At 32.2% G+C, this 49,550-nt stretch carries 53 protein-coding genes (1 of these 53 only partly in view); 12 read left to right on the top strand and 41 right to left on the bottom strand.

Translation table 11 applies throughout. The features are described 5' to 3' along the window. Positions 1-518: 518 nt before the first annotated feature. Positions 519-893, top strand: a complete 375-nt coding sequence (sarA, locus tag MHZ36_RS08585; protein ID WP_239231072.1) for a global transcriptional regulator SarA — start codon at positions 519-521, stop codon at positions 891-893. 265 nt (positions 894-1,158) lie between these two features. On the opposite strand, the gene MHZ36_RS08580 is transcribed toward sarA, so the two are convergent. From MHZ36_RS08580 to MHZ36_RS08485, 20 genes are all read right to left on the bottom strand, one after another. Next, positions 1,159-1,959: an alpha/beta fold hydrolase gene (locus MHZ36_RS08580; protein WP_239231081.1), complete on the bottom strand. Its 801-nt coding sequence runs from the start codon at positions 1,957-1,959 to the stop codon at positions 1,159-1,161. A 190-nt stretch (positions 1,960-2,149) separates the two neighbouring features. Further along, positions 2,150-2,860 carry a hypothetical protein gene (locus MHZ36_RS08575; RefSeq protein ID WP_239231071.1) on the bottom strand — a complete coding sequence of 237 codons (711 nt, stop codon included), beginning with the start codon at positions 2,858-2,860 and terminating at the stop codon, positions 2,150-2,152. Between the two features lie 188 nt (positions 2,861-3,048). After that, positions 3,049-3,555, bottom strand: coding sequence for an SA0570 family protein (locus MHZ36_RS08570; RefSeq protein ID WP_239231070.1), 507 nt, complete (start codon positions 3,553-3,555; stop codon positions 3,049-3,051). 150 nt (positions 3,556-3,705) lie between these two features. Beyond that, entirely contained in the window at positions 3,706-4,503 is a 798-nt protein-coding gene (locus tag MHZ36_RS08565) for an alpha/beta fold hydrolase (protein ID WP_239231069.1), read from the bottom strand. 3 nt (positions 4,504-4,506) lie between these two features. Next, entirely contained in the window at positions 4,507-5,202 is a 696-nt protein-coding gene (locus MHZ36_RS08560; protein WP_239231068.1) for an HAD family hydrolase, read from the bottom strand. Between the two features lie 100 nt (positions 5,203-5,302). Further along, entirely contained in the window at positions 5,303-6,253 is a 951-nt protein-coding gene (locus MHZ36_RS08555) for a FecCD family ABC transporter permease (RefSeq protein WP_239231067.1), read from the bottom strand. Positions 6,254-6,773: 520 nt separating this feature from the next. After that, positions 6,774-7,649: an ABC transporter substrate-binding protein gene (locus tag MHZ36_RS08550; protein ID WP_239231066.1), complete on the bottom strand. Its 876-nt coding sequence runs from the start codon at positions 7,647-7,649 to the stop codon at positions 6,774-6,776. Between the two features lie 62 nt (positions 7,650-7,711). Then, positions 7,712-8,347, bottom strand: a complete 636-nt coding sequence (locus tag MHZ36_RS08545) for an endonuclease III domain-containing protein (RefSeq protein ID WP_239231065.1) — start codon at positions 8,345-8,347, stop codon at positions 7,712-7,714. 131 nt (positions 8,348-8,478) lie between these two features. After that, a complete protein-coding gene (gene argS / locus MHZ36_RS08540; RefSeq protein WP_239231064.1) occupies positions 8,479-10,146 on the bottom strand; it encodes an arginine--tRNA ligase in 1,668 nt (555 codons plus the stop codon). Next, positions 10,143-10,559: a YwiB family protein gene (locus MHZ36_RS08535; protein WP_239231063.1), complete on the bottom strand. Its 417-nt coding sequence runs from the start codon at positions 10,557-10,559 to the stop codon at positions 10,143-10,145. Before MHZ36_RS08535 ends, argS begins: the two co-directional genes overlap by 4 nt. 184 nt (positions 10,560-10,743) lie before the next feature. After that, positions 10,744-11,256 (bottom strand): YwhD family protein, encoded by a 513-nt coding sequence (locus MHZ36_RS08530; RefSeq protein ID WP_239231062.1) that lies wholly within the window; start codon positions 11,254-11,256, stop codon positions 10,744-10,746. A 142-nt stretch (positions 11,257-11,398) separates the two neighbouring features. After that, a complete protein-coding gene (locus MHZ36_RS08525) occupies positions 11,399-12,697 on the bottom strand; it encodes an HD domain-containing protein (RefSeq protein ID WP_239231061.1) in 1,299 nt (432 codons plus the stop codon). 34 nt (positions 12,698-12,731) lie between these two features. Beyond that, positions 12,732-13,208 carry a GNAT family N-acetyltransferase gene (locus MHZ36_RS08520; protein WP_239231060.1) on the bottom strand — a complete coding sequence of 159 codons (477 nt, stop codon included), beginning with the start codon at positions 13,206-13,208 and terminating at the stop codon, positions 12,732-12,734. A gap of 133 nt (positions 13,209-13,341) precedes the next feature. Then, positions 13,342-13,887, bottom strand: a complete 546-nt coding sequence (locus MHZ36_RS08515) for a flavodoxin family protein (RefSeq protein WP_239231059.1) — start codon at positions 13,885-13,887, stop codon at positions 13,342-13,344. Positions 13,888-14,472: 585 nt separating this feature from the next. Next, positions 14,473-15,408 (bottom strand): aldo/keto reductase, encoded by a 936-nt coding sequence (locus MHZ36_RS08510; protein WP_239231058.1) that lies wholly within the window; start codon positions 15,406-15,408, stop codon positions 14,473-14,475. A gap of 410 nt (positions 15,409-15,818) precedes the next feature. Next, positions 15,819-16,166, bottom strand: a complete 348-nt coding sequence (locus MHZ36_RS08505) for a YuzB family protein (RefSeq protein WP_239231057.1) — start codon at positions 16,164-16,166, stop codon at positions 15,819-15,821. A gap of 375 nt (positions 16,167-16,541) precedes the next feature. Then, the gene (locus tag MHZ36_RS08500) at positions 16,542-17,510 is read right to left on the bottom strand and encodes a sugar phosphate isomerase/epimerase family protein (protein ID WP_239231056.1); all 969 of its coding nucleotides are present in this window, start codon (positions 17,508-17,510) and stop codon (positions 16,542-16,544) included. A 24-nt stretch (positions 17,511-17,534) separates the two neighbouring features. After that, positions 17,535-18,575, bottom strand: a complete 1,041-nt coding sequence (locus MHZ36_RS08495) for a Gfo/Idh/MocA family protein (RefSeq protein ID WP_239231055.1) — start codon at positions 18,573-18,575, stop codon at positions 17,535-17,537. Between the two features lie 20 nt (positions 18,576-18,595). Next, positions 18,596-19,312, bottom strand: a complete 717-nt coding sequence (locus MHZ36_RS08490) for a ThuA domain-containing protein (RefSeq protein WP_239231080.1) — start codon at positions 19,310-19,312, stop codon at positions 18,596-18,598. 21 nt (positions 19,313-19,333) lie between these two features. Continuing rightward, complete coding sequence (locus MHZ36_RS08485; RefSeq protein ID WP_239231054.1) at positions 19,334-20,410, bottom strand: Gfo/Idh/MocA family protein; 1,077 nt, start codon at positions 20,408-20,410, stop codon at positions 19,334-19,336. A gap of 222 nt (positions 20,411-20,632) precedes the next feature. Here MHZ36_RS08485 and MHZ36_RS08480 point away from each other — a divergent pair, with 222 nt between their 5' ends. Further along, positions 20,633-21,406 (top strand): MurR/RpiR family transcriptional regulator, encoded by a 774-nt coding sequence (locus MHZ36_RS08480; RefSeq protein ID WP_239231053.1) that lies wholly within the window; start codon positions 20,633-20,635, stop codon positions 21,404-21,406. A 62-nt stretch (positions 21,407-21,468) separates the two neighbouring features. Here MHZ36_RS08480 and MHZ36_RS08475 read toward each other — a convergent pair whose 3' ends face one another. From MHZ36_RS08475 to pta, 6 genes are all read right to left on the bottom strand, one after another. After that, positions 21,469-23,100 (bottom strand): alpha-glucoside-specific PTS transporter subunit IIBC, encoded by a 1,632-nt coding sequence (locus tag MHZ36_RS08475; RefSeq protein ID WP_239231052.1) that lies wholly within the window; start codon positions 23,098-23,100, stop codon positions 21,469-21,471. 257 nt (positions 23,101-23,357) lie between these two features. Beyond that, the gene (locus MHZ36_RS08470; protein WP_239231051.1) at positions 23,358-24,434 is read right to left on the bottom strand and encodes a phosphomevalonate kinase; all 1,077 of its coding nucleotides are present in this window, start codon (positions 24,432-24,434) and stop codon (positions 23,358-23,360) included. Positions 24,435-24,446: 12 nt separating this feature from the next. Then, a complete protein-coding gene (mvaD, locus tag MHZ36_RS08465) occupies positions 24,447-25,430 on the bottom strand; it encodes a diphosphomevalonate decarboxylase (RefSeq protein WP_239231050.1) in 984 nt (327 codons plus the stop codon). 4 nt (positions 25,431-25,434) lie between these two features. After that, positions 25,435-26,358, bottom strand: a complete 924-nt coding sequence (mvk, locus tag MHZ36_RS08460; RefSeq protein ID WP_239231049.1) for a mevalonate kinase — start codon at positions 26,356-26,358, stop codon at positions 25,435-25,437. 871 nt (positions 26,359-27,229) lie between these two features. Beyond that, a complete protein-coding gene (locus MHZ36_RS08455) occupies positions 27,230-28,066 on the bottom strand; it encodes a lipoate--protein ligase family protein (RefSeq protein WP_239231048.1) in 837 nt (278 codons plus the stop codon). Then, the gene (gene pta, locus MHZ36_RS08450; RefSeq protein WP_239231079.1) at positions 28,066-29,055 is read right to left on the bottom strand and encodes a phosphate acetyltransferase; all 990 of its coding nucleotides are present in this window, start codon (positions 29,053-29,055) and stop codon (positions 28,066-28,068) included. The genes MHZ36_RS08455 and pta overlap by 1 nt, the downstream gene beginning before the upstream one ends. A 159-nt stretch (positions 29,056-29,214) precedes the next feature. On the opposite strand from pta, the gene hemQ reads away from it, so the two are divergent. The 3 genes from hemQ (at position 29,215) to MHZ36_RS08435 (ending at position 31,634) form a co-directional block, all read left to right on the top strand. After that, positions 29,215-29,964 (top strand): hydrogen peroxide-dependent heme synthase, encoded by a 750-nt coding sequence (hemQ, locus tag MHZ36_RS08445; protein ID WP_239231047.1) that lies wholly within the window; start codon positions 29,215-29,217, stop codon positions 29,962-29,964. 423 nt (positions 29,965-30,387) lie between these two features. After that, positions 30,388-31,161 (top strand): threonine/serine exporter family protein, encoded by a 774-nt coding sequence (locus MHZ36_RS08440; protein WP_239231046.1) that lies wholly within the window; start codon positions 30,388-30,390, stop codon positions 31,159-31,161. 11 nt (positions 31,162-31,172) lie between these two features. After that, positions 31,173-31,634, top strand: a complete 462-nt coding sequence (locus MHZ36_RS08435; RefSeq protein WP_239231045.1) for a threonine/serine exporter family protein — start codon at positions 31,173-31,175, stop codon at positions 31,632-31,634. Positions 31,635-31,732: 98 nt separating this feature from the next. On the opposite strand, the gene MHZ36_RS08430 is transcribed toward MHZ36_RS08435, so the two are convergent. From MHZ36_RS08430 to MHZ36_RS08415, 4 genes are read right to left on the bottom strand one after another with little or no spacing between them, the layout of a single operon-like run. Beyond that, on the bottom strand, positions 31,733-33,217 hold the full coding sequence (locus MHZ36_RS08430) for an APC family permease (RefSeq protein WP_239231044.1): 1,485 nt from the start codon (positions 33,215-33,217) through the stop codon (positions 31,733-31,735). 54 nt (positions 33,218-33,271) lie between these two features. Beyond that, entirely contained in the window at positions 33,272-33,634 is a 363-nt protein-coding gene (locus tag MHZ36_RS08425) for a DUF423 domain-containing protein (RefSeq protein WP_239231078.1), read from the bottom strand. Positions 33,635-33,658: 24 nt separating this feature from the next. Further along, a complete protein-coding gene (locus tag MHZ36_RS08420; RefSeq protein WP_239231043.1) occupies positions 33,659-34,042 on the bottom strand; it encodes a DUF5327 family protein in 384 nt (127 codons plus the stop codon). A 3-nt stretch (positions 34,043-34,045) separates the two neighbouring features. Beyond that, on the bottom strand, positions 34,046-34,702 hold the full coding sequence (locus tag MHZ36_RS08415; RefSeq protein ID WP_239231042.1) for a uracil-DNA glycosylase: 657 nt from the start codon (positions 34,700-34,702) through the stop codon (positions 34,046-34,048). Positions 34,703-34,869: 167 nt separating this feature from the next. Between MHZ36_RS08415 and thiD the strand changes: the two genes are divergently transcribed. Together thiD and vraX are read left to right on the top strand one after the other, a co-directional pair. Then, complete coding sequence (thiD, locus tag MHZ36_RS08410) at positions 34,870-35,700, top strand: bifunctional hydroxymethylpyrimidine kinase/phosphomethylpyrimidine kinase (RefSeq protein ID WP_239231041.1); 831 nt, start codon at positions 34,870-34,872, stop codon at positions 35,698-35,700. A 330-nt stretch (positions 35,701-36,030) separates the two neighbouring features. Beyond that, positions 36,031-36,201, top strand: a complete 171-nt coding sequence (gene vraX, locus MHZ36_RS08405; protein ID WP_042738061.1) for a C1q-binding complement inhibitor VraX — start codon at positions 36,031-36,033, stop codon at positions 36,199-36,201. A gap of 361 nt (positions 36,202-36,562) precedes the next feature. Here vraX and MHZ36_RS08400 read toward each other — a convergent pair whose 3' ends face one another. The 8 genes from MHZ36_RS08400 to nagB all read right to left on the bottom strand — a co-directional run bounded on the left by MHZ36_RS08400 (position 36,563) and on the right by nagB (position 43,604). Further along, positions 36,563-37,975 (bottom strand): MFS transporter, encoded by a 1,413-nt coding sequence (locus tag MHZ36_RS08400; protein WP_239231040.1) that lies wholly within the window; start codon positions 37,973-37,975, stop codon positions 36,563-36,565. Between the two features lie 191 nt (positions 37,976-38,166). Next, complete coding sequence (locus MHZ36_RS08395; RefSeq protein WP_239231039.1) at positions 38,167-38,427, bottom strand: hypothetical protein; 261 nt, start codon at positions 38,425-38,427, stop codon at positions 38,167-38,169. A gap of 2 nt (positions 38,428-38,429) precedes the next feature. Further along, a complete protein-coding gene (locus MHZ36_RS08390; protein ID WP_239231038.1) occupies positions 38,430-38,795 on the bottom strand; it encodes a hypothetical protein in 366 nt (121 codons plus the stop codon). Further along, a complete protein-coding gene (locus MHZ36_RS08385; protein WP_239231037.1) occupies positions 38,770-39,909 on the bottom strand; it encodes a thiolase family protein in 1,140 nt (379 codons plus the stop codon). Before MHZ36_RS08385 ends, MHZ36_RS08390 begins: the two co-directional genes overlap by 26 nt. Further along, positions 39,906-41,276 carry an AMP-binding protein gene (locus tag MHZ36_RS08380; protein WP_239231036.1) on the bottom strand — a complete coding sequence of 457 codons (1,371 nt, stop codon included), beginning with the start codon at positions 41,274-41,276 and terminating at the stop codon, positions 39,906-39,908. Before MHZ36_RS08380 ends, MHZ36_RS08385 begins: the two co-directional genes overlap by 4 nt. Before the next feature lie 296 nt (positions 41,277-41,572). Further along, a complete protein-coding gene (gene hxlB / locus MHZ36_RS08375; protein ID WP_239231035.1) occupies positions 41,573-42,121 on the bottom strand; it encodes a 6-phospho-3-hexuloisomerase in 549 nt (182 codons plus the stop codon). A 2-nt stretch (positions 42,122-42,123) separates the two neighbouring features. Further along, positions 42,124-42,756, bottom strand: a complete 633-nt coding sequence (gene hxlA / locus MHZ36_RS08370; RefSeq protein ID WP_239231034.1) for a 3-hexulose-6-phosphate synthase — start codon at positions 42,754-42,756, stop codon at positions 42,124-42,126. Positions 42,757-42,875: 119 nt separating this feature from the next. Further along, positions 42,876-43,604 carry a glucosamine-6-phosphate deaminase gene (gene nagB, locus MHZ36_RS08365; protein WP_239231033.1) on the bottom strand — a complete coding sequence of 243 codons (729 nt, stop codon included), beginning with the start codon at positions 43,602-43,604 and terminating at the stop codon, positions 42,876-42,878. 381 nt (positions 43,605-43,985) lie between these two features. Here nagB and MHZ36_RS08360 point away from each other — a divergent pair, with 381 nt between their 5' ends. The 5 genes from MHZ36_RS08360 (at position 43,986) to MHZ36_RS08340 (ending at position 47,745) form a co-directional block, all read left to right on the top strand. Next, positions 43,986-44,345, top strand: a complete 360-nt coding sequence (locus tag MHZ36_RS08360; protein ID WP_239231032.1) for a YojF family protein — start codon at positions 43,986-43,988, stop codon at positions 44,343-44,345. Between the two features lie 12 nt (positions 44,346-44,357). Next, positions 44,358-45,023, top strand: coding sequence for a bacillithiol biosynthesis deacetylase BshB2 (gene bshB2, locus MHZ36_RS08355; RefSeq protein ID WP_239231031.1), 666 nt, complete (start codon positions 44,358-44,360; stop codon positions 45,021-45,023). Between the two features lie 14 nt (positions 45,024-45,037). After that, positions 45,038-45,916 carry a GTP cyclohydrolase FolE2 gene (gene folE2, locus MHZ36_RS08350; RefSeq protein WP_239231030.1) on the top strand — a complete coding sequence of 293 codons (879 nt, stop codon included), beginning with the start codon at positions 45,038-45,040 and terminating at the stop codon, positions 45,914-45,916. An 879-nt stretch (positions 45,917-46,795) separates the two neighbouring features. Continuing rightward, positions 46,796-47,353, top strand: coding sequence for a helix-turn-helix transcriptional regulator (locus MHZ36_RS08345; RefSeq protein ID WP_239231029.1), 558 nt, complete (start codon positions 46,796-46,798; stop codon positions 47,351-47,353). A 56-nt stretch (positions 47,354-47,409) separates the two neighbouring features. Continuing rightward, positions 47,410-47,745: a transcriptional regulator, SarA/Rot family gene (locus MHZ36_RS08340; protein ID WP_239231028.1), complete on the top strand. Its 336-nt coding sequence runs from the start codon at positions 47,410-47,412 to the stop codon at positions 47,743-47,745. A gap of 154 nt (positions 47,746-47,899) precedes the next feature. On the opposite strand, the gene MHZ36_RS08335 is transcribed toward MHZ36_RS08340, so the two are convergent. The 3 genes from MHZ36_RS08335 to tadA all read right to left on the bottom strand — a co-directional run. Then, positions 47,900-48,466: an NADPH-dependent FMN reductase gene (locus tag MHZ36_RS08335; protein WP_239231027.1), complete on the bottom strand. Its 567-nt coding sequence runs from the start codon at positions 48,464-48,466 to the stop codon at positions 47,900-47,902. Between the two features lie 19 nt (positions 48,467-48,485). After that, a complete protein-coding gene (locus MHZ36_RS08330) occupies positions 48,486-49,358 on the bottom strand; it encodes a Cof-type HAD-IIB family hydrolase (protein WP_239231026.1) in 873 nt (290 codons plus the stop codon). Between the two features lie 100 nt (positions 49,359-49,458). After that, on the bottom strand, positions 49,459-49,550 hold the end of the coding sequence (gene tadA, locus MHZ36_RS08325; protein WP_239231025.1) for a tRNA adenosine(34) deaminase TadA. The gene runs 400 nt beyond the window's last position; 92 of the gene's 492 nt are visible here — the last part of the coding sequence; its start codon lies off the right edge, out of view; it ends in the stop codon at positions 49,459-49,461.

Below are 49,550 nucleotides of genomic sequence, written 5' to 3'. Positions count from 1 at the left end.
ACAAACAACTTCTTATAATTAGAAGAATTAAAAAATTTATTAAACTGGTTATAATTTTAGAAAATATGGGTAATAAAAATTATACATTCTCTTTTTCAATATTTTATTTATTGGTAAAGCATTTGAAACATTGACACAATCTTGCCTGTTTTTTAGATGTGCACGTTATAATTAATTAGAATTATAAATTTATATTTATTTTTGTTCTCTATTTATCTAATGATGATAAATAGAAACCAGACAGAATAAATTTAATTTAATCTATTGGTTTGGAAAGAATTGTATTAATTACTGAAAACATTGATGTAACGCTTAAACAGATTTTTGTTTACTTTCTATTTTTATTTAGTTATAATAAACTAAATAAAAGAGGGTTTATTATATAATATCCAAATATAAAAAAGCTATAAATTATGATAAACCTTTGAATTTAACTTTGAATTAAGACATATAATTATACAAAAACAAATTTAATATGTATACTAAATTGGGCATTTAAAACTAGGGAGGAAATTAGGATGGCTATCACAAAAATCAATGATTGCTTTGAATTATTGGCAATGGTAACATATGCTGATAAATTAAAAGGCATAATTAAAAAGGAATTTTCAGTAAGTTTCGAGGAATTCGCTGTATTAACATATATTAGTGAACATGAAAGTGAAGAGTATTACTTAAAAGATATTATCAACCACTTAAACTACAAACAACCACAAGTTGTTAAAGCAGTTAAAAACTTATCACAAGATGATTACTTTGATAAAAAACGTAACGAACACGATGAAAGAACTGTTTTAATATTAGTTAACACTAAACAACGTAAAAAAATCAATGAATTATTATCACGTGTAAATCAACGAATTAAAGAAGCTAACGACGAAAACGAAGTATAATTTTTATAAATCAGCTGGAATATAAGCCTTAGCTAAATGAGAGGGTCTATTGAAATACTCATGTGTTTCAATAGACCCTCTTTCTTTAAGTTTTATATTAAAATACTTTATATGGAGTAGATAAACATAGAATCTCTTCAAACAATTACATAAAATAAAGCATTTATAACAACCAAAAAGACAATCTCTATTAGTATATAATAGAAATTGTCTCTTTTAGTTTTTCATCTCTTACACCTAAACTCAAATATGCCCCTTTTAATGATTACTTTTGAAATTCAAGCGATTCTACAAAATTCAAATAAACATTAAGAAAATGATTAGGTTCTTCAATATGTGGTGCATGTCCAGATTGGTTAAATTTAAATATTTTAAGTGATTTAAATGCATCTTGATATTGATCAAAATTTTCCATTGCAATTAATGGATCATATATTCCGTTAACGATTAACGTTGGTACACTTACTTTTTCTATAACAATTTCTTCATTTAGTACCGGGAAGTTTAATAGTGCTCGTGTAGCGATAGCACTCGCTTCAGATGACTGTCTACTATAAATCAATTGATTTTGAAACCATTTTTTGGCCTTATCTTGTTTTTTATATAAATAAGGAAATAAAATAATCAAGGCTTCTGATTTATCAAAACCTTCTATTTCGTCTTGATGCTCAACCATTAATTTATTTAACCCATGAACACTTTGTATTAAGTTTGAAGCAATTAAAGTTAAAGATCTCACTTTACATTCATATTTGTTTGTAAATTGTTTTGCAATGACGCCACCCATATCATGGCCTACTATATGCGCTGAATTTATTTCTAATTTTTCCATTAAACATTTTAAATCTTCAATATGATCATCTAAATGAAATGAAGTAGGCTTTGATGATTTACCATGGCCTCTCACATCATATATAATAACGTCATATTTATACTTTAATTCATTTTTCAAACTATATAATGAAGCCATATTACTGTCTAAACCATGTATTAAGATAACAGGAAAACCTCGACCCTCACGGATGTATGCAATCTCGGTGTTATAACTCGTTTCTATTTTTTTCATCATGGGTCACCTCCCTTTACAAATGTAATATACCCGAATTTGTACTTTTCTACGCTACATTTCACATTAATATTATTGTATTTTTCCACATCTGAATACTTATTCAAGCGCACAAAATAGCCACTTTAAGCTATGTGCATACTTGATGCTCATACCTTAAAGTGGCTATTTTTTCTATTACTCTCAAATATCAATTTCTCGACGAAATACGGATTGTATAGTATATGATAACTATTAATAATAGTACCCAAATTATTATAGATGCGATCTGTGCAATATTGGCACTACTTATCATTGCATCAATTGTTTTTTGACAAAATAATAATCCAATTCCAGTAAATTCCAATCTTCTAAAATAAATTCCTGAAATACTAAAAATAATACCCACAAAAAACATGAATTGATGTGCGTACATTGACACTGCGACAATACCTAAGTTCAAATCAAATGCATGTACAATGACTAAGAAAAATGAAATACCTGCTATACCAATACCAATAATTCGCTCAAATCTATTACTATATAAATAATTTTTCCAACCAATTCTTAAATAAATAAAAATTGATATTGGTAAAATAACTAAGCAATAAAAAATTGATAAACCTGATGCTGCTTGAAAAGTCACATAATGTTTGTCATATAAATAAGACAGTAAAACAAAATTCACTATAAAAAACACTATGGGATTTAATTGTAATGTAAATAAGTTTCTTTGAATCGTTAAGATGATTTCTGCTGGAGATTTACTTCTATACTCAATATAATCTTGATCCTGAGCCTCTGATTTATGGAAATCCTTTTTTAGTTTCTCTTTAATATCATCAATTAGATTAGGAGAAAGGCCCTTATGAGTGAAGTAATCATTTATATTTTCTAATAATACTTTGTCATTAACTCGCATGAAATACTCCTTTTGCACTTATTAAAAGTTTAACCACTTTTAACTGTTTACGGTTTATAGGCTATAGATTAATTACTACAATTTCAGTATATAATCTCACATTCTACTACATTTTAACAATTAAATAACCGACAAGCATCAAATACACACTTGCCGGTTCATTTTAAACCTTTAAACATCAAAACATCTTATTCACTAATATCTATGCGATATAATTTGATGTTTTTATCACTTGGAGATGATGAACTAAATTGATAAGATACATCATTGTCTTGAACATAACCAAAGTTACCTGTTACATTATTATAATGTTCACGTGTAACAGCGCTACTGCTCACTTCATTTTTTACAGATTTATAAGTCGGACCATTTGTATCATTATAACTCATCGAAATTCGAGTGATTTCACCTTGGTTCTTCTTACCTTCTGCCGTCACTACCAATACACCATCATTAAGTTTAAATTCGTAATAATGTTCTTTATTATCAACACTATGTGAATAAATCGGTTTGCTATTATTCTTCAAGACCGTTTCTACTGAATCGCCTAGTTTAGCACCTTCTAATGTTGTATCTCCTTGTTGTAATTGTTTAACATTTTGGATAGTATTACCTGAAGCTGCTGATGCACTATCAGCACTTATCCCAGAAAACGCTAAACCTGAAACTAATGCAGCTACTAATATTTTTTTCATAGCATTTCTCTCCTTTATTACGTTTTCCGTAAATTCATTGTACTATAAATATTACTAAATTAACAGTAATGTTACAAAATTATTACAGTGAAATTATTTTTGTAATTCAGAACAGCTATAAAATGCCACTTTCTACACATATTATTTCTTTTATCTTACACATTGATAATTGTTTTTAATAAACGCTTTTACTTTTGTTACAAACTTAGTTTTTTCTTCTACGAAAGGATAGAGTCCTGATTCTGTGAATACTTCAAATGTAGATCCATCAATCATATCACTTACTTCTTTAGCTTCTAACACTGTAGTTCGTTCACCATGTTTTCCAACAATAATCTGAGTTGGTGTTTTCATTTCATCTAAATAATGCATAATATGATTATGATTAAATGAACGACGTACTGAGGTTAATTCATCTTTTGTCGCCATATCATTAGTATCTTCAACTTGTTTTAAAAATTTCTTAACTTTGTGCTTTGAATAATATAAATGCTTATCTAAAAAATTTTGTTGCGCTTCTGAATTCCAATTTCGAATTTTATATGCATATTTCTTATATAATCTTTCTGCAGGATTCATATCATTAAGTAGTGTTGGATTAATCAATGTTAATGCAGTAGCTATTTTTGGATATTGCGCTGCAAAGCCAACTGCAATAGAAGCTCCCATTTCATGACCTATGATAGCGCATTGATCTATATAAAGATAATCTAACAATGCCTTTATATCTTCAATATAATCTGTAAAATTTATATCGAGCGGCTTATCGGAGTAGCCATGACCGCGTAAATCGACTAAAATCACTTGATAATCTGAACTAAATTTATCCACAATTGAATGGAATACTGATAAATTATCAAATGATGTATGCAACATCACGATAACCTTACCTTCTCCACTAGAACGATAGTTTAATGCTACACCATCATTTGTTTTAAATAATTTCATTACTTAGCTCCCCTTCTTTCCAATAGGCAATATAGATAATAATTCTTCTAAGGTCGTAATCGTGTAATCTACTTCCTCTGGTAATGGTTCAATCTCTGCATCTTCTTCTTTAAACCAAACACTAACCATCCCCATAGCACGAGCAGGCGCAACATCATTTAATGGATCATCACCTACATACATTGTTTCTTCAGGCTTCGTACCTAATTGTTCTAAAATTGTTTCAAAAATTTTAGGATGTGGCTTTCTAAACCCGACTGTCTCAGATGTCGTTAAATAATTAATTGCATCTTCAACGCCTAATGCATGTAAACGAAATTGCTTTATCTTAGATTTACCATTCGCAATAACACCTGTCAGATAGCCATAATTAGACAATTTTTCAAGCGTATATAATGTATCGTAATATGGAAATACATAACGATAAAAATGCATTTCAAAATCATTAAATAAATCTTTCCAAGTCAAACGGTCTACATGAAAATCCTTGATTAGTGCTTTGTATAATTCTGGCTTATCATGATCTTCATCATCATCTAATTCAATAAATTTTTTTCTGAAATCAGCTAACTGAATACGTACCAAATAATCATGAAACCGTTCATATTGCTCTTCTATAAATTTATCTCTAGATTTTTTTCTATCTAAAAGTGTACCTTCTAAATCAAAAACAATTGCCTTTATTTCTGTTAAGTCCATTTTTATACCCTCTTTAATTCAAACATTTCATGACATTACTTATTGCTTATATTATACGTCATAGTCTACTCATTTTTCCAAATACATCCAATTATTACCATTACTCATACATTCGTGGTTCAGTTACCATAATATAGAACAACACTGGAATACCGAATAAAGCTAACACAATACTAGCAGGTAATTGATATGGTTCAATTATAATACTCCCAATCCAATCAGCACTAATCATAATTGCTGCGCCAATCACCATATTTAGTATAAATTGTTGTCTTAAATTTAAATGATTAAAATGTCTACGCACAAGTTGTGGTATTACCATTCCAATAAAACCAATCACACCTACATAAGCAACAATAACAGCCGTAATAATTGAAGCAATTATCAATACAATATATGTTACAAATTGAACATGCAGTCCGAGTGATTTCGCCCTCAATTCACCGAGTTGTAACAACTTAATACTTGAAATCATACTTAATAATATACTAATCGTTACCAACAAAACAATAGCGATATATACCACTTTATAATATTCCGCTGAAGCAAAACCACCAAACATATAATTAACAATACTATTAAGTTTTTTTTGATTAAATTCAATTATTAAATACAGAACTGCATTGAAAAGTGCGCCAATCATTATCCCAGATAGAATCAATGTTCTTACTGGATAACCTCTTGACATTATTGCAGTTAATGTCAGTACAATACCTAAAGAAATTAAACTACTCACAACAGAAAATAAAGGAATCCATATCATTGAAAAGCCAATTGCAACCGCAACACCTGATCCTAATGTCGCACCACTTGCTAATCCTAACGTATAACTATCTGCAAGTGGATTATTTAATAGCGTTTGAAACATATGTCCTGCGACCGTTAATCCGGCTCCTGCAAGCAATGCCTCTAACATTCTAGGTATTCTAACTTGTAATAATATTGTTTGTGTTAAATCATTATTAATATTACCCAATCCCCATAACAGGCTGAATAATATGCTAATTATGAGTATGGCCATCCACAGGCTCACTACTTTAAAATATTTCATTTTATTGCCACGCTTTCGATGTGTTCTTTCACTTAAACGATACCATCAGTCCAAATTTAACACTATACTTAATTTTCTATATTTATATTTGTAAAATACTGTTGTAATTATAAAGAGCGCTTGTATAAAAATTAACATCTAAACTGTATTTATAGATATATTCTAAATCATACTGTTAATAATAAATTTACCATGTTTTAATTCAGTTATATATTAATAAAAAGAAATTTGACTTTAAATACTCTATTAGTAACCTTTAAATGAATTAAAAAATTTCAATTAAAGGCATTACCGCATTACTTTGTATTTTTGAAACGTATTTCCTTGATTATTTTTTCTTCAATATTGAAATTAAGTTTCAATGCATTATTTTCCTGAGTACTTGTTTTTATTTTCATTTTACAAATTAAAAATAAAACACTTTCTCTTAATTCACTAATAAAATGAATTCAAAGAAAGTGTTATTATATTATGCAGATAAAACGAAACCATTGTTCATAAAAAATAATAGCTTAATTACTTATTTATCATAAATAGCTTCTTTTAATGCCTTTAAGCCATCGTCGATTCGAGGACCAGGTCTAGATATCTCATCACCATTTACTGCTTTTAATTCACCTTTCTTAACAGCAGTGATTTTATCGAAACCGCCACGTTGTTCGACCATTTTTTGATATGATTTTTCAGATATACCCATTGTAGAAATCATAATGTCTGGATTTTTTTTAATAATATCTTCTTTGCTCACCTTTTGCCAGCCTTCTATATTACTAAAACTATTTTTTGCTTTTAGTGTTTCCAACATATCATTGAAAAATGTTTGTTTACCAGCAGTGTATATTTCTGGTTCTGATGATACTTCCATAAACACTTTCTGTGATTTAGCATCTTTTGGTACCGATGCTTTAATATTTTTGATATTTTGTTTAGTTTCTTTTACCAAAGCTTTTGCTTTAGATTGTTTTCCTGTCACTTCACCGACTTGTTTAAAGCTGTCATACATTTCAGATATAGATTGTGCATCTTTTACGTAAACAACTTTCACACCACTTTGCTTCAGTGATTTAAGAACATCACCAGCAGTTGATTTTTGAGATTCGTGCGCCAAAATTAAATCCGGCTTTGCCTTTAATAATGACTCCTTATTTAACTTCATAGCATCAAATTGTTTTTTATCTTTCACTTCTTTTGGATAATCATCTACCGTTGATACTCCAATTACCTTTTTACCTAATCCTAATTCATACAATATTTCAGTATTGCTAGGCATAAGTGAAATAATCCTATCATATTTCACTTTATCTGCATGCTGCTTTTCTTTTTGCTCCGTACTACATGCTGCTAATAAAACAATTAATATAGCAACAAATGAAATGAATTTAATAGATTTTTTCATTATTGTACTCCTAATTGATATTTTTATTTTAATTTTATCAAAAATATCAGTATTATATAATATTATTTGACAAAATATTCATCTAAAAACTGATAGCCTCTATCATTTTTACTATTGAAATATACTTTCCCAAAATTATCTAATAACGCATGTAATTCATTGGCATCTTGATTGGTAAATGATTCTGGTAGTTCAATATTACTTTTTAATTTTCGATAATTATCAGTATCGACATATCCTAATTTTGTAAATATTCTACGGGTATAACTATCAGGAATAAATTCAATACCATCAAATACATATACAATCAATACGTCTGCCGTTTCTTCACCGATGCCTTTTAATTCAAGTAACGCTTTTCTTAAGTGCTTTCCATAATAATTTTTAATTTTTTCATAATCAAAATCAAATGCTTCAAGCCAACTCAGTGTTGATATAATTGTTTGTGCTTTAGTTTTATAAAAGCCACTAGATTTAATTAAATATTGTAAATTTTCAATATCTAATTTTAATATATATTGAGGATCTAAATGAGTATGATTAGATAAAGAGTCAATTGCACTTGCAGCATTTCTCCAATTCGTATTTTGTACTAAAATAGCACCTAATATAATTTCAATTTTTGTATCAGCTGGCCACCATTTTTGTGGGCCCATATTTTGAAATAGTATTCGATATAATGAATTAATATCAAGCACATTTTCCCCTCCTATATAAAAACGCCCCGAATAAAAATGATAAAGATCTAATTAATAAAATACCAATTAGTGTATCATCTATTCGCGGCGTGTATTTCTTATTTTTTTAATGATTGCCAATTTAAAGTTAATTACATTGATTCAGGTGCTGTTACTCCTACTAGGTGTAATGCATTTTGCAATGTGATTTTAACAGCATCAACAAGAGCAATATGTGCTTTTGTTTTTTCAATATCATCTGTTAATACTTTTTCAGCGTTATAGAATCTATGGAAATGTGCAGCTAAATCTTGAATGTAGTTTGTAATTCTATGTGGTGCACGTTGTTCTGCCGCACTTAAAATCGTTGTCTCAAATTCTGCTACTTTTTTCAATAATTCAATTGCTTTTTCATTAGTAATTAATTTAAAGTCTACATCTGTAGATGGCATTATGCCTCTTTCTGCTGCTTGTTTTAATATTGAACAAATTCTAGCATGTGCATATTGTGCATAGTAAACTGGGTTATCTTGAGATTCCTGTTTTGCAAGCTCCATATCAAAATCAAAATGTGTATCTGGACTACGCATCGTCAAGAAATATCTAGCTGCATCAACGCCTACTTCATCCATAATTTCACGTAATGTAATAGCGTTACCTGTACGTTTACTCATTTTAACTTCTTCACCATCTTGCAATAAACGTACCATTTGCATAATTTGGATTTCTAAACGGTTACTATCCACACCAAATGTTTCTAAAGATGCTTTTAGACGATTGATATAACCGTGGTGATCTGCACCAAATAAGTTAATTAATATATCATTTCCACGTTCAATTTTATCAAAATGATATGCAATATCAGGTAAGAAGTAAGTGTAATTTCCATCTTTCTTAATAAGTACTCGATCTTTATCATCTTTAAAATCGGTAGTACGTAACCAAGTTGCCCCATCTTCTTCGTAAATATAACCCAGTTCTGACATTTTATCTAAAACTGCATTAATTTCTCCTTTTTCATATAAAGATGTTTCACTAAACCAATTATCATAATGTGTGTTGAAATCTGATAAATCTTTACGTAATTTTGCCATTTCATAGTCGACACCTAATTGTCTAAATGTCTTAATTCGCTCATCTTTAGAAAGTTCTTTAAGCTCTGGTTGTTTTTCTGCTAAATCTTTACCAATATTGACAATATCTTTACCATGATAACCATCTTCAGGCATTTCTATTGTATCGTCGCCTAATGCTTCAAAGTAACGTGCTTCAATAGAACGTGCCAAATTTGTGATTTGATTACCAGCATCATTGATATAATATTCACGCGTAACATTGTTGCCCGCAGCTGTTAATATATTCGCTAAAGTATCGCCTACTGCTGCATTACGAGCATGTCCAATATGTAAATCACCTGTAGGGTTGGCAGATACATATTCTAATAAAATATTTTGTCCATTTGGTGTATCTGTATAACCAAATTTTTCACCTTTTTGAATAGCTTCGGTAATGATTTCAGTAAGGTATGAATTATCTAGATAAAAGTTGATAAATCCAGGCCCTGCTATATCAATTTTTTCAACTTTAGCAGCTGTCGTATCCAAATTATCAACGATTGCTTGAGCAATTTCTCTCGGATTACGTTTGGCAATTTTAGTAAGTACCATTGCAATATTCGATGAATAATCACCATTTTTAGTATCTTTAGGTATTTCTATTTTAATTTCTGGAATATCTGCTTTATCCGCTAATTGTGCGTTTTGGATACTTTTATTAATCTCTTCGATTAATGTCTGCTTTACTTGTTCTATGATATTCATTTCGCTATCTCCTTATAAATTATTTCAAATTGATACGTGCCCATCTTCTCATCATCTTGTATTAAATCATAATGAATTTTCAACTTTCCACCATCAGCTGTTACAAATTGTATAATTGAATGCGTATGAACAGTCAATGGTATACGTCCACCCGTAATTTCATATAGTGTAACTGTTTTTTCTCCCTCAACAAAATGAAGGTTCATTTTAATATCGCCTTTTCTAATAACCTTCACACCGGTATCTTCTATTTTTACTGTTACTTGTACCTTAGCTTCATCAATTTCTTCTTCATAGCGAATAAACTCTGAGTTCTTTTTCTGCCATAAGCCTTGTGTCGAAGAAGAAAATTTCTCTTTATTCCCATGCTGTTTAACGACTTGTTTAGTCTGGATATTCACATTGTTTTCCAATGTACGATTCACCCTAATCTTTAAAATAATACACACCATTATAGCATATTTAATTTATCGGTTACAGTTCGTATACTAATTTAGCATTTTCAATTTTCAAATATACTTATAAAACTTAAATTTAATTAAAATGTATAAAAAAGAAACCAAACATCACTTGTGTTTGGCTTCTTTTGCTTCGTATTTAATCGACTTCTAAAGCAGCGTGTAATTCATTATTAGAATTATTCCACATTTCTATATCGTGAGATTTAAGAAACGCTTTAAGTACTTGCTTATTTTCATTTCCTATATGGTCAATTTCAATTTTACGTTTCATAGATTTATCCATCATATTGACGTGTTCTGGCATATGTTTATACCCTCTACGAATCGACTTATTTACTAGTAAATAACAAGCTGTCAATCCCGCATAATACGGACCATTTTCTCCACGTTCAGTAGTAACCCAACATAACCAATATTCTTTTGCTTCGTCACCTTGAACAGCTGCTTTATCATCAATCCATTTAACACCTTTTTCTACAGTTGCTCTTGCGTGCATACCACCTATATCAATAAAGGCATCTTTATTCTCTACATCTATAAAGACTGGGGCAATATTGTCTAAACTAATAGAACCTATATTTGTACCTTTATGGCCATCCAGTGGATCATTCTTAACAATATTAAACTTGAAACCTTTGTTTTCAGCCACCAGAAAGCACCTCCTATCATTTATCCTTACTTATTTCAATCAATTTCAATTTTATTTATTTTACATATATCAAAGTCTCAAATGTATTCTACTATCTGTAGTTATATAACTCAACCAATGTAATCAGCCGATTTATATACTCTTAATTTAATTCATTTAAAATACTAATAATTGCATTTTTTACATTTTCATCTTCAATATCTGTAATTAATTCTTTAGGATAATACAGTTTATAATCTTCACGATTAATCCCTGTGACACTTGATATCACGAGAGATTGACTACTGATTTCCTTTATCTTACCATTGCGTCTCAAGAGATGTATAGGTTGTCTATTTGAACCTGGTCGATCATAATCATATGGTAAATCTGAAAATGATTCACTTACGAAGTAATAATTAGGATCTAAACCAGCTTGAATAAATAAATCTGTTAGTTCTGTAATCGTGATTATCGAACCATCAAATGGCATGTGCTTAAATAAATCTCGATTAGTGAAACGTCTAGATAAATCACTAAGTATTTCATCATCTTCTCTAATCCATGACTTGAGGTAATAGACAACAACTGCTTCATCTAATTCTACATATTGCTCTATGGTCATAGTCCCTTCAAAGAAAGGTATAAAGTCCGTAGGTTCCATTTTAAAATGATAACCTTCTTCATAAAGTTGCTTAGCACGTTTCAGGCAATTATTTAGTAATACTTCTCCACCTCTACTTACTGGGTGAAAATATATTTGCCAATACATTTGATATCGACTCATAATAAAGTTTTCGACTGCATGCATACCACTTTCTTTAATTAATACTTCATCTTTTGATGGACGCATCAAACGTAAGATACGTTCCATATCAAACTGTCCATACGATACACCAGTAAAATATGCATCTCGTTGCAAATAATCCATTCTATCTGCATCAATTTGAGATGATATCATTGAAATAACTAATTTATTTTCATGCGTTTTATTGATTACATCAGCAACTTGCTTTGGAAAATCATCTGATACACGTCTCAATACTTCATTCACTTCAGTAGGACCATTAATGATTGCTTGTGTAAATGCTTCATGATCCGTATTGAAAATCTTTTCAAAACTGTGTGAAAATGGACCATGTCCTAAATCATGTAGTAATGCAGCACAAAGTGCTAATGGCCTATCATCATTATTCCACGCTTCACGACCATTAAAAGAATCATCTATAATTCTTCGCACGATTTCATAAACACCCAATGAATGTCCAAACCTGCTATGTTCGGCAGTATGAAATGATAAATAAAGTGTTCCAACTTGTTTAATTCTTCGTAGACGTTGAAATTCTTTCGTCTTAATTAAGTCCCAAATAACTTGATCTTTAACGTGAATATATCTATGAATCGGATCTTTAAACACTTTTTCTTCGGGTAATTTCTGAGTAGCATATGTTGTAAATGTCAATTTAGTCCTCCTCTCAATTCACTTGCCAATTCAATTATTTTAATACTTTTTTCATTAGCGCTAAATCCATTTCTTCCCCATACATAACATGTTTATACGAACGTAATTTTTCGAAGCCTTTTTTCTCATAAAAAGACATAGCATCGTCATTCTTATTATCAACTTCTAAATAAATCTCATTATAATTATCAAAGTAACTTAATCCTTCTTTTAATAATTCAGAACCATAACCATTATGTTTCCACGATGGTCTAACATAATGGGCAGAAAGATAAAGTTCCGTGCCGTTAATAAAATTAGCAAATCCTATGATTTCATCATCTTCCTCGACGACTAAAAAGAGTTGATCATTTAATCTCTTTTGAAGATGTTGTTCATTATAAGAAGCAGCTAACAGCTCATTTACCGTTTTTGCTGCATAAATATTTAAATACGTATTATACCAAGCCTTTGTTGCTACATCTCTGATACCTACAACGTCATCTGCCGTCGCTTTTCTTACTTTATGCATGTTGTACTCCCCTTATTTCTAATCGGTATTAATAGAATAATTATACCATATATCCAATAGTCAAAATACTTTATCAGTGAAGATAAAAATAGTTCGAACAACAAATGTATTGTCCAAACTATTTTTGACTTACTTATTTTTTGAAACCTAATGTTTCTTGCCATTCTTCTGCTCTGTTTAATGCGTAGACATCTTTTTCGATATCTCCAGGTCTCTCTGCCGTTCCGATAATATAACCAGATAAGGTAGCTCCTAAAAATTCTAAACTATATTTCACTTGAGTAATACACGGTTTAGCTTTAACTTTAGGGCAATCTCCACCTACTATAATTAAACGAAAATCTTTTTGTGCCATTTTCTCTTTAAAATCTTTATAACTCGGATCCACTAACGTTTCTGACCAATGATCAAAAAATGCCTTCATCGATGCAGATAAGCTATACCAATAAATTGGTGAGGCTATGATTACTGTGTCACTTGCTAGTACTTTATCAATAATCTGTTTATAGTCATCATCATAAGTTTCAATAATTGTATTGTCATGCCTTACGTCTCTAACTGGGTTCAATTGGTACTTTGTTAAGTCAATCCATTCGTAGTCGTATCCTTCAACGGCCATCTTAGTTAAATAAGCAGTGTTACCCTCTGGGCGACTTCCTCCGAATAAAACTGTAATCATAATAAACTCCTTCTACTATCTTTAATGATTTACCCATTAAAAATGATCAATATACATTGCATATCAATGCAATAAACTTAATTAATAATCCTACACTAAATTTCTCAGTTATTAAACAGTTTAAATAAAATACATTAATATATTAAGTTATTTGCTCATAAATCATCAAATTTTTTATATATTAAAATGTATATTCCCTAAATTTTGATTTTTAAATATTAAAATATGTTACGAAATTTTGAACTTAAATAAATTGAATAACATCTAAAGGTAATCGAGTTGTCACAAAATAAAAAATTTAACTGCTAATAATTAATCAACTTGCAATAAAAACACTAGTTTGATTTAAGGATTGCCTACACATTCCTATCTACTTCTAACAAAAGTACTAATTACCAACTTTAATATAATGCTTCAAAATAAGTAAGAGAGCTAATCCAAAAAGGATTAGCTCTCTTATATCTATATACTAACGTTGCCGATTGAATATCTTTGCTAAAATGCAATCGTTCAATTTTTTCAATTATAATATATTACTGTTCTAACTTGTAGCAAATATACTATAATAACGCTCATTCTCTATTATTATTTTACCGGAAATACAGATTCAATTTTTTCTATTTCTTCATCAGTTAATGTTACATCTAATGTCTGTAAGTTATCTACAACTTGGTCAGCACGTTTTGCACCTGGAATCACAACATCTAGTGATGGTCTCGTTAAATAGAAAGCCAAGACTACATGCGCAACATCTACATTATGATTACTAGCAATTTCTCTTAATTCATCAACTTTTTTAAGGTTTTCCTTAAATTTATCTCCTTGAAATTCCGGGTTTTCAGAACGCAAGTCGTCAAATGTACTATTTTCATTATATTTACCTGCTAAAATTCCTGAAACAAGTGGGAAATATGGAATGAAAGTTATTTGATTTTCTTTAGTGTATTCAAAAATCGCTTCATTCTCTCTGTTTAATAAATTATATTCCATTTGTACCACGTCTACATAACCGTCTTTATTCGCTTCTTTAAGCTGTTCAAGACTAAAGTTAGAAACACCAATTGCTTTGATTTTTCCAGCATCTTTTAATTCTTTTAAAGCAGCAACTGCTTTATCTTTAGGTGTATTTTCGTCTGGAAAATGAATATAGTATAAATCAATATAATCTAATTGCAATCTTTCTAAACTTTTCTCAACTTGCTCTTTTAAAAATTCTGGATCATTACTTTGTTGTACGTTTCCATCTTCATCAAAATAATGTGAACCTTTAGTAGCTATGGCATATTCATCACGCGAAAATTCTTTCACTGTCTCTCCAACCAATTCTTCAGAACGTTCAGGTCCATAAATGTAGGCAGTATCTAACAAATTAATACCATTTCTAATAGCTGTTCTTACAACTTCTTTTCCTTGTTCTTCATCCAAATTATTATACAGATTATGCCCACCCACTGCATTCGTTCCTAATGCAATTGGATTTACTTTGACATCTGATTTACCTAATTGTACTTTTTCAGTCATATGTTACCCACTCCTCATCTTAAAATTCATTTCAATTTGTTGCGGTATACATTCACTGATTCTCATATTTCTAAACATTCTTTTATTTCCAAAAGAATATGTAAAATATATACGCTAGTTAAAATTTAGCATGAATAAAGCCTGATATTAAATAAACTGCTTATAAATCAGACAAGTTTTATATGTTTAAAGTAATAATAAAAAAGTTTCCAAATTTCGGTATTTCTCAATGCACAATCACTTTAAGTGATTTAATCGTACATTGAATTACCATTTAATTTAGAAACTAAAATGATTATATATTTTTATATCGCAACAACATAACAACATTATTAGGTCTGATTACTTAATTAATGCTCACTACAAACTCAATACATCACTACTGAATTCCTACTCTGAAAAAGCAAAAATCATTGCTTATTTTTACCTTTACGCTGTGCTAATTTTTCTTTTAATTTTCTATCTTGTTCTTCTTTACGGCGCTTACGTTCTTCATTACGCAACCTTAATCGCTCTTCTTCTTCAGGATCTCTTGGTTTTTGTAATTGTTTCGTTACCTTTTCCATCAGTTCATCTTCAGTCAATGCTGCTAAAGGACGGTTGTTTATGAATGCAAACGTCTTTCTTCTACCAGGACCACAATAAGATTGACAGCCTATTTCAATTTCAGCCTCTGGATCTAATTTTGTCAATTTCTTTTCTAATGATTTACAATTAACACCTTGGCAATCATCACAAATCAAAAATTTATTTTGCATTACCGTCCTCACCTTTCTCATAAGATTTGCAACAACACGTTCATTTATCGTAATTATCAAATTTTATTATCATAGTTATTTTAAACATAAGTCTCTATGAACTCAACTGTAATAAGTTCTATTTACAACTCTAATTATTTTACTCTTTTTGGTGAAAAATTCAAGCACTTCTTCTATTACAGTAATACTTAATTCCCCTTAATCACGCTTATATAGCATATAACTTACTCTTTTTGTAAAACAATATAGCTCTCATTCTAATTTCAACATATGTATTAACTTCACGACAAAAAAAGACAATCACAAATTAATTGTTATCGATTGTCTTATAGATTATTAGCCGAATAAAATTCTATTTTCATTGATTTAAATAGATTATGTCCACCATAAGTCTGGTGCCGGCTGCGTGATATTTACAGATTTCAAATTTTGCACTGCTTTATTAAAACCTTCTTCAATCGACATAATTGGATCTTCATGCTCTATACTCATCACATAATCATAGCCATTCATACGCAAAGCACTAATCATTTCACCCCATGCATATGGATTGTGACCATAACCTACAGTTCGAAATGTCCAAGCTCTCGTTTGCACATTGCCATAGGGTTGCATATCTGTTAATCCATACATATTGACATTATCTTGATCAATATACGTATCTTTAGCGTGAAAATGATGTATTGCTTTGGCTTGTCCCAATATTTTGATTGCTGCGATAGGGTCAATTCCCTGCCACCACAAATGACTGGGATCTAAATTTGCTCCTATAGCTTCACCAGTAGCTTCTCTTAATTTCAACAGTGTATAAGGTGTATGCACTAAGAAGCCAGCGTGTAATTCTATACCTATTTTCACATTATGTGATGTTGCATATGTTGCAACTTCTTTCCAATATGGAATGAGTTTTTCTTGCCATTGCCATTCGTAAATTTCAGAATAAACCGTTGGCCATGGTGTTACAGGCCAGTTTGGATGCTTAGCATCGTCATCAGCGCCAGCAATACCAGAAAATGTATTTACTACCCCAACATCTAACAAAGCTGCTAATTTGATTGTCTTATATAATGTATCATGTGCTATATCCGCTTCTTGTTGATTTGGTGATATAGGATTATTATGACAACTCAATGCACTAATTGCTAAACCTCGACTTTTTATTTCCTCTAAATATACTTTACGAGCTTGTTCATCATCTAACAATTTATCTAAAGGGCAAAATTGATTCCCAGGATTGCCCCCTGTTCCAATTTCAATCATTTCAACTCCTGCATTGGCAACATAATCCAGCATTTCTTCAAATGATTTATCCTGAAATAGAACTGAAAATACACCTATTTTCATCACAATCACTCCTCTTTTCTCAATTTAGTTAATTCTTACACTCGCGCTTTCATCATCACTGCGATAAATTGCATCAATTATCTTGTTAATATTTTGAGCTTGTTCGGGTTGAACAACTAAAGTTTCTTTTCCAAGACAACTTCGAATAAAATTATGTGTTTGTCTTTGTGCAGCTATTTTTTCATCATGCGCTGCATAGGCTTGTTCTACAAAAAAAGTTCCAAAACGAGGCTGATAAATTTCAAAAGGATATAAGTTAATTCCACCATCTACTCCAGATATGCTTAACGTTCTCGTATCTTCTTTGATATTCGCAGACCACGAACATTCAAATTGTAGTGATGAACCATCTTCAAATGTGATATAACTTGTCACGTGATCATCAACTTCAAATTGCTCATGATCAAAGGGACCCCAATCATTTATTTGTGTCGGACTTTTGCTCAATCGATTATATGTTTTGCCAATAATTTCAACTGGCTTAGCATCATTTAATAACCAAAGTGATAAATCTAACAAATGACAACCATAATCGATTAAACTCCCGCCACCTTGTAACGTCTTATTAGTAAAGACGCCCCAACCAGGCACCTTTCGTCGTCTCAAAGCCTGAACTCTTGTTACTAGTGAATCTCCCACAACACCATTATCAATTGCTTTTTTCGCTGTTTGCGCAGCATCAGTAAAACGATAGTGATAACCAATTGCCAAACATTTACCAGCACGATTTTTAGCGTCAATCATTTGCTCGCATTCATATTGGTTCATCGCCATTGGTTTTTCACAAAAGACATGTACACCAGCATCTAAAGCTGCAATTGCTATTTCTGCGTGAAATTTATTAGGCGTACAAATCATTACTGCATCCACTAAAGGAAATAGTGCATGATAATTTGTCACTACTGTTTCAATATCAAATTCAGTTGCTACAGCTTTCGCTACATCTATATTGATATCTTGTACAGCCGTAATTGTCACTTCATCGTTCAGTGATTGAAGTGTGGGCAAATGTCTATCTCGAGCAATTCCACCACAGCCAATGATACCTATCGCTAATTTTTGCATGGTAGGCCTCCTCTATTCATTTACTTTTTTCGAATTATTTCTAGTGGTTGGGCGTTGCCATACTGTGGCGTTGGTGTGTGTAAAGGACTCGCCCAGTTTACTGCATTTTTAATCACTTGTTGAATTTGTGTATTATAATATGTTGGATAACTCTCATGCCCAGGTCTAAAATAAAATATTTTTCCTTTTCCTCTTTTATAAGTCACACCACTTCGAAATACTTCTCCACCTTCAAACCAACTAATAAATACAGTTTCATCTGGTGTTGGAATATCAAAATGCTCACCATACATTTCTTCTTTTTCTAATTCAATATAACTTGGTAATGATTCTGTTATTGGGTGCGAAGGATCTACTACCCACAATCGTTCTTTATCATCATTTTCACGCCATTTTAAATCACAAGAAGTTCCCATAAGTGCTTTGAAAATTTTTGAAAAATGTGCAGAATGCAAAACAATAAGCCCCATACCTTGAAGTACTCGCTGCCTAACCTTTTCTACAACTTCATCACTTACTTCTTCATGTGCTTTATGCCCCCACCAAATGAGTACATCTGTTTCATTGAGTCGTTCATCATCCAACCCATGCTCCGCTTCATCTAAAGTAGCCGTTTTTACACTATGTTCAGATTTTAAAAAGTCTCCAATAACATTGTGAATTCCATTTGGATAAATCTGTCTTATTTCTTCGTTCTCTTGTTCATGTCTATATTCATTCCAAACCGTTATACGCATCATTCAGTCCTCCTATTTAACTTAATTGATATATACTGCTTTACCAGTATTGGCAGATTGATAAATCGCCTCTAGTATTTGTGTAACGACAAGTGCTTCTTCAGGTTTAACTACAGGTTCTAAATCATCAATAATACATTTCACCCAAGCTCGCGCTTCTTCTTCTGCTTCATCAATCGATTCACTATCAAAGAAATCTACTCCTGGATTGTCAATTTCTACATGTGACGTATAAAGTGTCCCTAAATCCTCACCATGAATACGTAAACCCTCTTTCATATCTGCGCCACCTTGCGTTCCTGATAAAGAACATTTAGCTTCATCTACCTCTAGAGAATTGAGTGCCCAACTTGATTCTAAAATAATCGTCGCTCCATTTTTCATCTTAATAAATCCAAATGCCGAATCTTCTACTTTAAATTGTTTCGGATCCCATGATCCCCATGCATTTGCTGCATTTTCTTGTTTTCCTAATTTATGAAAAGTAGAACCCATTACTGATTCTGGTTCATAATTATTCATCATCCATAATGTTAAATCTAATGCATGTGTACCTATATCAATTAATGGGCCTCCGCCTTGCTGTTCTTCATCTAAAAATACACCCCAAGTTGGTACGGCACGTCTGCGTATTGCATGTGCTTTACTAAAGTATATTTCACCTAAATCACCTCGTTCTGTTACTTTGTGTAAATGTTGACTATCACCACGGAATCTATTTTGATAACCAATTGTTAATTTTTTCTTGTTTCTTTTCGCTGCTTCTATCATTTCGCGTGCTTCATCTGTAGTTTTGGCCATTGGCTTTTCACACATTACGTGTTTCCCCGCATCTAAGGCATCTACTGTAATCATTTTATGAGTATTATTAGGTGTACAAATATGGACTACATCGATTGCGTCATCAGCTAATAAATCACGATAATTTTCGTAGACTTCAGAAATATCACTACCATATGAATTAGCTGCAAGTTGTGCTTTTTCTTTATCAATATCACAAAATGCTACTAATTTTACTTCTGATACCTTTTTCAAACTTGGTAAATGCTTACCATTTGCGATACCACCACAACCTATTATGCCTATATTTAATTGCATATACTCATCCCCTTATCAATATTCTTTCTACTTAAAGTAAACGCTTACAATTCATTGCATGTATATTTCTAATTACCTAATAATAGAAGATTCTTACATTCCATATTAAATTATTACCTTAAACTCACCAATAAGTTTGACGTATTTAGAATTTATATATTAACATTAGAATATATTTTCAAATCACGGAAAATTTTCCAACGAATAGGTGGCGTTGTTACTATGGTTCTTGATCATCTTATAAATAAAAACTTTGAACAGCTAACAGAAAATGATTTACATATTATGAGTATTATTCACCAACATATCGATGAAATGACAACTATGAAAATACACGATTTAAGCTTACTGACACATACATCTATCTCAACCATTCATAGACTTGTGAAAAAAATGGGCTTTGAAGGATATAGTGATTTTAAATTTTATTTAAAAATGGAAAGTCATAGCGCACCTACAGAAGTAATTAACACCACGCCTATAGTGGAAGATATTCAACGTACTGTTGAACACTTGCAAATGTTCGATTATCAACCACTAAATGAATATATTGATGCAGCTTCCTTTATTTATATTTATGGCACTGGTATGGCACAACAAAATGTTGCGCGAGAAGCTCAACGCCATATGTTATCTATTTCTAAAAAGGGCATTGTACTAAATGACGAAAGTGAGTTTCGCTTAGCTATCCAACAAATGACTAAAGACGACTTGCTCTTTATCATCTCTTTGTCAGGCGAAACACAAAATTTAAAATCACCCATTCAATTATTGAAATCTCGTGATTATAAATATGTTTCTATCACAACATTGCATGATAATTATATTGCAAAAAATGCAGCATTTAATATTTACGTAAACAGCGTTCCCATTCAGTTTTTCAATAATACCGAATACTATAGCTTCACACCTTATTATGTTGTTTTTGACTTTATCGCTAGAACTTATCATAATTACAAAATCGCACAACACGATTCAGAATCGACACAATCATAATAGCTAGTAGTCATCCATTTAAAATTATTTGAATACATGTAAATTACATCGACTGTGCCGAATTATTGTAGTTCAGTCGATTGCCTTTCTTTATTGATTAATTGCTCAAATGCTTCTCGGACTTGAGGTACAGATAATCCTACAATAACTTGAACGTTGCCACCGCTTTTCACTAAGCCATGCGCGCCACCATGTGCTTTAAAATAATCAACTTCTTCAACTTTATCTGGCGCTGCTACTGTAACTCTTAATCTTGTCGCACAATTGGTAACATCGATGATATTATCTACTCCACCTAAACCTTGTAAATAGACAGTCGCTTTTTGTTCATACTCCGAATTAGTGTTTCCTTTAACCGCTTTACCTTTACGAGATTCTTGATAATCTTTTTTACTGTAAAGTTTAGTATTTGAAACTGATTCCTTTTCTCTTCCTGGCATTGGTATGTCAAATTTCAATATTATAAATCTGAATAAGAAATAGTATACAAAAATAAATATAAAGCCAATAATAAATTGAGCAATATATATGCTCCAATGATTCCCAAACAACGGTATCCAATTCGTTGCCGCAATTTCGATTAGACCTCCACCGAGGTTACCTACAAGCCCAAAAGCATGCATGATGGTAACCATTGTCGCACCTAGTATGGCATGAATTAAGAATAAAAATGGTGCAATAAAAATAAAGGTGAATTCTAACGGTTCCGTTATTCCAGCGAACACTGCTGTCAATGTAGCTGCAATTAACAGCGCACCTACTTCTTTTTTCTTCTCAGATTTAGCAGTTGAATATATAGCTAATGCGATTCCTATTGAGCCAAACATTTTTATATTACCTTGCAAGAGAAAACCGCCACCTGGATAAATATCTTTTAATGATTTAGTAGAATTTGCATAGTCATTCAAGTGTGAAATCCAGTATGATTTTATACCTCCATTCACTACCGCCGGACCATATTCGAATGGTGTATATATAAAATGATGTAACCCTGTCGGTATTAATATTCGTTCTAAAAAGTGGAATAACCAAACACCTATATAACCAGATGATGCCAAAAATACTTGCAATGATGCTATCCAACCTTGAACAATTGGCCATCCCCAACTAGTTAGAAATGCAAGTGGTATCATAACAAAAAAAGCACTCATAATGACAAAAGGTGATCCTTGGAATATACCTATTGATTCTGGTAATTTTTTATCATAATAACGATTGTGCAACCAAATTGCTATACCTGAAATGATTAATGCACCGATAATATTAGTATCTAAGGTCTTTATACCAACTAATTCTGTCAAACCTGTTCCAGCAGTTGCTTTTTCATCAAAATTCACACCAAATGATTTACCCCACGTTGATAAAATACTGTTTATAAAGTAATTAAACATCATATATGTTACAACAGAAGACATTACAGCATGACCTGCTGACTTTTTAGCTAATGAAATGGGTAAACCGATAACGAAAATTAATTCTATATTTTCAAATACTGTCCAGCCACCATTTTCTATCAATGTCCATATTTGAAACCATAAACTATTTGGTTTTGCTAAATGACCCATAATAGCTTCGTTTTTAAACAGCGTTGCGATACCTATGATTATCCCAAAAAAAGGAAATAATAACACAGGTACAATCATAGCCCCTCCAAATCTACGAATTGCATTCCCAACATTTTGACCAAACTTCATCGCAATCACCTTCCTCAAATTATGTAAGCGTTTTCTTAAAGCTACTTAAAGGTGATGATAGTCTTTTATTTTTCACTATTCAACTATTTCCATGTATTTAGATAATAGGTAGCAAGTAAAGATTGTATTTTCATTTTGAGGTAAATTTTCCAGATGTATATAAAATATTAACTTAATATGTTTTATATCTTAAACTTAACAGCATAAAAAAAGACAACACGCTCTTTTAAAAATCTGAGTGTGTCGCCAATTTGAAATTATTGTCCATTATATATATTAAATTCTAATGGTTTCACTTCATTTTCTAACCATTCTTTGTAAATCGCTTGTTTATTCACATCATTTCTTACGATAGTAATACCACAATCACCACCGCCAGCACCTGATGTCTTAGCTGCACCGCCATGTTTTTCAGCGATTGAGCATAATACTTTGAGATGTGCTGTTTCAATATCAATTGAAGCCTCTTTATCCATAGATTGTATGATTTCACGATTAAGGCGAATCATCTGTTGTACACCTTTAATATGGTTTGTCTTAAATGCATGAATTAATTTTTCTACACATAAATGTGAACGTTCTAAAAATTTACCATAGAATGTGGGATCTGATTTCAAACGTTTCACTTCACTGACTAAATGTGGTGATGAAGCCGGAGAGCCTGTCCATCCAATTAAAACTTCCATGTTTTCTGGCGCTTGCAGTGGCTCTATATGTAAACCTGGCCAATTTTTCTTTAAAACATCATTAACAGAAGTATCTTCAATTTGTTGAGAAACCCATTCATGATCGAATGTACTATATGCTAACCACCCTGTATAAACACTAACGGCAATATCACCACATGAACTTAAATTTTGTAGTTTCATATTGGCGATAACAGCAAGTTTATATATAAATAAGTTTGATAAATGCAGATTATAAAATTCATTTAAAGCTTTAACAACTGAAACCAATACTGCTGCACTCGAGCCTAGTCCATACTTATGACCATTTGCATCATCTAAATTACTATCAATCGTCAAATGGAAATGCTTTAACTTAACATTGTTTGTTCGTGCATATTGTTCAAATACTTCAATCGCTGTTATCACATATTTGAGTTGTTTTGCAGCATGTACATCTGAAACCACAATTTCGTCTTGATTTCTTTGAAATGTTACAGGTTCATGATGTAATGTTTTTGAATGTATTGTTCCTTCTATTGCATTGGATTCTTCGATTGTTGCTGTTACAAATCGATTTACCGCAATGAGTACGGATTTATACCCAGGCTCTGTAACTGCATATTCACCTGCTATATAGAGTTTACCGGGTGCTTTAACTTGAATCATGTTATCTCTTCCTTATTTAATAATTTCGACGCCTTTTTTCGTAATATCACTGACAATCACTTGATCTTCGTTAAAAGATTGTAACAATGCTTCTACAACTGCTGCTTTATTTTTTTGTTCTACTAAGATTTTGACATTTGGTCCAGCATCCATAGTAAAATAACATGGATATCCTGCTTCACGAGACTTATGTACAATTTCCATAGCTTGATAACTTTCATCTACCATATATGTAAATGGAGGTTGTGCACCTAAATTGGTTGCATGCATTCGTAGGCCATTTGCCTCAAAGACTTCACCTAAATGTTTAAAATCACGCTTATTTATTGCATGTTTAACTTCCGCTATATCTTCATCAACATGATCTAACCAATACTGATAAAAACGAGATGTATCACGTGTATGAGACATACCGGCGCGGCTTGAAACCTTTTTAGATTGATTATTAATGACTACAAAAATCATAGCTAAATCTGTTTCCCAACCATTAGCTTCTATTGGTTGGCTAAAAGATGTATTATCATCATGCCCTTTTTCCCATTCTACGAAACCACCATATATACTTCTCGAAGCAGAACCTGACCCTCTACGTGCTAATCGAGACAAATCTTTGCCTGAAAGTTCCATACCCAAAGCCTCATTGCAAGCAGCAGCAAGTGCAGCATAGGCACTAGCAGAAGATGCTAATCCAGCCGCCGTAGGAACAAAGTTATCACTTTCAATATATGCATGATTTGTGGTACCACTCACGCTACGTACAATATCCATAAAGCGTTGAATTTTGGTAGTTTCTTTATCATTGACTTCTTTACCATTCAACACTAGGGTATCTTTCTCAAATTGTGCATCAAATGTCACTTTAGTTTCTGTGTAAAAACGATCTAAGGTAACAGATAAACTATTATTCATTGGAATAATTAATTCTTCGTCAGCTTTTCCCCAATATTTTATAAGTGCTATATTTGTGTGTGCACGTGCTTTACCACTTTTAACCAAAACGTTAACCTCCTAAATATTCTATCCATGTATGGTGTGCACCAAGGGCTTCAGCAGTTTTTGCAATGCGCTCTGCTATTTCTATATTTGTCGCAAGGACAATCATACTACCTCCACGGCCACCGCCAGTTAATTTACCTGCTATTGCCCCTTCTTTTTTACTCGCTTCAAGTAGGGCTTCGATTTTTTCATGGCTTACTGTCAAAGTTTTTAAATTATCTTGGCATAAATTAAAAATTGAGGCTAATTGTTCAAAGTTATGGTGATTAATTGCATCACTTGCTTCAAACACAAGCTTTCCAATATGCTCAACATACTGTAGATATGTTTCGTCTTCTTTACATAAGTTATGAACATCTTCAACCGCTTGTTTTGTAGAACCACGAACACCAGTATCAATGACAACCATATATCCCTTGAGTTCTAATGGTTTTAAGTTTTGAACTTCACCTTTTTGGAACCAAACAGGCTTATTAGATACAATTGTTTGCGTATCAATTCCACTGGGTTTTCCATGTGCAATACGTTCTGCCCAATTCGCTTCTTCAATTAATTGCGCATCTGATAAAGGTTTATTTAAATAATCAAAACTTGCACGAACAAATGCGACTGCCATAGCTGCACTAGATCCGAGTCCACGAGAAGCGGGAAGATTGGTATCTATTGTTACTTTAATAGGATTATCAATTTTATATAAATCAATAAAACGGAATATTACTGCTTTTAAGTGCTCTGGTGCATAATTCAATGCGCCATCGTAAACATCACTTTTAATATATGAGGTCTCTGTGTCACTTAATGCCTCGATTGTTGCTCTAACTTTTCCGGTAGTAAATGGAATGGCTATTGCTGGCTCGCCAAACGTAACCGCGTGTTCACCTATTAAGATTACCTTCCCATTTGCTTCCCCATATCCATGTTGTGCCATATTTTCAATCACCTTTAGTTATCCTATAAATTTATGATTTAAGTACTTAATATTACTATAGACAAAATAATTACACAGTTTGCTCATCCAATATTAAAAATGCATAAGATTTCCCGGGAAATTCCAGCATTTTATTTTTGAAAAGCCATTTCAGTTTAAAATTATACCGCTTTTGACTGTTAACATTTTTAATCGGTACTATTACTTAAGTCTTTGTTTCATCACATTCTTATTATCTCACAGTTTATAAATTATACTATACAACTATAGTCATACATGTCATATTAACGCGTCTTATTCACAGTTTATAACCAAAAGTTAATACCTGCTACTAATTTTTAACAATATGTTCTTATTATAAAACGTTCATGTCGATATTCAAAATATAAACTTATCAGCATATTCATTTATGCATTATTTACGTCTTCACTTTTACTATATTACTTTTTTAGCTTACATAATTCAACAATTAGAAAAATGTATGCTTACGTTTTTTAAGTTTTAAAGTATATAGACCTTTTTGATAGAGAGGTAAATTTCTTTTTTACTATATAAGTATATAAAACAAACTTTATTAACTTTATACTTTTTTACTTAAAGCATATTTTCATTCTACTAATTTCTGTTTATCACAATTTAACCACTATAACAGAATAACATATTAAAAATGTATAAAAAAAAGAAGCGCATATGACTAAATATATAAGAGCTTTAGTAAATGTTTTTTCAGTCAACATTACACTATTAGAAATAAAAGTCACATAACACTATACCATTCAAGCTACTTGTTATATTACTATTGCGATTTTATTTCTTAACACTTATCGTCACATACACTTCTTAAATCTTTTATATTTATATCACTAATGTATTAATCCATTTTTTGATTAATTTTAGCATTTCGTTCAATCATTTTATCATAATAACCATCATACTTCGCATATTCTTCATCTGTAATTGGTTCCATATTCAATCGTCCGCCTAAATCTTTCAAAGCATATAACAATTGAAACATTACATCTTGCACTGTAATTTCTCTACCTAACAAGGATGCTAACGAAGCCATACACTGCGAGTCAATATCAGGATACTTAAACTTGGTCTCAGCATCTTTTAGCGCATGCTGATAGAATACTTTCATCATTTCAGCACGTTCACTACCATCACCTTCGACACATAAGTATACTTGCACCGCGATACCACCACGGACGCGTCTTTGTGAAATGCCAGCGAACTTTTTACCATTGATACTTAAATCAAATTTGCCTGGACAATATGATTGTTCAATTTCATGCGTTTCAATTTCAACATCTTCATCTTCAAACATTTTAGCAACTAATAAATACATAACTGTAAATGCTTCATCAATTGTTACTTCATTTTTCCCTTTAAAAATAAGAGAAATATTCAGAATGCCTTGATCCAACACTACACCAAGTCCACCTGAATTCCTAACAATCGCATTATATCCACGGACATCAGTCAAATATCTTATGCCTTCATGTAAAAATGGTAATCTCGAATCATGAATGCCTAAAATCACAGCATGTTGGTGTATCCATGTTCGTACCACACTACTAGAAGCTCCATTTCCTACGCTTTCTGAAAATGTATCATCAAACGCAAATGATTGCATTGGTTCTAATCCTGACGAATGATCAATGTAGCGCCAATCGATACCATTAAAATATTTGCTTGTTAAATCCATTATTGTAAAGTTTGCGCAGCAGTAATAATTGATAGGTTATAAACATCTTCAGTTGAACAACCTCTTGATAAATCATTTACTGGAGAATTTAGTCCTTGTAGTACTGGGCCCACTGCGTCAAATCCACCTAGACGTTGAGCAATTTTATAACCAATGTTACCAGCTTCTAAGCTTGGGAAAATAAATACATTTGCATCTCCTTGAATCTTAGCACCAGGCGCTTTTTTCTCTGCAACTTCTGGTACAATTGCAGCATCAAATTGGAATTCTCCATCTACAACGATACCTTCTAGGTTGTCCGCTTCGATTTTTTCTTGAGCTAAATTCACAGCACTTGAAACTTTTTCTACATCGTCAGATTTAGCCGAACCTTTTGTAGAGAAGCTCAACATTGCAACACGTGGTGACATACCGAAGCTTTGTGCAGATTTTGCACTTTCAATTGCAATTTCTGCTAAATCTTGAGCTTCAAGTGTTGGATTGATTGCACAATCTCCAAAGATATATTGTTGATCATCTTTAATCATAAAGAAGATACCAGATGTTTTTGAAACACCAGGTTTAGTTTTGATAATTTGTAGTGCTGGACGTACAGTATCCCCTGTTGAATGTGCTGCGCCACTTACTAAACCTTCCGCTTTGCCAGTATAAACAAGCATTGTTCCAAAATAGTTAACGTCATTCAACATTTTTTCAGCTTGCTCTTGTGTCGCCTTTCCTTTACGGCGCTCCACAAATGCCTCAACTAATTCTGCTTTTAATTCACTTGTTTCAGGATCAATGATTTCTAAATTTGAAAGATCTAATCCTTTTTCAGTAGCTAATGCTTCAACATTAGATTTGTTACCTAATAGTACAGGTGTTACATAATCCGTAGTTTGTAGTTGAGTTGCTGCTGTTAATACGCGTTCGTCTTCTCCTTCAGGTAAAACGATTTTCACATTTTTTCCTGAAAGTTTTTCTTGTAATACATCTAATAAAGACATAATGGCCTCCTCGAATTTTTATATTCATTTTTCATAACCATTATACGCCATTTTTTTATAGAATTCCATGTCACTAATTTGTAATCATTTACTTATGTTATATCACTACCTTTATGGTAAAATTTTTAAGTGTAGAATATGAATTTAAAAGGAGCGATTAAAATGCCACAAGCACCAGAAACGTTAGATGGATGGTATAGTTTACACTTATTATATGCTATTGATTGGACGAGTTTGCGTTTAGTTCCAAATGAAGAACGTCAATCTCTTGTAGAAGAATTGCAATCATTTTTAAACAAGCATGAATCAGCACGCACAAACAATACTGGTGATCATGCATTTTATAATATTACAGGTCAAAAAGCAGATATCTTATTATGGGCATTACGACCAGAAATGAAAGATTTAAATGCCTTCGAAAATGAATTTAATAAATTGAAAATCACGGATTATCTAATCCCTACTTATTCATTTGTTTCAATTATTGAATTAGGTAATTATCTTGCTGGTAAATCAGACGAAGACCCATATGAGAATCCTCATATCAAACCACGTTTATTCCCTGAACTACCAAGATCAGAATATATTTGTTTCTATCCTATGGATAAGAGACGTAATGAAACTTATAACTGGTATATGTTATCACTAGAAGAAAGACAAGAACTTATGTATAACCATGGTAAAATTGGCCGTAAATATGCTGGTAAAATCAAACAATTCATTACAGGTTCAGTAGGATTTGATGACTTTGAATGGGGTGTAACATTATTTGCAGACGATCCATTACAATTCAAAAAAATTGTTTATGAGATGCGCTTTGATGAAACAACAGCTCGCTATGGCGATTTTGGTAGTTTCTATGTTGGTCACATTATTACAAAGGATGAAATTCAAGATTTATTTCACGTATAATCTTTATTATAATGGATGCTCCATTTAGAGCACATGTATTTTTTAGCTAACAATATATTAAAAGGCACATTTGTATAATTGTACAAATGTGCCTTTTTTGTAGTGTGTTTGGGAGAACTTTAATCACTACTTAATTTAAGTATTAACTGCTAATAAAACTTTGTCATTGTCGCTACTCAATAACAAGTTGTAACAGCTAACTAATATTATATTAACCTATTTGCAATATTTGAAACATTTTTGACTTTCTAGTATTGCACAAAATCAAATTGTACAATCTATAAACAAAGAAAACTTACTTAAATTAATGATACTTTCTCGGAAATAACGTGTTAGAATATACGTATTCTTAGTAATTTTTATTTCCAACCTATACCAACATTAAACATAGGTAAATTACAATATTTTATGATTGGTGATTAAATGACAAATTATGCTCAAAGTATCGACAGTTATGATGAAAGATTAGCTAAAGATGTTATCGTCTTAGCTGGTAGAATTTTGCTAGAATCTGGGGCTGAAGGTTCCCGTGTCGAGGATACAATGACTCATATCGCACATACACTTGGCTATACTGAAAGCAATAGCTTCGTTACCAACACTGTGATTAATTTCATGTTACACGATGACACCTACCCTAGAATTTTTAGAATTAAATCTCGCGATACAAATTTACATAGAATTTCAGAAACAAACCGTATTTCTAGAAGGCTTGCTAGAGGTGATATTTCCTTAGAAGATGCATATCACGCATTAGGTAAAATACGAACTGCTCAAAGTATAAATCATGATTTATTTTATAAATTTATAGCTGCCGCAGTTATTTCAGTCAGCTTTCTATATTTACAAGGAGGACATTTGATAGATGTGATTACCGCTTTAGTGGCAGGTGCATTTGGCTACTTGGTAGTAGAAGTATTAGACCGTAAACTACAAGCACAGTTCATTCCTGAATTTGCAGGAGCTATGGTGATTGGTCTAATAACTGTTTTGGGCCGTGAGATATTTCCAGGTGGATCCGGCTCAACAATCATAATTGCTGCAGTAATGCCTATCGTCCCTGGCGTACTTATCACTAATGCAATCCAAGATTTATTTGGTGGTCATATGTTGATGTTTACGACTAAGTCCCTTGAAGCACTCGTTACTGCATTCGGCATCGGCGCTGGCGTCGGTACAATTCTCATTATTTTTTAGGAGTAATGTCTATGTTTTGGATTTTAAATTTATTATTTAGTTATACTGCTTCATTATTTTTCGGAGTGATTTTTGATGTTCCAAAACGCTTGTACCATACTGTCGGTTTTGTTGGTGCGAGCGGTTGGATGATATATACTTTATTCTTTGAAACCTTTCAATTACATACGATTTATTCTAGTTTTTTTGGTAGCCTGGTATTAGGTATATTGAGTCACATTATGACTCGATTGAAAAAGGAACCTGTTATACTATTTATGATTCCAGGCATTATTCCTTTAGTACCTGGTGGTTTAGCATTTGATGCAACCAAAAATCTTGTTTTACTTGAATTTAGTAAAGCAATCAATACGATGCTAGAAGTGACTTTAATTGCGGGTGCAATTGCATTAGGTTTATTATTTGCAGATCATTTCTTTAAACTCATACTTTCTGATAAATACAAACTGTTGCGCCATCGTAAATCATCATAAAGAAATCCTCACACTAAAATTAAGTGCGAGGATTTCTTACTAAAATAATTTATTTAAATATTAAATGTAAAATACAATTATTCAATTACAAAAATTTATTATTTTGCTTTATCAGATTTATTTTCATTTATTAAATCTACCAATTCATCCTCCGTACGATTTAAAATAAGTTGACTTAATTTATCATTATCCATTTTTTTCAATTTTGGATAGCGAATAAAGAAGAAAATCAAACCGATTATTAACCATCCTGCCAATGCAACATACGATGGCATTGATAATGAAGCCGGAGAACCTGGAATTAATAGTAAGCACAAGAATATAAATGAAACTATCGTACCTAAAATGGCAAAAGTCTTATATACCGGACCATAAGTATTACTTGATTTATTATAACTAAATAATTTAGCTGCTGATAAACAAGTAATGAAATATGCAATTGAAACGCCAGTTGAAGACATATCAACAATCCAAGTCAAAGCAGTTCGTCCTAGCCATGGCGCAATTAAAGTAATCATCACTAAAAATACAATTGCTATATAGGGCGTTTTAAAACGTGGATGTAATTTACTAAATATGCTTGGCATAATACCAGCACGCCCCATTGAAAATAATAATCTACTAGAACTCATTAAAAATCCATTCAATCCAGTAAATATACCCATAATAATTGCAATCGCTAATATAGCTAAACCTATATAACCAAATGCTTCTTGCGTCACTGCACCTGTTAACCATAAATTTCCATTTAAACTTTTACTTGATGTACTTAACCAACCAGTAAAGAAAATCATTATAACATATGTGATAGCTGCAGCTAGCAAGCTATATACAATTAACTTAAATGTCTTATTTGGTGAAAAGTTAAACTCTTCTGCAGTTTGCGGAATATTGTCAAAACCGACATATGCCCATGGTGCAACAGCTACTATAGCTACAATTGATGTTAACCATCCAGATTGTTCATTTGCAAGTGGTTGCAAATGCTCTAATGAGAAATTATTACCAAAGAAAGAACCAAAAAATAACAACAGAATCGTAATCACCATTGCAACACAGAAATAATACTGTAATGATCCAGAAACACTAGCACCAATAATTGCGACAAACATAAATACAATTAACAATAGCGATGCGATAATAATTTCCGTTATGTAAACATCCCATCCTGCGATAGTATAAAGTTTTCCAGTCTTCAATACATCTGGCAATAAAAATTTAATTAACAAACTAAATGCTGTTGCATTCAGTGCAACTACACAAATATAACCAAACGTTAAAAACCATGATGAAAAGAAACTCACGTATCTACCGAACCCTAAAAAACTAAAAGCAAAGGCACCACCCGAAACAGGAAATCGCTCTACTAATGCACCATAACTTACTGCAATTAAAATCATTAGTATTGCACCTATGACTAAACCAATCGCACTTGCCATTGGCCCAGATTGACCAATCCAATCTCCTGGTAGAATAAATGCCCCCCAACCTATACAAGAACCATAAGCAATTGCCCAAACAAATTTCTCAGACAAATTTTGCTTTAGGTCCCCTCTATCTACTTGCACGTCTTTTTTATCCATAAATAAAATTCACCTCATGGAATGTATTTAACCACAAGATGAATTCTTAAACAATTAAATTTTAAATGTCGCAATAACTAGCATTAACCAACCAACTATAAATAATACTCCACCGATTGGTGTCACAGCACCTAAAATACGGATTTGTGTCAGTGCTAAAATATATAATGAACCACTGAAAAATACGATACCAAAGAACAATAACCAACCTGCCCAATTGACATTAATTGAAGTCGTTCCACCAATAATACCAAGTGCTAATAAACCTAAACCATGATACATCTGGTAAGTTGTTGCTTTTTCCCAAACTGACATATATTTTTCGGATAATTTATTTTCCAATCCATGCGCACCAAAGGCACCTGTACCTACTGCCATCATGGCATTTAAAGCACCTAAAATAATAAATAATTTCATCATGTTTTTTGCGTCCCTTCTATATTAAAAGTCAAAAATGGATTCTCCATTCCCTAATTCATCATCTGTAACCATCCGCTTCGTTGATATCGATGTATCATTTGCTGTCGTTTGTTGACTTGCAGGCACATTTCCACCCATTGCCTTTAACTCAGACATCGATATTTCATCTGTACCTTGTTGTTTAACACCTTGAGAACTGCTTTTTTCAACTCTCGATTGAGATAGATAAGCTTTGGATGATGTTTGTCGCTTTTCTTTAAATGAAACATTTTCTGAATCACTTGTAACTAGTTCAGTCAACGTTCGAATAGCATAAATATGTTTTTCAAAATCGACTTCACTATTCGCTTCATCAGCTTGAACAAGTTCATGTTCAATTAGCTGAATTATTTTTTCCTTTTCCATACTTTATTCCTCACCTTCACACCAATTAACTGGACTTATACCCTTCGACTCAAGATACGCATTCACTTGTGAATACGGCTTAGACCCAAAAAAACCTCTATACGCTGATAACGGACTAGGATGTGGTGATTTGATTATATGATGTTTTTCTGTATCGATGAGCTTAATTTTTTGTTGGGCTGGTTTACCCCATAATACAAAAACTACATTCGATAGATAATGAGAAATTGCAGCAATCACTTCATCAGTGAAAAATTCCCATCCTATATCTTTATGAGAATGCGCTTCCCCTTGACGAACTGTCAATACAGTATTTAATAATAAAACACCTTCTCTCGCCCAATCTTGTAAATGCGGCGAATTTCTATGACAACCTATATCATCTTCTAATTCTTTGTACATATTTCTTAGTGATGGCGGAAATTTAGCATCCGGTTGAACTGAAAACGCTAATCCATGTGCTTGATTTGGACCATGATATGGATCTTGTCCCAATATAACTACCTTCACCTGTTCAAATGGTGTTAAATCAAAAGCTTGATATATATCTTTTCTATCTGGATAGACAATTTGCGTTGTATATTCTTTTTCTAAAAAGTCATGCATGGCTTGGAAATCATGCTTTGTTGTAATTTCATGAAATATCTCGGACCATTCCATATCGCATATCACCTCATTTTATATATTAACATATACATTACTTCTTAGTTACTAACTCATTCAACAATTCTATATCTACTATATAATGATATAAATTCTCATTATTTAGAATAGTCGACAATCGTGGTATGATATTAGCATATAGAAAATTTAGGGAGTGAACATCAATGGCTTTAAAGAAAACACTAACAATTGCCGGTTCAGATACGAGTGCTGGCGCAGGTATGCAAGCTGATTTAAAAACATTTCAAGAATTAGACACATATGGCATGGTAGCCTTGACTTCTATCGTGACAATGGATAAAGAAACATGGTCTCATGACGTAACACCCCTACCATTTGATGTCTTTGAAAAACAACTTGCTACTGCAATTTCTATTGGTCCAGATGCAGTTAAAACTGGTATGTTAGGTACAGAAGAAATTATTAAACGTGCTGGGGAAGCATATGTTGAATCTGGAGCAAATTATTTTGTCGTAGATCCTGTTATGGTTTGCAAAGGAGAAAATGAAGTATTGAATCCTGGTAATACAGATGCAATGATAAAATATTTATTACCAAAAGCAACAGTAGTTACACCAAATTTATTTGAAGCAGGACAACTATCCGGCTTAGGTACACTTTCATCAATAGAAGACATGAAAAAAGCAGCTCAAATCATTCATGATCAAGGTGCTCAACATGTCATCATCAAAGGTGGAAAAGCTTTAGACCAAGATAAATCATATGATTTATACTTTGATGGAGATAAATTCTATCAATTATCTACGGCTATGTTCCAACAAAGCTATAACCATGGAGCTGGATGTACATTCGCTGCTGCGACTACTGCATATTTAGCAAATGGTAAATCACCACGTGAAGCAGTGATAGCCGCAAAAGCTTTCGTCGCTTCTGCAATTAAAAACGGTTGGAAGATGAATGACTTCGTTGGTCCGGTAGACCACGGCGCATATAACCGTATCGAGCAAATTGATATCGATGTCACTGATGTTTAATTAACAACAACACATTGTAAATAGATTTTCAACAGTAGTAACACACATTTCGTTGCTACTGTTTTTTTATTGTTTTAAATTTGTACTAATTATAGAAAGTAATCGTTCGTTTTCATTATAGGTTAATATCAACCATCGTCTCTATTTATTATATTTAAGACTACAGTACTGTTATCAAATTAATAACTAGTCTAATTATGCACTCCTTAACATGCTTTACATATAGATACGACAATAGTCTGAATCTAAATTGATACTACAGCCTCATGATATAATTTAAAAATTGTATTACTATATTAAGTGTAGAGAGACAAAGGAGGGAATTACAACATGATTATCTACAAACAGACAATCGAAAATGGAAACCCAATTTATGAAATTATCACCAAGACCTTTAAATCGATAACTGTTAAATTTGATGAGAACTTTAGCAAAAATGAATTATATAAGTTACTCTCTCTACTTGAAGGTGATGTCGACAGCATGAAACTAAGTTATTAAACATCATCAACAATCACATCAAAGATAAAACAGAAAAAGCTCGATAAACAAATTCAGAAGAACATAAATAACTACTCCTAAAAATATGAAGTTAAAACCCTATAAGGATATTATTTAAAGTTGTCCCCTTTAAATAATAAAAAGCATAAAACATTCCTAAAAAACACTCACCCTATTAGGCGTAAAACTGTCGACCAAAGATTGTCCCCTTTGTCGCTTGGAGAGTACCTCGAAGCACTGTCGATATATTATCGCCTAATAAAAAGCCCTTAAATGAATTGATTAAATTCATTTAAGGGCTTAAATTTTTGTATTTATATCTTAATTTTCTTTAAATTTCACATTACACTATGCAATTTACTTAAACTCGTTTGTCTTTCGCCCACCATAAAGCTTTCTCAGGGTTTTTAGAATAGTAATCATATTCTTCGTCATTTTGTACATTTGGATAAGAACCTTTAAGTGACTTACCAGCTGTACTTACATGTAGTAATGAAATAACGATAATACCTACTACACTCATTGCCGCTAAGTAATAAGCTGGAGAAAGCGGATCTCCTGTCTTCGCTACTAGCGATGAAGCAATTAAAGGTGTCGTACCACCAAATAATGATACAGAAACGTTAAATGTAACTGCCAATGTTCTATATCTAATATGAGTGTAGAACATTGTTGGTAATGAACCTGGCATTGTAGCTTCATACGTTGACAAGAAGAAACCTAAAATGAAAATACCAATAATAATAAGTATCAAAGATTTAGATTGGAAAAGTGAGAATGCAAGCACACTAAACAATGCAGTTCCAATTAATCCAATTAAGAATACTTTCTTTTCACCAATTTTATCAGCTACTCTACCAAACATTAATGCTAATGGAATCATAACAGCCATTACTAAAGTAATTAAAACTGTGACAGTTGTACTATCAAGTTTAATTATTTCTTGTAAATATGATGGCATGTATGAAGTTACCATATAGTTAGTACAGTTAAAGAACGCTACCGCTACAAAACAAACGATAATGTCTTTGTAATAATATCTTATAATTGTGAAGAAACGGATGTTATCTCTCTTAGGTTGTGTCGCAACGTCATTTTCATATACTGGCGATTCTTCTAAACGTCGTCTTAAATAGAAACCGAAGATGCCTAAGAACAAACCAAGTATAAATGGAATTCTCCAACCCCAAGATGCCATTTGCTGATCATTTAGGAAGAAGAATAGTAAACCACTAATTACCGAAGCTGCAATATAACCTGATAACGTACCAATTTCTAATCCACAGCCAAGTGTATTTCTCTTATTATCTGGAGATGATTCTGCAACATATACCATTGCACCTGCATATTCTCCACCTGTTGAAAATCCTTGTAACACTCTACCTAATAAAAGCAGTATCGGTGCCCAAACACCAATTTGATCATATGTAGGTAATAATCCGATTAACAATGTTGAAAATGCCATCATGATAATCGTCGTCGTTAATACGACTTTTCTACCAAACTTATCACCGATAATACCAAAAATGATACCACCTACGGGTCTAAGTAAAAATGCAATCGCGAACGTTGCAAAGGTAAAAATTGTTTTGAGTTGATCATTTTCTACCGAACTGAAAAAGTTTTGTCCGAGTATAACTGCTAAATAAGAGTATAGACCAAAGTCGAACCATTCCATTGCATTACCAACACCGGTTGCAAATACGGTTTTTTTAGCTGCTTTAGGATCTACCCTATTTATGTTACTTTTGTCAAAATCCTTGTCATAATCCATGAACATGTCACTCCCCTTAACATGTTATATTATTATACGTAGTTATTCTATTTTGTCAAATTGAATACAATTCATTAACTTTCACTTTTTTATTTTTATTCATTTGGCAATAATTCAAAATAACAAGTCAGATTAATTTTACATTTTTTGTAAAACAATCTTTTAACTACATACAATTTATATACACACCTTTAATTTTTAAGGATGTGGATTTTTACCCTTTTTATCGAATTTGAAACAATTATATGATTACATCCATCAAATTCAAAGTCTATTTCTTCATCTATTTCTATAGGTTCTACGTATTTAACTTTAAAATTATTCCACGAGATATTTTGATGAACCATCGCCATTTCAACAGCAAATTGACCAGGAACAATCTGACTGTGAACCGGATTTTTATCTCGAACTATACTTAAGTATTCTGCTACTTCATGCTTTGAAAACTTCAAATCTATTTCACCTTTTCCAAAAACGTTTGTGTAATATCAATACATTTTTTAGAATATTTATAAATTTCCATCTTATAAATATACTTGATAAAATGACCGATTTTTTTCTCATTTATTAACATTATTTTAGCTTGATAACTTTCATTGCTATACAATACTTGATTTGTTTCAATTATCGTCTCATGTAAAAGTAATACTTTTGTACTGAAATTCTGAAATGTTTTAAATTTAGGCCACAATCTTGCACATAACATTGTAGGAACCTTTGAGGACGTTGATTGATTAAACAATGCATTATATTTTGCTACTTCTACTTGATCAAAGGAAATCTCCAACACTTCCTCACCATCGTTCAAATAATGCTGCATTACCCATACCACCTCCTATGCCCATTGTTGCGAGCATATGCTTTTTAGATTCTAAATGAAAAAGCCGTGTGACCAATGCAGCACCGCTTGCTCCATATGGATGACCAGTTGCTAACGCGCCACCTAATATATTTAACTTTTCATCTGGTACATTTAATGCTAATTGGCTTGCAATCACTTGGGATGCAAAAGCTTCATTTATCTCAATCGCATCAATATCTTCCATTGAAAATTGGGTGCGCTGTAATAATTCTGTGACTGCAGGTATCGGACCTATACCTAATACGTTCGGAGAAACACCTTTTGTCATACTCTGTTTGAATATTAACCCTGATGTCAGTCCTGTTCGTTCAGCTAATTCTCGTTCCATGACTATTACAAGTGCTGCACCGTCATTTTTCATACAACTATTTCCTACAGTAACTGTGCCATCAGGTAATAAAGGCTTAAACCTATTTAATGTACGTTCAGTTAATTTAGGCTTTAAACTTTCATCTTTTTCAAATAGCTGTCCTTTAACTGAAATAGGTAATATCTCACGTGCCATTTGACCTTGCTCATATGCAATGACTGCTTTTTGATGACTTGCGTATGCAAAATGATCTTGTTGTTGTCTTGTGACATTGTATACATTAGCTACTTGCTCTGCCGCTTCAATCATAGAAGGATCTTCATGTTCTGGCGCAAATGATGCTCGTTCAAAAAATTCAGGTACTTGAAAATCATAAACAGATTGTGGCCGTTTGATTTTCCATGGTGATCGGCTTGTACTTTCTACACCACCTGCTATGTAAATTTCGCCTGATCCCGCTTGAATCATTCGACATGCATATATAATTGCCTCCAAACCAGAACCACATTGTCTATCAATGGTAACACCTGGTATCTCTTCATTTAGGCCTGCTTCTAGTAAAGCTTTTCTTGCTATATTCCCCCCATTACCAACAACATTGCCTAATACAACATCATCTATGTCTTTCATAACGGATGGGTAATTTTGCTTAAAGTAATGAAATAATGGTAATAACAAGTACTCAGGTTCTAAATGGCGCAACTGGCCACCAAACTTGCCAAAAGCTGTACGTTTAGCCGCAATAATTACTGGTTCTCTCATTTATACTCACTTCTTTCCAAATACCATTCTTTCATGGCTTTCCTTGCAATTTTTCCACTTGCAGTATGCTTAAATTGCGTTATTTTTTTCAATTTTGAAGGAATCTTATATCTTGCTAAATGCTTCGACAAATATTGTTTCAGCTCACGGTAAGTAATTGTTTTATCAGATGTATAGATTAAAATAGCCACTTCTCCAAAGGTAGGATGCGGTTGTCCAATAACAAGCACCTCATCAAACCATTCTGACGCTTGCAATACATGTTCTACCTCACTTGGATATACATTTCGACCACCAATGATTAGCCGGTCATTTGCTCTACCGTGTAAATAGAGATAACCATATTTATCTATCGAGGCGAAATCACCTGTTGAAATCCAACTTGATTGCAAAATACCTTTATCAACATATCCACTAAATACCATGTCACTCTTAATATTAAGTATGCCAATATTATTTTCATCTTTTTGTGTTAACTTGATGTTAACATTATCAAATGGTAGACCTACTGATTGAGCTGGTGCTTGATTGTCATAATTATAGCTAATAAAACTCGCCTCTGATGTTCCAAAAAATTCGACGATAATTGACTTAGGAAAAGATACATCTACTTTATCTCTAACATGTTCTGAAAGTTTATCTCCACTGCTAAATATATAATGATTTTTATTTAATACTTTTTTCACATTAAGACAACTTGCTAACATTGTAGGTACCAAAAAAAGTGCAACATTTTGTTGCAAATTATTCACGCGTTCCATAAGTGTCAATGCATTAAAGTTTTGCTGTCCTATAAATGTTCTACCACTATATAATGCATAGATACAAGCGTATAACGACAATGAATGTGCTAACGGTCCAGGTGCTATAACAGTCGTTAATGATTTAGGTATGAGTTTCTCATTTTCAAAATAAGAATGTATCCAAGATAATTCATCTCTGTAATAAGCTTTAGGTAATCCAGTCGTTCCAGAGGTGAATCCAATATGTAAAAATTGTAACTGTTCAAAATCGTATGCCCTTTGCTGTTTATATCCAGTAGCGAATACTTCATGTTGCTCATCAATGATATACGGAATGTGGTAATATTTTAATATTTGATTCACTTGTTCGTTTGACCAACGATAATCTAATAAACAAGGTAAATGTTCCTTATAGAGCAATGCTAGATAGTAAACCATAGTATCTAACGGATCTTTAATAGAAATACCTACAAACTGATTTACTGATAATCCAGTCATTTGTTTACTCACTTCTATTATTTTGACTTGTAACTGCTGATATGTAAGACGTTGACCATCAAACTCCAGCGCAATTTGATTTCCATTTTGTTGCGCATGTTCTGCTATTTTATTTATTAATTGCATATTTATCACATCTCTTTGTTAACTTTTATATAAATCATATTAACATTCATTCACTCTCTTTGCCCTTAACAATGTCTATAATCGTGGTAACAATGAACATAAATTTCCCATTTCAAACATCAAAAACCATAAATTTTAACTACTTAACAACTAAAATATCAATTTATATTTTAAATGTGGAGCTAAATCCCAAAACAAAGATATAATATATGCAATTTAAACATAAAAAAAACGCTAACCCTACTATACAATCAATAGGGTTAGCGTTTTTTTATTTAAATTTTACATTGTTTCTTTTACTCTAAATTAGCATGGTTTTGTTGCATCGTCTCTTCATCGACTTTTAATTCAGTCATCAAATCTAACACGACACTGTCTAAGAATACTTGTGCTGCCTGTTCAAATAAACTTCCTAAAGGTTGTGCTGAACCTTCCGCATCGTATTTTGTACCAGCAGGAAGTTCAATGATAGCATTGGCTAAGTCACCAATTGGCGACTCTGGTTTGGTCGTTAGTAATACCACTTCGGCACCTACTGATTTTGCTTTATCTGCTAATAATCTTAAGTGTTCCGTAGATCCTGACCCAGAAATAATTACAAAGATATCTCGCTCAGTAATAGATGGTGTAGTTGACTCACCAACTACATATGCACTTTTCCCAAGCTGATTTAATCTCATCGCAAAACTATTTGCCACAAAACCCGAACGTCCTTTTCCAGATACAAAAACTTGTTCTGCTTTAATAATTTGCTTTAAAAAAGTTTCGGCTTCACTGTCTTTTACATGTGATAATGTGTTGTCTAATTCATCAAGTATTAAACGATAGTTTGTGATTTCTGTCATAATTATTTTCCTTCAATTGCAGCTTTACATTGTTTTGCTGCTTCTACAGGGTCATCAGCATTGGCAATTCCGCCACCAACAATAATTAAATCAGGATCCTCTGCAACAATGTCCTTAATTGTATCTGGTTTAATACCACCTGCAACGGCTACTTTAGAGTTACTAATTACAGATTTAACTTGGCGTAAACTGTCTAGAGGAGAAACACCTTCTGCTTGTAAATCATAACCAGTATGAACAGCAATATAATCTGCACCTAGCGCATCTAATTCTTTTGCGCGTTTTTGTAAATCTTGCACAGCTATCATATCTACTAATAATTGTTTGTCATGTTTATGTGCTTCTTCAACAGCTGCTTTAATAGATGCATCTTCTGCAACGCCAAGTATTGTAATGACGTCTGCACCATATTTAATAGCTTGGCTTACTTCGTAGTCTGCAGCATCCATAATTTTTAAATCTGCTAATACTTTTACACCATCAATATTATCATTTAAATGTTGTACAGCTGGTAAACCTTCATTTATAACAATTGGCGTTCCAATTTCTACGATATCTACATGATCTTTGACTTTATTTGCTAATTCTGCAGCATCCTCTTTATTTAATAAATCAATTGCTAGTTGTAGTTCCAAAATAATCATCCCTTCTATTTTTGATAAATGTTTTATCTGCTTACACATTACATTTAAACATTAAATATCTTACTTTACACATCATCTGTTTACCCTGAACATATTTTGTTAAACGGGACTTAGTTTCTTGGTGCTGATGCATCATCTACATATATTTCCACATTAGGATGCGCATGTAGGATAGTGGCCGGTACTGTCGGATCAACTTCATTTTTAGTCAATGCTTCAATTGCTGCCCTTTTCTTCTCACCAAATGCAATTAAGATGATACGTTTAGCTTTTAAAATTGTCGCAAGACCCATAGAAAGCGCTTGTTTAGGCACTTCTGTTTCATCATCAAAATATCGACTATTTGCGTTTATTGTACTCTCAGTTAAATTGACGATATGCGTAGGGCTATTAATATCAGTACCTGGTTCATTAAAGCCAATATGACCATTTTCACCAATACCTAAAATTTGTATATCAATTGGTCCTCGTTTATTGATTAACGCTTCATAACGTGATGCTTCTAATGCTAAGTCTTCTGCATGACCGTTAGGAATAAATATATTTGCTGAATTAAAATAAGGATATCGACGAAATAGCACATCATTCATGTAAAAGTGATAACTTTCTTTATGATTAGCATCAAGTCCAACGTATTCATCTAAATTAAATGTTTCAATATTTGTGACATCAAGTTGATTTTTGCTTAGTAAATCAACTAAAAATTGATAAATTTGTACCATTGTACCACCGGTTGCTAAGCCTAGTTTACTATGAGGATTTTGGCTCATTTCTTTATATAATTCGCAAGCTACATAAAATGAAGCATATTCCCGTGTTCCTAAATTAGTAATTTTCACAACAATTTCCTCCATTATCAAAATTTTTCAGTAAGCCCTATGACAATATAACTAATAATTATTTTTGATACTTTCATACTATATAATTCTCTGTATTTTTAACAGAATAAGGGCTTTTTTAGCAGTATCTTTAAAAATTTTAAAATTCTTTTAGAATAATTGAGCAGAGAGATACATTTCTGTTACTGTTTTTAGTAAAATAAGGTGATAATCATAAATATAGTAAGATTGTTAGAGATAAAATTCACATTACTAGTAGAAAATGTATACAAGTACGTTTACACTATAAGATATACTTATATATTCTAAATTATTTTGCGATATGCAATAACTATAATTGAATTTTGTAATGTCCGTTTCTAATGGCAAGGAGGCAAAATTTTGGAACAGATAAATGTTGAAAAAGTACAAACGTTACTTTCATCATATGAAAACAAACCTGTTTATATACACGTTGAAACAACAAATGGTGCCTACGCTGCACACTTTGATCAACGCGTGTTTAATGCAGGTACATTTTTACGCAATATACAAGTCACATTTGAGCATGCTCAACTTAAAGGTGGAGAAAAAGACCCTTACAGAGTTGGTTTAAAACTCGTTAATAATGGTTGGGTTTATGTTCAAGGTTTAACGCATTATGAAGTAAATGATAATGGTGAATTTCTATTAGCTGGCTTTAACTATGAAGGTCAATTAGCAGCCGCATTAGAAATTAGTACACAACCATTTGAAGTTTAAGGAGGGCGAATCATGGCAGAGGAAAGTCACGTATTAGTAATATTCCCACATCCAGATGATGAATCGTTCTCATCTGCTGGAACGCTAGCACGTTATATAGACAATGGTATCCCAGTCACTTACGCATGTTTGACATTAGGACAAATGGGTCGTAATTTAGGAAACCCACCTTTTGCAACACGAGAATCATTACCGCATATAAGAGAAAAAGAATTAGAAAACGCTATGGACGCGATTGGTATTACAGATTTACGAAAAATGGGACTTCGTGATAAAACTGTAGAATTCGAACCACATGACGAAATGGATGCAATGGTAAAATCTTTAATCGATGAACTAAAACCATCCGTAATCATCTCTTTCTATCCTAAATTTGCTGTTCACCCAGATCACGAAGCAACTGCAGAAGCGGTAGTTAGAACAGTCGGACGCATGTCAGTAGAAGAAAGACCACGTTTACAACTTGTAGCATTTAGTAATGACGCAGCCGAAAAACTTGGTGAGCCAGACATTCTAAATGAGATCAGTGATTATAAAGAGGTAAAACTACGTGCATTTGAAGCTCACGCATCACAAACAGGTCCATTCTTAGAGCAACTTGCAACACCTGATGTATCTGGACAAGTAAAAAGCTTCTTAGAAGTAGAACCTTATTGGACTTATAACTTTGAATCTTAAGTGGAGGAAATAGCATGACTGAATTTGACTTATCAACACGAGAGGGACGATGGAAACACTTTGGTTCTGTCGACCCTGTCGAAGGTACGAAACCAACTGTTAAAGAAAAAATGAAAGACCTACAAAGTACACACAAAGATTTTTTATTTGAAATTGAAGAGGTAGGTATTAAGAACCTCGTATACCCTGTTCATGTCGACCGTTTCCAAACTGCTGGAAACTTCAGTTTTTCAACAAGCTTAAACCAAGATGAAAAAGGCATTAACATGAGCCGCATCTTGGAAAGTGTGGAAAAACATTATCAAAATGGTATCGAATTAAACTTTGATACGTTATATCACGTGTTACGCAGTTTGCAAGAAAGTATGAATCAATCAGCAGCAGGATTAGATGTCTCTGCAAAATGGTTTTTTGATCGTTTTAGTCCGATAACTCAAATCAAAGCTGTAGGTCATGCAGATGTAACGTATGGTATAGCTATTGATAAAAAAGACGTTACACGTAAAGAAATCACAATTGAAGCGGCAGTCACTACATTATGTCCATGTTCAAAGGAAATTAGTGAGTACTCTGCCCATAATCAACGCGGTATTGTAACTGTAAAAGCTTATCTTAATAAAGAAGCTGAACTAACAGATGACTTCAAAGATGTTATTCTTGATGCGATGGAAGCGAATGCCAGTTCAATACTCTATCCTATTTTAAAACGACCAGACGAGAAAAGCGTTACTGAACGTGCTTATGAAAACCCTCGTTTTGTCGAAGATTTAATTCGTTTAATTGCAGCAGATTTAGTTGGTTTTGAATGGTTAGATGGATTTGATATTGAATGTCGTAACGAAGAATCAATTCATCAACATGATGCATTTGCTAAACTCAAATATAGAAAATAATAATGAAGCATTACAAAATCTAGGACATAAACCTTAGAAAATTTACCAGTAAATGAGTTTTTATATTCATTTACTGGTTTTTTTATTTATGAAATTTCGTATCGTTGTCTCTCTTCCCTAGCATGTATCTTAGCCTTGTTCTTTGACTGGCATTGCTTTCTCAGGAATCTCACCAAAACACTTCGGAAATATGTGTGGTTTACATTAAAATAATAAAATATATAAGGCACCTCATTTTAAGATTGTGTAGTGATCATCTTAAAACGAGGCGTCTTATTTTTTCTATATTAATAAACATGTAATGTCTATTTTGTAAAATACTGATACCCGGATAAAGTAGTATGAGTGAGAGACTCCGGCTTGAGTCCAACCCCCTCAAGCAAGTATGTAACTTCAAAATCATGATTACTTAAATATATAAGTAAAAACTATTTTATCTAGCACTTCCGTTCTCAAAATATTTTTTATATTTTTCAATAAAAACTAACTAAAAGTAATTTTTTCACACTTTCTACTTAATTATTACTACACCGCATTACAAAAAATCATTAAATATTAAAAAAACAGATAGAACTTTTTAAATTTTGTTGATGTTCAATATACGTCTTCCATATTAAAATTTAATTAATAAATTTAGTAAATAATATAAAAGGGAGTGAGTAGGACATTTCAAACATTGATTTTCAAATACATTATTTTAATACTAAAGAACAGCCAGCCAAAAGTATGCGTAAACTATATTTTATAAAAATTTATTATGTCATCGATGGTAACTTAACAATTTTAAACAACACAAACTTAATAAAATATCATTCACACCAAGTATTTTGGGTTCATGATTACGATAATTTTGAATTAATTGATTTTAGTGGCAAATTAGTGAGTATAACGTTAAATAATTTTTATTATCATGAAATAACTAAAATCTTAAATTCAGAGCATATATTAAAACAGCCTATTCCATTACCTAATTCACTTAATCAATATTTTAATGCTGTGATAGAAGATACAAATGATAATAATGCTCCAAATATTCAAAATAACTTGCGACAATTAATCCAACTCATATTTCAAATAGATGTACATACTAAATCCACTGACTGTATAACATCTAATATTTCAATTATTGAAGCAATCGTCAAACACATCAATCAATGCTCGACCGATAACCATAATTGTCTGTGGTTCGCTAAACGCTATTACTTAAATTATAGTTACTTGTCTCGTGAATTTTCATCTTTTATGTCCTGTCCTTTATCTGAATACATTTTAGGTTGCAAAATACATGCTTCAGCATGCGAATTGTATAGAGGGCTATCTTCAGAACAAATTTGGGAAAAATACAACTTTAAGTCACATCAAGATTATCTTTTACACTTTAAAAGAATCCATAGTTGCTTCCCTCAAGAATTTAAACAATATACTTCTAATCGATAAATTAATGTTACTAACTATTTTACAATAACAACTATTATCTTTAACGAGGTGCCTTTATGAACTTAATTAACTACGAAGAAAGACGAAAATTAATCAAAAAAGTTATTAAACAAAATCTTAAACTTACATTTGCAGAAATAATCATTTTAGAAAAATTAAAGCAACTTAACAAAACAAAGCTAGATTCAACAGAATTAAAGCATAGCTTATTCAATCGCAATATGCCCTTTTCAGTACAACTCAATAATTTAATTACACTTGGTTATTTAAATAAAATTCGTAATGAAACGGATGAGCGCCTTATTATTTTAAGCAATATCAATTTAGAAAAAATAGAGCAAACGCTTGAACAGTATCACTATATTGTTAAATCCATCCTCAAAAATAATTAAGTCCAAAAAATTTCACTCAATTCATCTTAAGTAAATTTATACTATATAATGGTTCATTACCTTAAAAACAAAAACACTTCCGTTAAAGTCCATCGTTGAAATGGGTATAATGAAAGTGTTTTATATTTATCAAGCATTGAATGCTTATCTCATTTTATTTTAAATGTTCATACGGGCTATTCTTAACAAATGAAATAATTTGATCAACGAATAACTTAGATCTTAATTGGAATTCACTGTTGTCTAAATAAAGCGCACCATTCTCTAATTTATTATAATCCGTGTCATGTGTAGCAATTTGTGTAGGCACAGCAATGCCTAATAATGTGCGGACAATTAATCTTAAATGTGATAATGGCTCAGAGCTTACGATACCGCCACTATTACCTATTAACCCAACTGGTTTCATTTTAAAATCATCCATTGTTAAATGGTCTAATGCATTTTTTAAAATACCTGAGTACGAACCATGATAATTCGGTGTACCTAATACAAAGAAATCTGCTTCTCTTGCCTTAGTCTGTAAATCTTTTAAATTCTGTTTATAATCCTCACTAGGATTAGAAGCGCCAGAAACATCTAATTGATGGATTGGACGCTCTGCTAAATCAAAAATATCTGCTTCAAATTCATGCTCTTCAAATTGCCCTTTTAAAAAATGAGCTAAAGCTGTAGTATGGGAACCTGTTTTTGCACTTCCTACAATTATTAAACCTTTCATTGATTCATTCACCTCTATATTATTTCTCGTTATTTTCTTTTATCAATTTCATAATGGCTTTACCGACACCACTTTGTTCATTCGTTTCAGTTACATATTTCGACACTTGTTTCACTTCTTCTGTCGCATTTGCCATAGCTACAGAATACCCAACGCGCTCTAACATCGAAACGTCATTTAAATTATCACCAATAGCCATGACATTTTTCATATCTATGTTAAGTCGTTCTGCAATAGTAGATAAAGCTATGCCTTTTTGTGCATCTGAATGTGTAATTTCAATATTGCCTCTTGATGAAGAAGACACAGCAAGACTTCCTGATTCTGCTAATTTACGACTCACACGTTCAATTTTATCTAAGTCACTATCAAAGGCTAGTATCTTCATGACAATTTCTCCTGGTGTTTTTTCAATCTTGTCATAATTTTCTACTACTTTTAACGTACCGTTATCAATACGCTTTTGAATCCCCTGTTTGATTTTTTCAACGTCTGCCTTTTGACCTGCACGTTCAGCAATATCGATATAGATATCTAAATCTCTTTGAGGATTTTCAGTATAAATACCTAAGTTCGTGTAAACTTGATAATAAACATTTTCACGGTTCAATTCTTCTGTAATACGGTTTATGAGTTCACGATTCAAATTCGAAGTACTCATAATATTAAACGATTCGTCTCTTACTTCCGCACCATTCAAGCATATATACGGCACCTTTAAATCGGTTTGATTTACAGGTGTATTGGCTTCATAAAAAGCTCTACCCGTAGCAATCACAACTGTGATACCTAACGACTGTGCATACTTAATCGCTTGAATATTTTCCTCTGATATTTCATGTGCCGCATTTAACAATGTCCCGTCCATATCAGTTGCAATTAGATTTATCATTCATTTTCCTCATTTCCCTCTATTATCATTACTACAAATTTAAACACACACCATAATATTTAGACATACTTTTGTAACATAATTATATTCTAACAAAAGTTTAACTATTTGTATTATCCGCCGATTGGTCTATTTTTTTCTTTTTTCTTAAATCACTAAAAAATTGTTTTAAAATTGTACTACAACGTTCCG

Source organism: Staphylococcus sp. ACRSN, from assembly GCF_022346615.1.
Lineage (GTDB): Bacteria > Bacillota > Bacilli > Staphylococcales > Staphylococcaceae > Staphylococcus.
The sequence above is the reverse complement of the archived record's forward strand: the minus strand, read 5'-3'. Positions and strand labels throughout refer to the sequence as shown.

Excerpts from the sequence above, each read along its gene's own strand:
- sarA (WP_239231072.1), top strand. The coding sequence starts at position 519 with ATGGCTATCACAAAAATCAATGATTGCTTTGAATTATTGGCAATGGTA.
- MHZ36_RS08580 (WP_239231081.1), bottom strand. The coding sequence starts at position 1,959 with ATGAAAAAAATAGAAACGAGTTATAACACCGAGATTGCATACATCCGT.
- MHZ36_RS08575 (WP_239231071.1), bottom strand. The coding sequence starts at position 2,860 with ATGCGAGTTAATGACAAAGTATTATTAGAAAATATAAATGATTACTTC.
- MHZ36_RS08570 (WP_239231070.1), bottom strand. The coding sequence starts at position 3,555 with ATGAAAAAAATATTAGTAGCTGCATTAGTTTCAGGTTTAGCGTTTTCT.
- MHZ36_RS08565 (WP_239231069.1), bottom strand. The coding sequence starts at position 4,503 with ATGAAATTATTTAAAACAAATGATGGTGTAGCATTAAACTATCGTTCT.
- MHZ36_RS08560 (WP_239231068.1), bottom strand. The coding sequence starts at position 5,202 with ATGGACTTAACAGAAATAAAGGCAATTGTTTTTGATTTAGAAGGTACA.
- MHZ36_RS08555 (WP_239231067.1), bottom strand. The coding sequence starts at position 6,253 with ATGAAATATTTTAAAGTAGTGAGCCTGTGGATGGCCATACTCATAATT.
- MHZ36_RS08550 (WP_239231066.1), bottom strand. The coding sequence starts at position 7,649 with ATGAAAAAATCTATTAAATTCATTTCATTTGTTGCTATATTAATTGTT.
- argS (WP_239231064.1), bottom strand. The coding sequence starts at position 10,146 with ATGAATATCATAGAACAAGTAAAGCAGACATTAATCGAAGAGATTAAT.
- MHZ36_RS08520 (WP_239231060.1), bottom strand. The coding sequence starts at position 13,208 with ATGCATAAAGTAAGAAAAGCGACGGCAGATGACGTTGTAGGTATCAGA.
- MHZ36_RS08515 (WP_239231059.1), bottom strand. The coding sequence starts at position 13,887 with ATGATTACAGTTTTATTCGGAGGAAGTCGCCCAGAGGGTAACACTGCT.
- MHZ36_RS08510 (WP_239231058.1), bottom strand. The coding sequence starts at position 15,408 with ATGACTGAAAAAGTACAATTAGGTAAATCAGATGTCAAAGTAAATCCA.
- MHZ36_RS08505 (WP_239231057.1), bottom strand. The coding sequence starts at position 16,166 with ATGCAAAATAAATTTTTGATTTGTGATGATTGCCAAGGTGTTAATTGT.
- MHZ36_RS08500 (WP_239231056.1), bottom strand. The coding sequence starts at position 17,510 with ATGAAAATAGGTGTATTTTCAGTTCTATTTCAGGATAAATCATTTGAA.
- MHZ36_RS08495 (WP_239231055.1), bottom strand. The coding sequence starts at position 18,575 with ATGCAAAAATTAGCGATAGGTATCATTGGCTGTGGTGGAATTGCTCGA.
- MHZ36_RS08490 (WP_239231080.1), bottom strand. The coding sequence starts at position 19,312 with ATGCGTATAACGGTTTGGAATGAATATAGACATGAACAAGAGAACGAA.
- MHZ36_RS08485 (WP_239231054.1), bottom strand. The coding sequence starts at position 20,410 with ATGCAATTAAATATAGGCATAATAGGTTGTGGTGGTATCGCAAATGGT.
- MHZ36_RS08480 (WP_239231053.1), top strand. The coding sequence starts at position 20,633 with ATGGTTCTTGATCATCTTATAAATAAAAACTTTGAACAGCTAACAGAA.
- MHZ36_RS08475 (WP_239231052.1), bottom strand. The coding sequence starts at position 23,100 with ATGAAGTTTGGTCAAAATGTTGGGAATGCAATTCGTAGATTTGGAGGG.
- MHZ36_RS08470 (WP_239231051.1), bottom strand. The coding sequence starts at position 24,434 with ATGATTCAAGTTAAAGCACCCGGTAAACTCTATATAGCAGGTGAATAT.
- mvk (WP_239231049.1), bottom strand. The coding sequence starts at position 26,358 with ATGGCACAACATGGATATGGGGAAGCAAATGGGAAGGTAATCTTAATA.
- MHZ36_RS08455 (WP_239231048.1), bottom strand. The coding sequence starts at position 28,066 with ATGGATTTAACAAGCAAATATTTTAATGGTATCGATTGGCGCTACATT.
- hemQ (WP_239231047.1), top strand. The coding sequence starts at position 29,215 with ATGCCACAAGCACCAGAAACGTTAGATGGATGGTATAGTTTACACTTA.
- MHZ36_RS08440 (WP_239231046.1), top strand. The coding sequence starts at position 30,388 with ATGACAAATTATGCTCAAAGTATCGACAGTTATGATGAAAGATTAGCT.
- MHZ36_RS08435 (WP_239231045.1), top strand. The coding sequence starts at position 31,173 with ATGTTTTGGATTTTAAATTTATTATTTAGTTATACTGCTTCATTATTT.
- MHZ36_RS08430 (WP_239231044.1), bottom strand. The coding sequence starts at position 33,217 with ATGGATAAAAAAGACGTGCAAGTAGATAGAGGGGACCTAAAGCAAAAT.
- MHZ36_RS08425 (WP_239231078.1), bottom strand. The coding sequence starts at position 33,634 with ATGAAATTATTTATTATTTTAGGTGCTTTAAATGCCATGATGGCAGTA.
- MHZ36_RS08420 (WP_239231043.1), bottom strand. The coding sequence starts at position 34,042 with ATGGAAAAGGAAAAAATAATTCAGCTAATTGAACATGAACTTGTTCAA.
- MHZ36_RS08415 (WP_239231042.1), bottom strand. The coding sequence starts at position 34,702 with ATGGAATGGTCCGAGATATTTCATGAAATTACAACAAAGCATGATTTC.
- thiD (WP_239231041.1), top strand. The coding sequence starts at position 34,870 with ATGGCTTTAAAGAAAACACTAACAATTGCCGGTTCAGATACGAGTGCT.
- vraX (WP_042738061.1), top strand. The coding sequence starts at position 36,031 with ATGATTATCTACAAACAGACAATCGAAAATGGAAACCCAATTTATGAA.
- MHZ36_RS08400 (WP_239231040.1), bottom strand. The coding sequence starts at position 37,975 with ATGGATTATGACAAGGATTTTGACAAAAGTAACATAAATAGGGTAGAT.
- MHZ36_RS08390 (WP_239231038.1), bottom strand. The coding sequence starts at position 38,795 with ATGCAGCATTATTTGAACGATGGTGAGGAAGTGTTGGAGATTTCCTTT.
- MHZ36_RS08385 (WP_239231037.1), bottom strand. The coding sequence starts at position 39,909 with ATGAGAGAACCAGTAATTATTGCGGCTAAACGTACAGCTTTTGGCAAG.
- MHZ36_RS08380 (WP_239231036.1), bottom strand. The coding sequence starts at position 41,276 with ATGCAATTAATAAATAAAATAGCAGAACATGCGCAACAAAATGGAAAT.
- hxlB (WP_239231035.1), bottom strand. The coding sequence starts at position 42,121 with ATGACAGAAATCACAAACTATCGTTTAATACTTGATGAATTAGACAAC.
- bshB2 (WP_239231031.1), top strand. The coding sequence starts at position 44,358 with ATGGCAGAGGAAAGTCACGTATTAGTAATATTCCCACATCCAGATGAT.
- folE2 (WP_239231030.1), top strand. The coding sequence starts at position 45,038 with ATGACTGAATTTGACTTATCAACACGAGAGGGACGATGGAAACACTTT.
- MHZ36_RS08340 (WP_239231028.1), top strand. The coding sequence starts at position 47,410 with ATGAACTTAATTAACTACGAAGAAAGACGAAAATTAATCAAAAAAGTT.
- MHZ36_RS08335 (WP_239231027.1), bottom strand. The coding sequence starts at position 48,466 with ATGAAAGGTTTAATAATTGTAGGAAGTGCAAAAACAGGTTCCCATACT.
- MHZ36_RS08330 (WP_239231026.1), bottom strand. The coding sequence starts at position 49,358 with ATGATAAATCTAATTGCAACTGATATGGACGGGACATTGTTAAATGCG.